Raw genomic sequence first — 57,671 nt, 5'->3', positions numbered from 1 at the left:
ATCAGATAGTACTTGTTGATGGACTGCCGAGTCGTCTCGAAGCTATTGTCAGGCAGTGAGCTAATGTTATTGAGTTGATAGTTAGAGCCAAATTCAATCCCCTAGAAAACCTTGTAGGTAGTTTCATTTTTAATAGCTAGAAATATATTTTATCTCGATTGTAGGTGTTTTTTGTCTAACTCAACTTTATGGTCAGAAACCCTTTTTCCTTCAACAAACTCTGTATTATAGCTAATACCGATACCCATCATGTGTACCGTTCATGTAACCATGCTATCTACCTTGATGAAAGAAAGATAATGATGCAAGCTTAGCCAACTAAAGCTTGCTGGGTGATCTGGATAGATAAGCAAGGAAACGGATTGTACGAATGCTTTTTGAATATGCTCTTCACAATGACTCAAATACGATAGTTCACGTAGATTCAGTGCCAAACGGAAAGCGCTGTAATTGTGTTTGTAAGAATTGTGGTGATGCTCTGATTGCCAAGAACAATGGAAAGATCGTCCAACACCACTTCTCTCATACTACAAAGGAAGAAAGCCGTGACTGTCAGATGACGCAGTTACATATAGCAATGCAACTACATTTCTCTTCTCTATCTGAGATTACTCTTCCAAAAAATGAGATAACCATCGATGAAACAGACATTACCGTTCCTGACTTAACAACTGAAGTTAAAGAGTCAACTCTCGAATACAGGATCGGGCCTTATCTGGCAGACATATATCTTGCGACAGATACTGGCAATGTAGCTATTGAAGTCTGCGTTACTCACAAATGTGACGAGGAAAAAGAACGGTATTATATTGACCAACAGATTGATTCAATTGAATACTACTTTCCTCTTGCTGAAGGCAACAGCATAGCTAAATGGATTTCTCTGATAAAAGATAATCTCGTCAAGTACAAATGGATCTATCATTCAGACCTTGAAATTAAGAAACTTGAGTATTTTGAGATAGTTGAAAAAAAGAAAAAGAAAAAAAAGGCAAAAAGGAAAAACAGTGCTTTATCATCACTTAGGAAGGCCATATCTAGCAAAAGAATTCACTTACCCAGTATACATAAAGAGATGGAGTATGATTATACAGGGCAATCTTACAAAGAAACTCGGTTGGTCTATCCTAAAAGAAATGTAATCTGTGACAAGGTTTTACTCTGTTATGAATCAAGTGATTATGCAGTAATCGAAGGATATAGTGGCAATCGCGTAATATCGATTATCTATTCTTTTACCGAAGATATACCTGCCCTGAGCTATAAGGATGACAGAAGTATAGTTTGTCGCCATTATTCAAATGAATCAAATGAATCAAATGCACCGACTTGGACTTGGGTTAAGCATCCATCAATAACTGTAAAATTTAATCAAATAAAGCTACAATTCATATCTGATTGCAAACATATTTATCATAAAAAAGAAAAGTTAATATATCTAAAAAATGAGATAGCCAAACTATCATCTGAATACTTAAATAATCGTCAGTTTTACTTTGACCGGGACTATCAAAAATGGAAAAAATGGATGATTAAAAAAGAGCTATTTATACCTAGCCAAAATAAAATGAGTCCTTCACTCCCAGATATCCTAAAAATGAAAAGAGAGTATCCCATGCTCTGGCCATTCCGAGCATGGGATATAATGGTGCTAAGCGATCTAGCCGAAATAGTGGATGCTTATCCTGTTAGCAAAAAGATATATTACTGTGATTTATTTATTGAACTCGTAGGAAAATATGATTTATCAGAACAATATCGATATCTATTGAAAGAGTTTAAAGATCTAAATACCTCTACTACTTTTGATCCACTCATTAATGAAGGTAGTATAATTCAAGATGCATTATATCCATTTTACATCATAAATATTATTTCCGTTCGAAAAGACCACTTAATAAGAAAAGGTTCTCTTATATTAGAATTGGGAATTTAATCTCATATTTTTTATATGCCATCCACTATTAAAATTACAACTACTAGTTATATTACTGCCCTACAAAAAAACACTCTCGGTACATTTGCTAGGTGATGGAATTTATTCCTTTATCTCAATCATCTGACATACCACTGCTTTTACGGCTATATAAGTACACTATCCAGACAATATCCCTTGCTGATGTCTCGCAATGTTAAGGGAAGCACTGTGTGAAAAAAATAGAAACTGCGATAGTATTGCGTCACCATGGGCATAGTTTTTATCGAATCATATATATTAAAGATGAGTATGTCTTTCTGAACAGGTTTTTTAACACTTATGGCATACAAAGGAGATGTTTGTGATTATTACTAAATTAATTATTCAAGGCTTTAAAGGTTTTAAGGAACGGTTCTGCATTGAATTTAATGAGTCAGTAAACATTATCGTTGGCGATAACGAAGCGGGTAAAAGCACTATACTTGAGGCAATTAATCTGGGTTTGACCGGGATGTATGCCGGTAAGTCAGTTAAAAACAACATCAGCCAGTATCTGTTCAATGATCAACTCGTGAAAGAGTACCTGACAAGTCTCACCACCCCAATTAAACTGCCACCGCCGGAACTTTTTGTTGAGCTCCATTTTAAAAGTACGCCGCTCACTGCCTTTCTTGAAGGCGATGGAAACTGCCTGAAATCATCCTCAGTCGGGGTGGTGTTCAAAATTAAGTTTAACGAGGACTACAAGTCCGCCTATGAAGCCCTGATAAAATCGGGCGACATCAGAACACTACCTATCGAGTATTACGACATTGTGTGGAAGGGCTTCAACAGGGATGCCCTATTATCACGCAATATACCGTTGAAATCGGCGTATATCGATTCGTCTTCAGGTCGTGGTAATAACGGTTCGGATGTCTACATCAGCAGGATCATTAAAGACCTGCTTACTGATGATGAGGTCATCAGCGTTTCCCAGTCACACCGGAAGATGAAAGAAACGTTCATCTCGGATCCTTCTATCGAAACTATTAACAAGAAAATTATTGGTGCAAGTAAGATAACCAGTAAAAACGTAACGATTTCAGTTGAGCTTTCCTCACAAAAAGCGTGGGAATCAAGTCTGATCACCTGCTTGGATGATGTACCATTTAACTTCATTGGCAAGGGCGAACAAAGCATTGTTAAAACGAACCTCGCACTCTCCCACAACAAAGCAAAAGAATCGAATGTCATTCTGATTGAAGAGCCCGAGAATAATCTGTCCCATACCAAGTTGAACATGCTCATCAAGACTATAAAAGATAACTGTGCGGGTAAACAGATTATCATCACCACTCATAGTAGCTTTGTTGCAAACAAGCTGGGATTAACCGACCTGATTTTCCTGTCAAACCGGATCACAACCAAACTCACATCACTCAATTCAGGTACTAAAGAGTTTTTTGAAAAAATTGCTGGTTACGACACATTACGTTTAGTTTTATGCAAAAAAGCGATACTGGTGGAAGGAGATTCAGACGAACTGGTAGTTCAGAGGGCGTACATGGATGCTAACGGCGGGCGACTCCCCGTAGAGGACGGTATTGAAGTTATTTCCGTTGGAACTTCGTTCCTGAGATTTATGGAGATAGCCTCTATCATTGGTAAGCCTGTTTGTGTTGTCACGGATAATGACGGTGATATTGCAGTTGTAAATAAGAAATACGATGCATATCTGGGGGCGAACAAGAAAGCAAATATTGATATCAGTTTTGACCCGATAGTCGACAAGGGCACATTAATGGTTGGAGTGAAAAAGTATAATTACAATACACTTGAGCCTAAGTTACTCAAGGTGAACGGTCTCGCGAAACTCAACGCTATATTTGAGACTGCTTATACCAGTGACGATGATTTGCACATTCACATGAGGACTAACAAAACAGATTGTGCGCTAAAGTTATTTAATTATAAAAATACTGCTGCAGTGAGTATTAGTTATCCCCAGTACATTCTGGATTCGATAAAATGAACAAAGTAATCATCGCTTCTGCGGGGGCAGGTAAAAGTACTTTTATTGTCAGCGAAGCATTACAGGCTGCTGCTTCAGGCAAACGTATTCTAATTACTACGTTTACTGAAGCCTGCCGGGATGAAATAAATGCGAAAATAATTAAAAAGAACGGCTGTGTCCCGTCAAACCTGTATGTAATTACTTGGTTTTCATTTCTGATAAAGCACTGGATAAGACCCTATCAGGGCTGTCTTTTTGATCATGACATTAAAGGCATGATCCTATGCAACAGTAAGTCTGGTGAAAAGCCCTTTAAAGTGAGAGAGATAATAACAGTGTACTGGGGGGAGAAAGACTTCAGGCAGTACTATTTCAGCCCTGACTTTAAAGTTTATTCGGACAAAATGGCAAAGTTGTCACTTCGATGCGAAGAAGCATCCGATGGGAACATTATTAAACGACTTAGATCTTGCTTTGATGAAATCTATGTGGATGAGGTACAAGATCTTGCTGGATACGACCTCGAAATTCTACAGAAATTGTTTGAGTCACCAATAAAGATCACGCTGGTCGGAGATCCGCGTCAGGCAACATACAGTACCGTTAATACGGAAAAAAATGCAAAGTATAAAAAAGCAGCGATAGTAAATTTCTTTGCAGATAAGACACCCGATGTGAGCCTCGATGACAAAATGTTGAATGAAAACTTCCGGTGTTTCCACGAAATAAATGATTTTGCCAATAAATTATATCCCAAATTTGCGCCTTCAATCTCTAACGTGCGTGATGTTTCGGGGCATGATGGCGTTTACCTTCTGCCAGAAAAATTACTCAGCCATTACCTTGAAATATACACTCCTGTTCAGTTGCGTTGGGATAAAAAACGTGCAGTTGACGAGCGCTATCCCATTTTTACCTTTGGCACCGCTAAAGGATTGACATTTGAGCGAGTGCTTATATATCCGACAGCACCTATGTTGAAATGGTTTCAGGATGAAAATGCAGAACTCACAAACGATACTCGTGCCAAATTATATGTCGGTTTGACCAGGCCTATTCAGAGCATCGCAATTGTTTATAATGGCAGTAAAAAATTTAACACGAATGGACTAAAAATATACGCTACCGGGGAATGAGCCGGCCAGAATGAGTTTAACTCGTCATTCGTAACCTTATAAAAATTCACTGATTAACGCCCCCTACACAGTGAGGTTGAACTGCGCCCAATTGATTAATACACTCAGCTGTTAGCTGATATACGTTTCTGGCACAAGGCTGTCAAATTCACACTTCAATGAACTCAGATGTATACAGTGTATCATCGACTTCAATGTCCAAGTAGCGAACTGTACTTTCCAGTTTCTTATGGCCTAGCAGAAGCTGAATCACTCGGAAATTTTTCCTTTTCTTGTGGCTTAGTTCTTCTCAAAGTGTACTCAAAGACATTCTTCTCTGATTATTCGTCATTGGCATGTTAGACACGCAACCTTATAACGAATCGATCAGACTTATCAGACCAAAAACAACTTTTCACAATGCTGAAGCAATATACATTACCGTATAAATAAATTTAACAATTAATAAGTAAATATGTACTTTCAACCAGTAATACAATAAATATATGGGAATTATTAAAAATGGATTTTTGAATCTTCTGAGATATGTAATGACAACACCGAACACAGTAAACTACCCAATCCCAGCAGACTGGCAGCATTTTGAACGTTTAAGCATTGCAATCATGAGTGCAATTTTCCAAAAACGTTTCCGTCAGTACGGTAGAAATGGGCAACGTCAGGATGGCGTAGATCTATACTGTAAGCATGATGGAACATTTATTGCTGTCCAGTGCAAAGGGCGAAATCAGGGGTATGCCAGCCGCCTGTCCCCCGATGACATTAACAAAGCTGTAAAAAGTACAGAAAGATTTCAGTATAAAATTGATGAGTTTTATATTCTCACAACGGGGCCGGACGATAAAAACCTTGAACAAAGAGCTTTTGAACTCAGTTATTCTCACAGTGAGTCAGGCCGTTTCACTATACATGTACTTGGCTGGCAAACACTTGAGAATATTATCCGCGAACATGAGTCTATCCAACGTTCATTTTATAAGGGATTTTTTAAAAAATTATCCATAAAGCAATACAGCATACTGATTGCCACAGGATGCTTGCTAGTGACTCTAAGTATTTTGGGTGCCCATAGATATGTGAATTATTACAATGAAACGTCAGCACAACAAAAAGCTACATCTGAAGACACTGAAAAATTTGTGGCACTGAATGACAAGCTCATCAAAATATATAATCATTGTAATGAGATGATGGCTTCCAACATACTTTCATCCTCATTTGAACTTAAACAGTTCTGCACTATCCCCATTGCAAAGCAACTTGAATCTATTGATAAATTTGTTCAGAAAACAAGCCTGAGCATTGATGCTAGGGCATATGACAATATGAGAAGCATGATTGATGTTTTGCGTGAGGATCATCGACAGGGATTAATTGCAGTGGAAATGACTAGATTTTTTGAGGACATTATTATTCAAAGTCAGAAGGAAATGTGCTTACCTGAAAAACAGCGAAACAAAGATGTTGCCAAAGGATTAAGAACAGTAGCAGAAGATGCTGTAAACCAGCAATTGCAGTTTTATTACGTTCTGAATGATTTTATCTTTCCCGGGATGGAATCAATGAAAGCTATTGCGTTAACATCTGCTCGGCAGATAAATGGTCAGCCAGTTCCCCAAAGTATGCTTGATCAGGCAAACCGTCTTAGTGGAATCTTGAAAGAGCGCTCTGGATACAAACTTAATAAATCACAGACCCCATTCTCGTTGTCATTGATGAAAGTCTATAGTAGCCGAAATATTGAAATGTCAGTTTCACTTCCGGATCCTGTCGAGGAACTTCGCTGGAATGATGTTCTGATGCGTAGCATTAGTATGTCATTTCTTGGAAGAAACAGCGATGTTCAAGCGTTGGTAACATGTGACGTTTTCCGGACAGAGGCTCTGCAGCACTTTAGAAAGGAAGAAAATGAAATTAGGAAGAAGGCTGAATCCTTATAAAGTGCTATTACAAGACCCACGTGTATATATTGCGAAATTGAATAGAACGATAAGATAGCCTGACAGTTCTTTTCCTGTTTTAGTTGGTAGCCGCAGTCTGGCTGTCGGCTCCACGCTGACAAGTCAGGCAGTATTTCTCACCATAACAGTCATGGCGACACAAATACACTAAGCCTAGACATAGATTGCCTCAATATTAAATTATACAAGTCGAAGTGTCGGTTTCGTCTTAGTACTAGATTGAAAACCACCAGTACCACCTTGTAGTAAAGCGAATCTAAATAGTAGATTTGAAAGCTCTTCAACAGGTAAAGATAATTTTTTTGAAATATCATAAAGTGATACGTTATCTTTTTTTAAAGCATTAAGTATTTTCTCTATGATCATCGAACGTTCACGCTCAACACCATTTATTTCACTTACACGTAGCCCCTTTCTCGTGGCCTCAACCATTAACGTTCGATATTGCCATTCACTCAAAATACCCACATTCTTCATACGAACGATTAATGCGACAGCTGAAACTTTCCAATTTCCCTTAAGTGCAATAATTCCATCAAGGGTAGGAAAACCCATTTTAGTCGCAATAATTGCCCTTCTAGGCATCAGTAATGCTGATGCAAATTCATCGGCTTCTTCTTCGAGATCTTTTCCTTGAGGTGTTCCGTGTCTATGAAGTAATAAGTGTCCTAATTCATGTGCGGCATCAAATCGACTCCGTTCTCCAGTTTTTTGAGTATTTAAAAAAATATAAGCCGTATTATTCTTCCAGAAAGAAAATGCATCTACATCTAGAGTGTTCTCCGCTAGAGAGAACACTCTTATTCCATTAACTTCCAGTAGATGGATCATATTTGAAATACTTTTGACACCAAGTCCCCATTCTTCACGAATGGCTTCTGCCGCAGCTTCTGGTTCAAAATCTCTATAATTTGGTAAGTTGGATGCTGGTAAATTAAAGTGATTTTCAAAATATTCATTAATCAATAAGCCAAGCGTTGCAGCGGCTTCTGCTGCATGTTGATCTGCCGCTTTTAAACTTTTCGTAGAACGAAATGATACTGATGAAGGACTTACGCAATCAATATCATCGCCATAAAAAAATGATTCAGGATAATTAAGCTTTTCAGCTAAAAGAGCGACGGTCTGAGGTGTTGGTGAAAACAAACTTTCGTATTTCTCATACTCGGCGACTGACTTGGATGATAACCCAGTAGCTTTTGCCAAAGCTATGTATGTCATTTTTCTCCTCAAGCGAGCAAGCTTAAGACGCTCAGGATTAAGTTGTGCATTTATCATGATTTACCATTACTTACGAGAAATTTCGATTTCGATCTCTTCATTAAACTCTTTCTCAGGTACTGTGATAGCAGCACTAAAAGGAACTGAAGGTAAAATAATACGCTCCATCCAATGACTAATTTTATTATGGCCATCCATCCCACTCATCCCCCCGGGAAGAGAAAGTTCACAGCGGACCTCATTTTCTCCTAAATCAAAATGATACAATAAAACATAAGTTTTAGTTGAGTCGATACTATTGTCATGTCCATCGGACATTTCAACTGAATTAGACGGGAATAACTCTAATGTACAATTTGCACTAACAAGGTTTTCTGTTGCAGAACCCTTGCTATTTTTAGTTTTAGGAAAACCATCAACACGTCCAGTATCTTTATCACCACTAGTAATAATGACACTCAGTCCCAAAGATGAATTAATAGTGAACTCCAATCCGTCACTACGAGTATAATTCCAACCTCGTTGGTCAGATAAAACGCTTTCTCGAAACGCAGCCACAACCTCTGACCATCCCCGCGTCATGGCATCAGTTCGTGGGTGAAGTGGAGAACTACGGCGGCTTTCGTAGATTGCACGAGAAATAGCATAGATGAAATCATCGACATTCAACCCTAAATGAGCAAGCTTATCGGTTGATTTATCATCAGTAAATATTTGTAGAGGTAACATCGTGATATCCTTTAAATGGTAACTTCCGATTTTTATACCTCATTTGAGGACTTAAAACAAGAAGTAGATAGCTATTGATAAACTATTTGCAAAAGCAGATATCACTCAATGCATGCCTCTGGACAGACGCACTATCAAGTGGTCCTGGCTGATGGGTTACCGCTAAGGCAGTTAACGATGCGATGTCAGATCCATTCCTTTTTTTCCTGTGGGCCACCCCAGGCATAGGATATAAAAATTGCCACATCACTCTTGTCATCCATAACTGTATTCCTCTTCTAAGTACAAAAAACCAACCATATATTATCACTTATGGTAACTATCTCGACGCTATTTAACTCGTACGTCATAGCATCCTTGCTGGACTATTTTCATCAGAACCGTCCTCACACAGGGCGTCCCCTAGCCAAATTCTCCTTAAGGTAAGTATTAATATTTTGCATAACTATTCTCTTATTCTTTGCTATTGTTGTAATCAGTATGCTCTACGCCAAGTTATATCCATTTTTCGAGGGAAAGATCACACTATTCATTACGCAATTTCAATAGCTGAATACAAAGTTCAGATATCTTAACCAATGCATTCTTCGGTTTGCCACTGAGGCATACATAATTATCGTCACTACATAGCCAATCTTGCTGATTATAATTATCCAAATCAGCAAGAACGATAAATCCGCAAGACTCCAGAGCAATCTGTAGTTCATCTGGAAATGGTACTGACTCATCATTGCGGTAGCACAGAAGGTAATATAGGTTGCCGCTATAGATCACCTGCAACTCAACATATTGATCATTAAAAGAAAAACCGCTAAAAACAAATGAGGCTATTTCATTGCTACTACGAACGCTTTTGTACTCATGCCTCTTGAAAGGGGCATAACTCAACCCAGTATCCTTCAACTCCAGCTCTAAATACTTAGAGTAGAGTTCACTGTGATAGTGATTTCGCTGAGACTCGTGTAATAGCACAACCTCGTGAGTACTTCTTACAATAAAGCCCTGATTACAAAGTCTAAATAGCTCCGGTTTGGCAATCAACATAGTTCGCCAGTTAAATTGCAGCTCATTCAACGCATTAGTACATATCGCTTCTAGCCCAGCTCTTAAATCACACAGATCAAAAGCCGGATCATCCAGCACCGCTTTAACATGTTGTTGCCGTGTATTCAACACATTTGATTCTTGCCGCAACAGACGCCGCCAGGAATGGTCACGGTCAACGTTATGCTTATTTGTACGTGAACTGAGAAGGTTAAACCTATCCGCAGTTGTCGAGGTTAGATAGTCACCTTTTGAAAGCACAGCACGCTCCCATGCAAAACCCAATGCCTCAGAGCTTTGTCCTATTGCACTGAATACTGCTGAGCCACTATCCGCATAGTGTTTGAATTGTGCAAAATAGTTTTCCTTCGCATCAATCCAATCGACGTTCCCATGCCCGTTAAAGTAATCAACAATGCCGCTGAACTTTAATGCAAAACCTATTTGTCCCCTGAAGAATGCATGGCTTTCAAGTTCAAGAATGGCCGTCTTCCACTCCGAAGATTTTATCAAAAGATGAGCTTTCAGCTTTTCTTCAAACACCTGAACCGGAAGAAAACCTTTTATCGTTACATCCTGGATGAGCAAATTTAGAATAGTGTCATCCATTTGGGACAATTCATTGATAGACAACAATGCCTTATGATAATCATCCACAGTATTAAAAATGGTGTTCTCAGTGAGGTTGAATACAACCCGCATCCAGGACGTTAATTCAGCCCCCATCTTTCCGCTCGCCAAACCAGCATAAAAGGCATGAAACCTCATCTTTTCCGAAAAACTTGAATTATTGATAATAATCTTTTTAAATACAGCTTCTTCGTCATAATACCTTTTGTTCTCCAGATACTTAGACACACCAGAACATGAAGTAGCATGACCACGCAACAGATCCAGCAGTGCTATCAATTTAATTATCAGTGGTTGTGACAAATATCCATACTGTTCATACTCCACAAAAGATAACGTGTTAATTTTACCGCCAGAACCAAACAGTTTATTTTGCAAGCGAGAGCTACCCTTTGCATCTTGCAGTAACAGGAAGTTGGCTGCACATATGGCTATACAGTTCATTAGCTCATCATCGAACGTATCATCTTTGGTTACAACGTTTCGGTAACACCAGAACAAATCAGCCCAATCCGTATCAATCTTATGAATGAAATACTCATAGCCAGACACAGGAGCATCTTTGAAACTCAGTCGATATTCCGGCCACTCTCCGGTGAATGACTTAATAGTTTTTTCCAGCCTTGCCTTAAAGTTTTCAAAGCCTGTCAGAGGCTTTCCTCGGGCATTCATTTTGATATACAAATCATCCGTAAGTTTAAATTCGGCAAGGTTCAGGAATCGAAATGTAATTACTGGTTTGTCTTTGTCGATAAGCTTATCAAAGTAATCTGCATTTCCAGAAAATTGAAGGTGAATCGCATCCAGCATCGTCAGCATTGAACGAATGGTAGGATCGCTTTCCCATGACAAATAGAACCACGCCCTGTCTTTAATCGTCTTACTCAGGCACTCAATACCGTATTCCATCAACAAGGCATTAAATTTTATGTCATTGGAAACCAATGCATTGCAAAATTCTCTCGAACTGCTGCGGGTTTCATAAGTAAAATGGGAAATTCCCCCTGTGCTTAACACCTGCCGAAAGGATTCTCCCTGACCTGAAATTTGTGCAAGATACCAGTGCAGTAAAAACAAGGTTGTCAATCGTTGCTGGCCGTCCAGAGGAGTGAAATTGTCCCGTCCCCTGGTATTGATGGTTACGCTACCATATACAAAATCCAAATCCCGAAAAGGCTCCCCTTTTTCCAAATAGTCGTGCAAGGCTTGCAAAAAGGTATTCCGAACCTCTTCGACTTCAACCCGCCCCTGAGCATAATCACGTTGGATAATAGGAATCTCTACCTGCATGTTCTTTTGATCAAATAACTGGTAAAAACTGAGTCTTTCACCCGAATCTGCATTGATTTTATTGTCAATCATCACCCTCTCCTTCAGGCAAATACGCCTTCAGCATTTGACCAATTGCTCGCAAATAATCCTTAGCATCCGATTCATTCCAATGCATAAGATCAGTTACAGACTGACTGTAATATTTTAAAAAGACATTCTTGGTACAAATGGGGACAAAAACTCCGCGCTTGTCATTCTCTATGATGCGGGCACGTTTGATTGGGAACAGAGCATTTTTGTAACTGCGGTTGGTTGAAGAATCCAGTAGTGCGAGGTTGCCCAACTGGTCTACCCAGGATACCTCACCGTGTTCGAAGTAACTTACTACCTCAGTATAGAAAGCGTCGAACTTATCATCACCGATACGGTCCAGAGCCAGCAGTTCAGTTGCTGACACAGAAAATTTTTGCTGCTTTTTCAAAGAAGCGTCTTTAAACTGACTCCTACTGAAATAATCTTCTATATCCTTCAGCCATACCAGACGAGCAGCACCAGCAGGAATGTAATCCGCCTGTGACCGAATATGCTCGATATCCCATTTTTCTTGCTTATAGCGGTCAAAGGGAAAACGTATGTCAGCTTCTCGAGTAGACAGTAACGTTTGAATATTAAATAACAGTAGCAATCGCTTGATGCGCGAATCTCCGTATTCAAGCTCATCCAGCGCACAACTAACCCGTTGACGGATGCAACCTTTCAAATAGTTTTTGAAGTCTATCTTCGTTGATCCCACCCGTTCCGATTCAGTCTTTAACGTAGCGACATCATCACCGCAATCCACCAGGAAACCTATCAAGTGGTACAATTCTCGGTCCTGGAACCATTCGTCAAAGCTCAGGAAATAACGCTTAATCTCCTGCCACAGCAGCTCAATATCAGCCATGCCGGTCTTGAAATCTGCATGAAACTTATGGAAAGTGAAAAACACCTCGTCAGTAAACTTTTTCCCCTTCATTAAGTCGAAGATGTATTCGATCCGTGTTGGGTAGTGTTTGTTTGAATTGCTGATGAAATGCCAGAATGCTGGCTCCTGCAAGCGCTTTTCTATGACATCCCATTCGGTAGCAATCTGTAACTGTTTCAATCTCGCCTGGTCATTGTGAAAGTGGCTTCGTTGTAAAAACAAAGCTTTAACCAATTCAGCATTGGTCAGAGGTATTTTGCCAATATTGATACGGGAAAAAACATCAATGGCATAATCATTGTTGAGACATTCATCGCTTAAATCGTACCAAATAACCTTTACAGAACGTTCTTCAGGATCCTTTGCCAGTAAAGTCGCCAACAGCTTGTTATTATCATTATAATCTTTGTCGGAGAACCAATTTCTAATAGCCTGATATGCCTGCACCATATGAAAGAAGTCAATATTGTCAGAGTTGGATTCGTTATGAATCCCCTGCAAAAAACCTTCACATCCGGGGCGAGTCTCATACTTCAGCATATACACGTTTTTTTTGTAGGCATCCGCTAAGGAACGCTTCAGATGCTCCTGCTCCAAAAAATGCAGAATAAGACGTAGCGTGGTTAGTCTTTGCTGTCCATCCACGACCTGCCAACAATCCTCCTCTCTAACTACAACCACAGGCTGAAGACAGTAAAATGCAGAATCATTACCACCACCCGGTTGACTAAACTCCCAGATATCATCCAGCAGCTCCTTCACCTGGATAGCCCCCCATCGATACCCTCGCTGGTAAGCAGGGATGTAAAAATTTTCCCCCAAAAGTTCATATATGTTTCTGAGATAAAGCTTCTCAGTTGATTGAGTTATATTCATCGTTGTTCAACTTCCCGTGTTGTCGCTTCCGAAGTATTTGATGCTATCAAAGCACCAAGCGTGCGTCTGTGTTCAACAACACGATTGTTCATCTTTTTTCATCAACAACCACTTAAGCTACAAAGTAAGCTCATGACCTAGGCCGTATTGTAATCATCACGTAAATTAGGCCCATTCACATTTAGAGACCTTCCGGCATACTCACTCTACCTCGGGTGCTTGGTGTAGAAACGTTGCAAAGGATAAAGATAGACAACTATAGGCTTCGGCAGCCATCTTTCACACAAGTGATTGAAACGTTCCCAAGTCATGTTGTGACGTTGACTTCTCCGTCTCAATGAATTCAGCCACAGTCGCTTCACTTCCTCCACAAATTGACCTATCGTTCTGTGATTAAAGGGCACTCCGTAATAGTTTATATGACCCTGACGAAGAGCACCGGCACAGTGACATACGGGTGAAGACCGGGAGTTACTGGTCAGGGGGACAGGGTGTATCAGGCGGCAAGAGCTGCAAATCCCGAACGCTGGTCACGGCAGACGCGAAACTGGCAATGGTAGGATAGTGTGACGCTGAATCCAGAGCGGGAAAAACAGGCTGCATAAATTAATCCGGGGCGACAACTTTATTAACACTTACCGAGTTTAGCGCCACGGTTATCGACAGCCCGATGCTTGATGGCTTTCTTGCCACCTTTGGCAGCACCATTAGCAACATTAAACGCAAAACAAACAATGTCAGTACAGAACAGGAAAACAATGATGAGTAATGGAGATCGTCAACTGCTGCCAGTATTAAGCAACGCATCGGATAGCGAATTGGCCCCGCTGGTGGAATACATCACGAAGGCGTTCAGCAGCGGCATTGAGAGTAAAGCGCGTTACAAAACCCATTTCCCGGCACACAGTCAGTATGCCGATCTGATTGCCCACGAGCTGTGCGAATTTGGCGGAAATACCGCCGTAAATCTGTTTCGCGGCGGTGGCCCGGAGTGGAAAATCGTGGTGATCGATGTGGCGGACAAGCTTGACGCGACGTACGAGAAGGACTGGGGCGTTGATCGTCTCGAACTGGCTGTGCTGGCGGCTATTACTCGCAAGGCTTGGTCGGATATGGACCAAGCTCAACGCAAAAATCTGCTTGAAAAAATGGATCTTACTCAGGGTAGTACGATGCTTTTCCCAGAAGCGAAATTAATGACGCAGTTGCAGTCTAGCCGCTTCTCAAGCTTGCTCTTGGCATCGCTAATTGCCAACGTCTTTGCCAGCCAACTGCTCGGACGGACGGTGGTGATGTCCGCAGCCTCGTTTGTGGCTGCGCGAGGGGCTGCTTCTTTCCTGGGGCCGATTGGCTGGGTGATTACTGGGCTATGGACCGCCCTAGACCTAACGGGACCAGCGTTTCGCGTTACGATCCCTGCTGTGGTTCAGGTAGCACTACTTCGCCAACGGATTCATGCTACGGCGGAAACCGATAAAGTTTGGTTGGAGTATCATCGCTGGCAGGATGAGAAAGATGCTGACAGCTGGGTGGCGAACATGTTTCGTATGGTAGGACTCTCTACTGCAGCCAGTGTAAGGCGTGAGCGCAATATGGCGTTTGAGCAGGGAGTGATGGCCGGGCAACAGCAGGCAACGGAAGAGTATGCAGATCAGGTCCTCAAAAAAATGGATGAAGTTCAACGTTTTGAAAAACGTTGTGAGGCAATGCTGGCTGTTGCCTTTGCTTGTGCTAAAGAACAGGGCATCGCGCCGTCTGACGTGCGCAGCGATATCGAAACCTGCTGCTTGGGGATGATGAGCGGGCATCTTTCCTCGATATTACAAGCCACAATTAATCGTCTTATTGCTAATCCGCCTGATATCCACACTGCGCTTGAACAAGCGTTAGAGTTAGGTATTCAGGAAACTGAGGCTGCTGAGCTAATGGCGGTGCTTCGTGAGGCATTTAGCCAGCGTGCAGGTGCGTATTAAGGGGATATTATGGACAGAAAAACACTTTTATTGCGTCTGAACCAGCAGCGTCAGCGACAGACAAGCGAGCTCATACCATCACCAACAAAAGAGGTCGTTACCGCATCCGATGTCAATGCTTGCCAGGCACATCAGCAAGTTCGGCAGTATCAACAGAAGTGGCGCACGGAACAAACCACATTGATGCTGGCTGAGTGCCGACAGCGTCTTCTGCATAGCATTATTGGTCCGTTTGGGCTGGGGAGCATTGTCTCTGCGTGGGACAAGGTGGGGGGGAATGTCGATACCATTCATAATGTTCGCTCCGGGGTGTATGCCACGGAAGAGGAGCAAGTGCGTGATGAAAGCCGCGGTAAGTACAACAGTGATCCATACCATAAGCACGGCAACTACAAGAAGACCAACGCCGAAAACAGTAAAAAACAGGATGCAGGCGAAGCAGTGGATGCCTATACCGGACAGGCACTGAGCAGGAATACCGATGCGGAGCAGGATCACCTTATTTCTGCCTCCTCTATCCATAACGACCCTGCGGTTTGGCTGGCGGAAGCCAATGGTGCGGATCTGGCGAACAACAAAACCAATCTGCATCAGACGCACCACTCGATCAATGAATCGAAGTTGCAAAAGAGTGCAGAGGAGTACATCGCTTGGTTGAACAAAAACCGCGCCGATCGCGATTCCAAAATTGCCCGGTTGGAAGAGAAAGCCAAAAATGAGCCTCTGAGCAAAAAAGATCAGAATGCACTGGAGAAGTACAAACAGCAGAACGCCGTCGATCAGGAAAAATTGCGCGAGCTGGATGAAGTGGCGCGCAAGCAGTATGAAAGCAGTCTTCGTTGGGGCTACTACGGTAGTGCGAAATTCGGTGCATATTTACTGAAAACCAGCGCTGTCGAAGCGGGGAAAATGGGCCTACAGCAGGCGATTGGCTTGGTGTTGACGGATTTTGTCGACGGCCTGTTGTTGGAAGTTCACGACAGCTGGCATAACGGGTTTTGTGATGGGGTGGACCAGGAGCATGTCTGGGAGACATTAAAAATCCGTGCTGGGCGGGTGGCAAAGAGCTGTCTCGATAACTGGCGCAACGTGCTAACGGCGTTTCGTGACGGGGCCATCAGCGGGATCATTAGTAACTTGATGACAACGCTGATAAATACTTTCTTCACCACCGCCCGCAACCTGGTGCGAATGATCCGTGAAGGTTTTTTTTCGCTGTTCCGCGCAGCCAAAACCGTACTGATGCGACCAGAGGGTACAAGCCGTGCCGAAGCACTAGATGCAGGGCTGAAGATTGCCGTCAGCGGCGCATTCGTCATTGGTGGCGTACTGCTTGAAGAGTACCTCAGCAAAACTCTCGGTGCGCTGTTTACCGTTCTGCCCGGTGGGCTGATCACTACCCTAGTGGCTGTGCTGACGGGGTGCGTCACCGGCCTTGGTACCGTATTAACGGTCTATATGCTCGATCGATTAGATCTGTTTGGTGCGCAGCACCAGCAGGAAGACAATGCAGTACTAACGATGTTACAGGACGGCAGGGCGCAGGCCGATGCGCGTTTGCAGGCTCTGTTGGGATCGGACCCGGAACCTGTCTAAATACATCAAAGGCCCCGAGGAGATATACGCAGAGAATTGGTCTTTAAAACATGCACTGCAAAAGAGTTCCATTTGTATCAAATTGAATTTTTTTTCGAAAATATGGTGGAATATTATATATGGATTTACATGGTCATTTGCTTTATGTGGATATCACCCAGATCTGCGGCATCGGCTGTGCGTTCTGCATGTATGCGGATAAGCACGTAACGGGTAAGAGTATGGTGCTGTCAACGCAGGCACGTGACAACCTGTCGGCGCTCATTAATGATCCATCCGTAAAGCGTATTTCCGTGAGTGGCGAAGGTGAACCGCTCAATAACATTCATACCTTTTATGAATTACTGGCGTTGTCCCGAGGGGGCAACAGCTTTGAGTTTATTACCAGCGGTTTTTTTCGCCATGAGAAGATGGAAAAGATTTTTGATGAGATCAATCGTCTTGTCTCCGCCAATGGTGATACCTGTAATATTCGCCTCAGTTCCGATAGTCATCATATTGAAAAAGTAAAATGGCGTGCACATGGATTCAGCCTGGATTATGCTCAGCGCAAAAAACCGTCATCGCTCAGTTTTTCATTTCGCTCAATTGATATCGATCGGGCCTTCACTCGCGAATATCTGGTGAGTGAACTGGCCTCATGGGGAATTAACGCCAGCATAAAGCCAGTCAGCGTACTGGAAGACAAATTATTGATAGGTGCGGACACTTTTAACATCGACTACAAAAATCTGGTTCATCCGGCAAGAGATACGCCGGAAGGTTATCTGGACTTGCAGGGATATATTGCCGCGATTGAGTCCAAAGTGAATAAACCATTTACCTTTGGCAGCCTGAACCGTGCGCCCCTGCTCAATGGCATAGACGTGACGATCAAACCCAACGGCGATGTGTTTCTGTACGGTATTGAGACCGAGCGTGTGGCGAATATCCATTTTGATGCGATCGACTGGCATCATCTGGCGAGCCATGTGCGGGAAAATCCCTTGCTGCGCGCGTTATATACCCAGCCGTTAACCGAACTGCTGGCGCGGCTGGAAAACACCCCGCAGCTTCGAGCGGTCATCGCGACCGCCAATAATCCTTACTGGCTGGTCAAAGAGATGGCGAAGCATTCCGGATTGCTTGAACAATGGAAGGCCGCATGATTGATTCACACTGCCACTCGTTCTACTCGAAACATGCTGTAGGCACCATCGACGAGCTTGTTTGTGCCTCGATTGCGGCGGGGGTGACGGTACTCACCATCACCGATCATGCTCCGTTCCCGGTGGATGCGCAGAACCGTTTACTGGAATCGGAACTGGAGCGCTATTTCGCCGATATTGATAAGGCGCAGCAGACCTATAAAGGCGAGATCATGCTGCTAAGCGGTCTGGAACTGGATTATATGCCGGGTACTGAGCGTTATAACCGGCAATTACTTGCCCGCTATCCGATGGATTTTGTCATCGGTTCAATTCACTACGTCACTGTTGCCGATGAGCCGATGGTGAAGGTCTGGGAACTGCCCCTGTTAGCGGCAGCCTCCTTTCTGGACAAGTATTTTGCTCAGCTTGAAGCACTGCTGGAAAGCCAGTTATTTGATGCAGTTGGGCACGCTGACACGCTGCTGCGCGCGATCCCAGAGGATGTGTTTTTGCGTCGCTTTGAACCGCTGATTGCGCCGCTCGTACGTAGTGGTATCGCATATGAGCTGAATGCTTCGGGTCTGCGTAAATCCAGCCTAGATCCGACGACGAATAAAGAGATAACTGGAAGATGGTCTTATCCCTCCCGCGCTTTGCTGGCGAAATTACTGGAAAACGATGTGCCAATAACCATCGGGTCCGATGCTCACGATCCGCGAGATGCCGGAGCGGGGATCGCCGAGTTGGTGGATGCACTTAGGCCATTAGGGCTTCAATCCATCAGCTATTATCAGCAGCGTCAACGCATTGATGTTCTGCTGGATGATCTTCAATTTCACACTGTGCCAGCGTCTCGCTAAGGATCTTCACCATGAATGGACTAAAAACCCCGCATTCACTTGCGTGGAACACGTTGCATAACGAACCACTCGCAATCCAGTTGGCAATGTTTCGCCAGGCCAGTGCACAGATCAATGCCCAGGATGTTAAATCCGGTTTTCGCGCGTTCGCGACCGATTTGCTGGCGCGCGGTATGATCGATATGTCCGAATACGTCGCGATTTTTGGCGGTACGGCGCTGCATTATCTGACGCCGCATGCGACTGGATCATTTTGTGATATGCACACTGGCGCTGACGCGACAACATTGGCGGGTATTTATAGCCGGGCGAAATATGGCGGAGTGAGCGAGATACGCTATCTGGCGCGGTGCGTTATCGACTACCTTGCCGCAGAACTGGATGACACCACCTCCTCATGGTCAGGGTTGTTTTGCCAGGCCAAAGCGGAGGGGGAGAGTGTTGTGATGATGACTACGGGCTGGCGTAATGTGCCTTCCACGGCCAATGTGCTCTACGATATCGTCGTTGAGGAAATTAATCTCACGTTGGCACATAAGGGATTGCCCACCATTATTAACGTTAAACTGCCCAGGATTGCGCCGCCGTGTGAAAATTACGCCAGCCTTAGCCAAGCCGAGCGAGATCGGGTCAATCTTGCGCAGGATCATGTGATCCCAGCGGAGAATTTTTACCGCTGGAGCGGCGTGCATGTCATTTTTGGCGATGACGTGCTGGTGACTGGGGCAACGGCGGACAAAGTGTTGTATGAATCGCTATATAACGGCGCCAGGTCGTTTCGTGCCATTTACCCTGTGGCGCTCGATCCCCGGGTGGCTTTAACCGATGCGTCGGTGGAGGATCGGCTGAACAGCGTGAGCGTGAAGCAGCATCTGGATGAAAATGTCGCGCAACTGCTCTCTGCTCCGGGCTATCAGCCTATTCTGCGTGCGTTGCGTCTGTTATTTGGCGAAGACAACCGGGATAGTTTACCGGCTTTCCTGCCAAATGTACCGGTGCTGACCTGGCTTAATCTGTATAAATCAGCGTTAAATAATGAGTTTTTGACTCAGCCTACATGCGCGCCATCACTGGTGATGCTCAGAACATATCTGATGCAAAATGGACTGTTGTGTGCGAAAGGTAAGGTGCTGGTGAAATGACATCCGATACTATCCATTACGTCAGTTACTGGGAAAACGCACCGGGTCAGACCATGCCGGCTTATGTTGCCCTGGCACTGGTTTCTATGCGCAGAGCTCTGGGCGATCGTTTTCTTCTGCTTACGCCGCGAACGGTAAGTGAGCATATCGATGCTGATATCATGAATAAAGCCTGGGCCTTTGAACCGCTGAATTTTACGCTGACGAACGGCATTGAAGCTATTGTGGCGAAAAGCGATTTCATTCGCATGGCGTTTGTACATCGCTGGGGCGGGGCATGGTTGGATGCGGATACGTTGCTGTTTAGGGATCCGACTGTTGAGTTATTTCCGACAGGGCTGAGCCATAAATTGCACTGGAATAGCGAGTGTCTTTTCGCGTCCCTGCCGGGAAACCCCATACTTGCGCAAGCCTTAGCTATAGGTCTTGCGAGCGAGAATCACGCTTGGGGTAATCCTGGGAGCATCAAAAATATCATTGCCCAGGCTGCCGATGCTGCCATCCCGATTAGCGGGAAGGTCATCGATCCCGGACACCGTCCACTTTACAATTTTGCTGGTTGCGAGGTCATGCGTCGCACCGATATTGCCGTCGGGGCGTTTTTGATTAACGACGTGGCCATTCTCAAACTTTACAACACCTATTTCCGGCGTACCGAAGCCCGGAGAGAAACCGTGGCTGAATTCCTGGCCGGGGGCTCGCTGCTGGCAAAACTGTTTTTGCATATTGAGGCGAATGCGGATTACTGGGTTGATGAAAGTGACAAATTGATAGCCTCCGTAGCCTGAGTACCGCGTTCGCCCAGTACGATAGCCTCAGCGGGTAAGTGGAGTCGACAGTGCGAGGCGCCATTGAGGTTAATGCGCGGTGCTATCGCTTCGTGAATGGTCGGCGTCCGGCGGTGTGGCGAGCCGTGGGCAACATACAGCCACGCGGGGATGCGTTCAGGTAAATGGCTGAATTCAAGTTCAATGCGCAGTAGATCGAATATCTCGGTGGTACGTCCGCTTGGGGTCCAGGCCAGCGGTGCGGTACGGTGATCGGGCCGCACGACTACAACAGGAACGCTGAATTCAAGGTTAATCGTCCCAGCATAACAGCTTGCAACTTCAGGAAATTTTTCACAGATTAAGGGCAGTTGTCGCACCAGCGTACCCGTCGCTACCCCTAACCCGGGGATGATTCTGGCGTTAAGCGACATGCTGTTTTTCGCTTCTGCTGGCAGCGTTAAGAGAGCCTGCAATGCGTTCATCAATGACGTTAGCGAAAAAGCATCCATATTTTTTTTGCCCGTACGGCGGAGTGTGTCTGGCTGTTGCTCGCTGTAGATCACCTGTGTAAAAGGTGCTCGAGGCGGCAGCCATGGGTTGTGTTGGCCTGCAATCAACGGGTAGATCGCCACCAGCTTCGCCTTCAGGCCGACAGCCATATGCACAATAGCTGTATCCACACTCACAACCACTAGGGCACGACAAATATATCCTGCAACCTTTTCGGGCGTTAGCCCATCGCGCAAGACTGCCACATTATCGCGTGCAACTGCGTTTTCCAGATGCTGTGCGCTGGGCAGCGTTGTAGGGCTGCAAAGAATTCCCACGGAATAGCCGGGAAACTCGTCGGCGATAGCCTGTAGAGCTGCAGTTGCACGGGAAGGTGACAGCCCCTTGTCTTTTCGGCTAGCATAAGGATTAAAAAGGATTTGAGGGGAAAGTGCTGCAGGCGGGAGTTCGGCAGGCAAAGGCACAATGTACTGAGTGTCGATCAATTTCGCGCCCAGATCCTGCAGAATATACTGGTACTGCTCCACGATATTGAGCGTTTTCGCAGCGAAACCCATCTTACGATTCACACAGCGCAGCGAATCATCAAGGGAATAGAGACTCGCCGGGCGGAGTAACCGCATAAAAACGATTTCAGCAGGTTGCAGTCGTCCGACCAGATGAACAACGACATCGACATTACTTAGCCGGTTCACCAATCTGCGTAGCTCACAAAGCCTTGGATGCGGATTCGTAACGATGACTTCATCCACACCGAAGGTGTTGGTATGCATTTTCGCTAACTCGTTAACCGTAAGTACAGTCAATCGGGCATTGAGCTTACGTGATTCACGAAAAAAGAAAGAAGATACGATGGTGTCGCCCAATTTTGCATCCCAGCGAAGCAGAAGAATATGCAGTTTTTCGCTGGGGGGGGTCGTGGGCAGAGGTTTGTCCGCCAGCAGGCGAAATATCAGCCTGGAAACCGCTTTGCGTAAAATCTGTAAACTCAACAATGTGCTCACCAGTTATTTTCTCATAGGGCTGATCCCCACCATACGGTTTTTTCGGCGTGATGCGGTGTATTCTAATTAGCTTCAAACTCTGTCTTGCCGTCAATTGGGAAGCGCAATAGCAAGCGAGGTGAGCTGAGATTCGGTCAAAGCCATTATTAACAGGACGGAACAGACCGGTTTATACCGACCAAGGAACACAAACGCACCTAAATCAATGTTGTTCAATGCTGAGTGCGCGCCTGATGAACGACTGATCCACGTACCCAATCGATCGACTCCAAACGTACTGGGTATGGCGACTATCTGACTGTCGGTAAAACGTGATTTTTTCATAGTGAATCTCCTTCGTTTAGATTACGAGAAAATTCCACTTATGAATACTCCGGTTTTTCGGGGGGATTACCCCATGATACCTCAAAGAGTAAAATTAAATTTTTCGTTAAGAGAATCCGAATGAGAATAAATATACTTACTTATTAATTAGTTAACACCAACAGCAGATCTTTTTAACCATAAAAGTCACTTTAGCTAAAGACATCTTAGGTGTGGGTGGATAACGTTATAATATAAGCTTTAAGTAAGCATGCGCGTTAAGAAATGACTCTTGTTCTTTATCACCTATAATCGAATTAGACTCAGCCGGTATTTTTGTTCTTGATATTTTCACTCCACAGTTACAAGAGTTACACCAAATTATTTTCCATCCAACGTCATCGCCTTTAAACCCAAAATACTGATAAGACAATCCTTTCGAACCACATGCAGGGCAGTGTGATGATGAGTATAAACTATCATGTTTGGGTAAATACTTTATCCACTCCAGATATGTTAACTTTTTCATTTAGTTATACCTTTCCAATTTTCCCGTCTTATTACTCTGATAATATTTCCAGAAGCTATCCTCGATACCGTGAGCAGCATTTTCATTTAATCTAAGCTCTGTATTCATCCTTAGAGCATCGTCAGCATAAGCATTTGGGTGCTTATATAATTGTATTTGCATCGTATGAGTTCTTTCATGACCTAAAGTTTTTATTAATTGTTCAACATTAGTAAAAGCATCAGGGTATAAATCAATTGAACCATCAGGGTGAGTATAACCGTATAGATCTTTTCCTTTTAATTCTGGATCCCTGATTATTCTCACCTTAACACCATCAAGCCCTATACCGCCCTCGTGTGCGGCTTGTTCAACATAGCGTATTTGCATCGGAACCTTAAGATCTGAAAACTCTCCGGTATTACTTGTTCTACGATATAAACCCGGAAGACCGTCATCTGCTACATTAAACAATCCTAGGGGATCTGCACAATTAACTGGATTTCCATCAACATATTGATAATGATTCAACCCACCCGCCAACCCAATCGGATCCTGCGTCAAATACCGCCCCAGCGCCGGATCATAATACCGATTTAAATTGTAATGAAGTCCGGTTTCTTCATCGGCATACTGCCCCTGAAACCTTAAGTTAGTCTCCACTCTCAGCGCGCGCTCTTCCTGCTGATGCTGAGTTTCGGTTTGAAGTTGGCCGTAGGCATTATAGGTACAGCTATAAACTAATGCCCCTAAGCTGTCGGTCAGGCTATGCGGCGTACCTAGGTGGTCATTTTGATACCAAAAGGTTTTGGTTTTCTGATTCTTTTTGGCATTTCCTTCCACTAATACCAGTGGGCGGAAGGTGCCGGGTTCATACAGGTAGCTGCGCCAGATAGTGTCGTTGTCTGAGCATTCAGCAATCAACTTACTGCCCTGCCAGATAAACTCGGTAGTCTTACCCTCCACCGTTTTGCTAGTCCGACGGTTAAACGCATCGTAGGTATAGGTCGATACCCGACCGTTCGGTGAAACATGCTTAATCAGCCGGTGGCGGCAGTCATATTCATAAGTGGTCAACAGCTTATGCGCCGTACCTCTACGCTCAGCAATTAGATTACCAAACCGGTCATATTCAAAGTGACGGTCACCAAAGAACGCTAAACGGTTACCGGTGGCACTGTTATAGTCAGAGACGCGGTTACCCGCCTCATCGTATTTAAAGGTCTCGATATGGTGGGCGTGGTGATGGTCTTGGTTGGCCTCAGGGTAACCCGCCGAGGTCAGTTGACCAACCTCATCGTAGCGATAGTCTCGGGCGTTATGACCAACAATTTTCGCCAGCTCTCCGTCAGACTGATACTGGTAATCCTGTTGCCACAGGGTCTGAGGGTTATCCTCAAAGCCCATGCCTTCACGCAGGAAATGCTGCGATAAACGGCCCATGTCATCATACTGATAACGGTTAATCAGCCCATTACCCTGCCGACGCTCTCGCTCCCGGCCGCTGTTATTGTAATCAAACGCGGCTAACGGCTGGTTATCCAGCGTCATGCCCCGAAGCTGCCCCTCAATATACCGATACTCCAACCGTTGACCACCCGGCAGACCGTGCATTATCAGCTCGCCGGTCAGGGCATCATAACGATAGCGTTGGGTGGCGATATTGGTGTGCTCTGCCGTCAGCTGACCTAACTGGTTATATTCCCATGCCAGCACGTTGTCTTGGCTGTCGGTGACTTTGGTCAGTTGGCCGTAGCGGTCGTAATGATAATGCTCTTCACTTCCATCTGGCAGCACTCGCTTGATTAATCGCCCAACGGTATCTCGTTGGTAAACCGTGACAAACGGCGCTTCATCGTGCTGGTCGCCATATTCTTCTTTTTCCGTCAGCTTGCCGTCGGCGTTATAGCGATAGGCGGTTTTGACATTATCAAAGCCGATTTCCTCGCTGAGTAAGCCGGTTGGCGTATAGTTCAGTCGGTAAACTTCGCCTTTCTGATTTTCAATTTCACTGACCTGAAGGTGGTCATTATCGTAGCGGTACTTTAGCGCGTTACCATCGGGCTGAATTTTCTTAGTCAGCAGGTGTAAGGGAGAAGCATATTCATAAGTGGTAACGTTGCCAGCTTCGTCCTTCAGCCAGGTCACTTTACCGTAAGCATTATAGCGGTAGGCCCGCACGGTGCCGTTCGAAAAGTGCACCTCGTTGACCCGGCCCATCTCATCGTAGCGATAACCGGTGGCATGACCCGCACCATTCTCAACACGTATCACGCGCATCAGGTCATCGTAGGCATACCTATGGTCACCCCTACCGTTTTATGGTCATGGCGGTGTTACTGCTGGCCCATTACACCTGCCCGAATGTCTGGAAAATCACGTCTGATGTCAGTTGCACTGAATGGCAAGGTGTTGCCGATTGGCTGCAGTCAGAACTGACAATTGTGATAGCGCTTCCCACCGAAATATTTACAGGAGTACAACCATGAATCTGATAGCCCGCTTACTATCGCTGAAGTCACTGGAGAATGTTGATTTGATACACACCGTTCGAGTGGATGAGTCGGCGTTTAACGATTTAACTATGTTGGGTAGCGAAGGTATTTTTTACCCAGAGACGCAAAGCTCTGCTGATGCGGAGTATGTAATACTGGATCTTGAATTTATCCGTGACCACCAACTCGATTTTGATAAACCTGCTTTTACTGAATGGTGCCAGACGCACTTATCTCTGAGCATGGCCAAGTTGCAACCTCTATCATATCTGTTTGTAGTAGGAACTAGCGAAGTCTAAAACAGCGTCTTACAAACTAATTAATCATTAGTTGTAGCCAACGCATACCGTTTGCTGAAAGAGGATGGCTATAGTAAATTGAACACCATTCCGGTATTCAAAATTATCTAATCAAATCTCATAAAAACAATTGCGGGTACAAATACGGGTACATTTATTAACGCATGGATTAATTAAATTTAATATCAATAAGTTAAATTAATGTACGAGTCCGGCCTCAGCACCATTAGAATGACAGTTAAAGACGCTTAAGGGCGTCTTTTTTTGTGGGTTCTCATCGTTTTTTGTAAACACATCTCGGTTTTTATGAAGAAATGGGTTCGCCTCAGATTTATTCATACCTAACTTTTTGCAATTTGCTTTCCCTTCTAACTCAACGTTTCTAGCAATATATTCGATATAGCCTCCAACACATCTTCACCTCCCTGTTATCTTTCCACCATTCTTTGCATACTCTGCGTCCAGGATGCTTTAAATGCAGTATCGCCTGCGAACAACTTATACAGTTCTAGCTCATCCTTACGCCGTTGTAGCATGATTTCTTTGAGCATTTTCTCAAAAGCTAAATCTCTATTATGAGGGTCAGGGTTATTTTTGTACTTAGACTCAAAATCCGGGTGATTACGAATACTCTCAGCAATGTTTACAAACTTAACTTTTTGCTCTTCAGGTGTGGCACTCCATCCCTGAAACCACCGCTCATTGAAGGTACGGATTATTTCGTCTAATGGGTTCATTTCATTTCCACTGCTATGTGCGCCACGTGGGTTTGGGTTTTGCGGATCAAGCTCAGCATCTTGATCGCTCAACTTAATTGTGTGGTTGAGTTTCACACGCTGCAACCCATAGGAACTCAAATCAACAGAGTCTAAAAGCTCATCAATGGCATCCGCATCAGGGTCTTCAACTTTCAGCTTAGGTATGAGGAATTTCAAGAACCAGAACAGTTTCTCCCAGGTCACCATTTCATAGGGCATGATAGAGGCCATTTGCCCGTAGATTTTCACAAATTGTTTAGCTTTGATTTTGAAGTCTACTTTGTCTTCAGGTTCAAGCTCTAGCCCATCGTTAAAGCGATCCGCTGCAATATCGATTATCGGACTGAGCGTTTGTGCATCTTCGTTCTGAAAGTAACGAGCTACAAAGTCTTCAATCTCATGCCACTCATAAACACCCACATCGTCCATTTCGTCTTTTAACTCATGCAGCACGTTAATATCAGTGGCTTAACGACTTCTCAATGGCGACTTCTAATGCGTGTTCATTGGTTTGACTCACCATAGTTGTAAAATCCCTTATTCAAAATTCTTTTTTTTCAGCGCCTCTGCAGCTTTGTGTAACGGCCCCTTTAAGGCTTTTTCTAATTTAGTCATATATTCTAAATGCCAGGCGATGGCCTGTGGCCAGGTCTCTTTATTGAAGCCATCAGCTTTGGTCGAAAACTGGATACGGCAAGACTTCTTATCGTCAAGTCTCATCCACTCAAGCTCAGAACCAAAGGCCTGTTCAATGTTTTGTTTAGACTGTATGAGCTTATCAAAAAGAAACTTATTTTCTTCGGTAATGCTACGGCTGATCCAAAGCTCGACGCGTAATTCAGACTTATTAAAAATTAAGTTATACGGACAACCACTCAAACCAGAACCGGCTGACAGCCAATGGTCTTTACTGGGGCTAATATTGTTATAAAGCTGACAGGAGCTTTTCTGAAAAGCTTCTAAGGCACGTTCCCAGTATTCCCGACGTACGGTATGACGGTTTTTTAATACCACTTCGGTGCTTTTTTCTTCCGCTTCTTTTGCGTTAATACCAATCATTAACTCTTTAGCTTCGGGTGTCGGGATAATCTGATCAATATTAATCAATAGCTGTTCACCCAATGAATAGGGGGTAATTTTAAAGCAGGCAATACTAATTCCCTGCCCCAGTAACCAAAGCGCCGTACTGGTCACTTCTTTACGAAAATTTGCCGCCACCAGCATAATACGTTGGCTGTTACCTATTCTTTTTGTCTGTTCACTCAGATAAGCAATAATTTCATTTTGTTCTGCATAGCAGGGATAGCCCATTTTCATAGCAAAGAACATATGACCGTAAAAACGAAGTCTTGAAGAATGCAGGCCTGTGGACACTTTGTTGTAGTATTCTACATAATTAACGCTTTTTAGCAGGTACTCTAAGTAAATTGAATTGAAGGTATTTTCGATTTTTTGTCGAAAGACTCCATATGAAGGACTCACAATACCAACATGGTTTGAGACACCCAATGCTCCCATCCATGCCCACATGATGTTATTCGGCGTACAGGTGCGCCATCACCTCGCTAACGCCAGTGTTTTTAAAAGTGTCTTCAAGGTTATCTCCTCTGTGTCGGTTTTGCTGTAATACTACCTGAATTATTCAGATTGATTATTTAGCCACCACGAATAGCCTTATTTATCTGATTCATTAATCACTGACACGTCGATAGCGTTCAATTAAATATCAATACGTTAAATAAAATATAGAAAACAAACTCTGGCACCGTCAGGTAAACATATCCCCACTTTTACATTCCACTTGCAAACTTTTGCGATCCTCCCCGACAAATCCAAATATCCCCTCCCTCCTCCATTGACCCTTTCTCTGTACAAATATACCGTGTGGTGATTACCCGTAATTTTGCGGGTAATTAAAAAAGCGAAACCCCGCAGTGCGCTAACACTAACGGGGTCTCTGACCACAACGTTATAGAAGGTAACATCATGGCTGTCGTGAAGCATACCCAAACTCGCCCCAATTTTATATATCACCCGGGATCCATTTTCAGATCCGGATCGAAAAAATGATCCCCTGTTTCAGCAAGTTGCCTGACAATTTGGGGGGGATTATCATGCTTAATCTTATCGACTCAACCCCCGGCGATCCGCTGGAGCTGGCGGAGCAGTGCCTGACTCTGGCTACTGCGGTACTCAAAATCAATGAGGCAGCGGTAAAGGAGTCATTGCAGTTTATTCTGCATGAGAAGATGGAGGCGCTGTTTCAGGCGCTTGATAACGCAGAGGGAGCTGTCTGATTATCAGCCAGGTAGTCTATCGGGTAATTCAATATTGGCACCCGAAACGCGTTAATCAAAGAACGACCTTTGCAGGCAATACTCTGTAAAGGTCAGTTCGGCGGAGTAACCATTGAAATTGAAAACAAACCGAAAAGAAACAGTCTGAACAGAGCGCCAGGCTATTTACCACAGATAATAACAATCACTCCAGCTTAAATAGCTTAGTCTGCTGATCCATCAGCGTCAGTAGCGTTGGCATTCGATGCTTGCCGTGCATAGTGCCAACCGCTTCCGCCACGCTCTCTAATGGCAAACCCACCGCGGTAACATACAGAGGCTTGTTGCTTTTGCCACGAAAAACCTCTGCGACATATTTGGTATTTTCATTGAATGCTTTCTTTGCCACTCCGATTACCGGAACCTGCCGATCGATATATTGATACAGATAGTCTCCCAGACCCGATTTTCCCTGATTGTCCAGACAGACATAGCCATCCACAATAATGGCGGACAATGTCGATAAATCGACCTGTTTAAGCAGATCAGTAATGCAGGGAAGTTCGCGCTTATAGAACTCTCCGGACTGATAAGGCGCAACATCATGTTTATAAGCCACTAAAATTTTCGCAGGAGAATCAGCCTGCCAGTTATCAAACAGAACCCCAACCGTTTTTGCTGAATTATCAATATAATAAACGTCAATAGCCAAAAGCATTACTGTCTAATATTCCTTTATTGATGGCGCCAGATATATTCTTCCGCTGAGTAAGCGCTAACCCTACTCAATACCCTATTTCACAATCTTAACCAGACTATCATTTTTTAGTCCGTAAGCATTCGCCTCTTCCACATCAACGTGTATCTCTAATGCGGAAGTCTCCGTCGCCCGCACCACTACCCGCTGCATAATACCGGCTCGCTCGCCGTCAATTTGCACGCTGACTTCCTGACCATCAGTAAGGCCATACTGTACGGCCATATCACAAGGGATATGAATATGCCGCCACGCCACAATCACGCCCCCTGATTTACTCACCCTGCCTTCAGGGCCAATAATTTCAATCGGACAGGAGTCAGCAAGGTCGCCGGACATTTTAATTGGTGCGTCCACCCCCAGCACAAAGCTATCCGCCACCGAAATCTCAATTTGCGTTTCGTTACGCAGCGGGCCAAGAATGCGCACATGGTGAAGCTCTTTTTTCGGCCCTTTAAGGGTCACCGTCTCTTCGGCGGCAAACTGCCCGGGCTGTTTTACCGCTTTCATACGGGTTAGCGATGAGCCGGTGCCAAACAGCGTATCCATATCTTCACGGGACAAATGGACATGCCGGTTCGAGATACCTACCGGCACCATCAGCGCTGCCGGGCTATCACTGTCGGCCGCAGGTACAGCAGGCGTATTCTGGTTTTTCTGCTCAGCCACTATTGGCTGAGGGATCGGCTGGGTTGGTGAATTTATCTCATTCATATTTAAAAGCTCGGCTTAATAACATGATGGGTGTCGGGTAGGTTTATTGAAATACCACTATTTTATTTCCCGGTTTGAGCTAACGATCGCAATTACCGCGCTCCACGATGAATTTCACTATAAAGGCCGCGTTGACGACATGTCCTGTCAGGTGATGTGAGTTTTTGAGCTGTCTCTCATTTCAGCGTAAAAAAATGCCCCGGCATATCGCCAGGGCATCGGTATTACATCGGAAATACAACCGGACTATCTCTTCGACGCTTGCCCGAAGTTATATTTAAATCCTAGCGTAAAGGCAGCATCACTGTATCCACTGTCGCCCACCTGAACGCCAACATTACCCCACAGGTTAAAGTTAGGGTTTATCTGGCCTTCCACACCCAGTTTAAGTTCGCCGATATTATCGGTACCGGCCTGTTTGATACGTTTATTGCCCATTTCGGTACTGAATTTTTTGGTGTTGTGTATCCAGTTAGCCTCGATAAATGGTTCAAACTCACGCCCTTTTCCTTTATCAGACTGATGATGTCCTTTAACAAAAGTACGAACCCCTAAGCGCGTCTGGATATTACCGTCGCCGTTGCTGTGAATCCGGGTGCCGTTTGCTTCTTTGAATGAATCGGCTTTAACCCCCATCCAGACGATTTGTGCCTGAGGTTGCACAAACCATTCATTGGTTTCGTCTTTGCTGTCTTTATATTCACCGGTTTTAAAGGTATAGCCGGTTTCGATAGAGGCAGTCACCCCTTTAGACTTATAGGATTCCGTCGCCAGTTGATGCCCTTTCACTTCATTATCAAACCAGCTGTATAAGGCCCAGGTATCAACATAGGCGCCGGTGTTCTCACCTTTATTCTGCTGCCAGGTGGCGTAACCACCCAGGCTGTAGCCATCCACTGAGCTATCCGCACCGTAATGAGTAACGGCTGAACGGGTATTACTGTGACTGTTAGCGTAAGCGCCCATTACCCCCAGATGCCAGCGATCCTGACCATCGCTGCTCCACTGAGCCACATCGCCACCGATATGTAATATATAGCGATTGGTTTGCGTTCTTAACTGGCCGCTGCTGTCTCTTGAGCGGGTATGACCGCCCACATTACGCATCCACATACTGGTGACTTTTTCTTCACCCGTTAGTGCATCGGTATAGTAGGTTTCCCCTAAACGATCGTGCAGACGGTGAACAAACAGCATATTAGAAGCAGCGATATTATGGATATAACCACCGGCTTCCGGTCTGATAGTTGGTTCAGGTTCAGGGGTCGGCTCTTCAGGCGTCGGCGTTGGGCTTGGCTGATAGTTGGTCAGATACCAGTTTTTCTCATCGGCACCTTTTTCGCTATTGCCACGGTTCAGGAAATAATCATAACCACCAGCGGTAATACGTCCGCCCTGCTGGAAGTCGCCATCGGATTGGCCCGTAACCTGAATCAGTTCAATCCCTTTTTCGGTATAAGCCCCCATACCACCAACATTGGTTACATAGACTTTGGTTTCCCCTGAGGTATCCCCCGTTACCGTCATATGGTCAGTAACAGAGTTATCATCACCAACAACCGTATTAAAATGCAGTGCGCCACCGCCCTGATAGTTACCCTTCACTACCAGTTTATTACCCACCAGTGACGGGTCGCTGTTATTGGCTCGGCTCACATAGACATTTCCCTGATTATTGAGGTTAGTATCAATATTCAGCGTTGATAAAGCAGGTTGATTGGCATGATACAGGCTTCCCACCATCATGTTAGCGCCCGATGTTACGGTGGTCTCGCCAAGATAACCGGTGGCAGAAAGCAACGCGCCTTGCTCAACCACGATCTGGCCGCCCAACGCGTTAGTTGAATCAAGATTACCGCTGGAAACGGTGGTCAAACCGCTATAGCCACTGCTGTCTCCGCTAAGGGCTAACTGAGCGGTTCCTGATTTGGTGATAGTACCTGAACCGGCAAACTGACCGGCAAAGTAGCTGTCATTATTTTGATTGATCGTCAGATTTGCAGGCGTGACATCAACCACACCACCGGCACCCGACAGTGATGACATAATCAGATCATGGTTATTCAGATTTAACAGACCACCGTTAACAATATAGGTGGTGTTATCAACGAATGCCCCGGCAGAATTTGCCCGAAGCTCACCGGCTTCTACACGAGTTCCCCCCGTGTAATGATTCTCACCGGAGAAAATAACGGTTCCTTCACCGGTCTTAACCAGTCCACCGTCACCCACCAGATTACCGTTTAACAGCATGCGTTTATCGGCGGTATCCGCTTCCAGAAACGACTCAGACAGCACATTCATATTAACTGAGGTCGTTAGCTTATCGTCGCAATACTCACATGAATTAACCCGCAGCGTTCCACCATTCAGGTTAAAGTTATAATCACCGGCACCGGCAACTATGCCATTTTTCTCTGGGGCTAAATTGCTGTCAGAGATAGAAATGGTACCACCCGCGTTAAGATTAACCGTTGCAGAAGAACCCGCATCACTGGCCAGGAATAACCCGGATGTTTTCTCAGGAAAACCATATCCATCAGCATAAGCTTTACCTTCGAAATAAACTTCCGCACCGTCTTCAACGGTTAAAATGGCTGTTCCCACCCCTTTAATATTAGCGTAGAAATCGATACCGTAAACCTCACCACCTTCGCTAGAAGCTAGTGCCAGTAGGCTTTGAATAGCTAATTTACTCTCTGCGCCGGTAACATTGATGTTTACCGTAGATGTTTTTTCACCACTATTGATGACATCATTGTATTTTGCAAATGAGGCGATCATGCGACCGGTAGTCAGTGAGCCACCGTCAGAAATATTAATATTGGCATCGCCGTAATAACCTAAATAGGCATCACCATTGACAATATAATCTTCAACATAAGGACTCGACTCAAAAACCTTATTGATCAGGGAAAGCTTGCTGTTTGCACCACTGACGTTAACGGTACCGGTGTTCACTGCGTTTCCGTTTCCCACCCACATCACGCCACCGGAAACACTTCCAGGCGTACCTGAAACCGGGCCCACATTGACACTGGCACCATCAAGAATATTGAGTGTCCCTGTGACCGCTTTATCCCGCACGGTATATCTGTCATATTCCGAGGTATCACCGATCCTCAATACTGAGGTATCAATATGCCCAATACCTGAACCGATCAGATTCAAAACACCGACCGTGTCTTCGGTTCGCGGTTGCGTATTGCTGACAAACCCTACATAAAAACGAGTAGTCTCACCGGTGTGTGTAGCATTATCTTTGATCGTCAGTGCACCGTTGCCGCCGTTATAGCCAACGGAAAACATATTGTTGTAGCTGGCGGAACCTTGCAGAATTAACTCACCGCGATTTCCATCGTCGCCGCCAATAACATTACCCTTATTTTCCCAGTCCCACAGACCGCTACTGGCGGTGCCAGATTCATTATAATAAGGAGGAGCGGCATTAACTGAATAGCTAATTGAAGCGGGGACGACAGCACTGATCAGAAGAAAACATTTGCTATAAACAGACATCGTGGCATCCATTTCAAATACATTAAAAATCCATTTAATTAAAGCGTTGCTAAAAACCCAAAAATGACCATCAACAACAGTTAATCAAACATTCAATTACAAGCAATCATGTTGTAAATAAAAAGACAGAAATAGTTATATAACCAAACAACATTCTATATAAAAATATAATGTTTTCAATAGCAACTCTTTTAAAATCAAAATTTATTTTGTTTTTTAAATAAAAACAATTAGTTATGATATATGCTATTATAAAGTTAATGCGCATTAAAAATTAATAACCTTTACCATACCAGATTAATAACAAGATAATATAGTTAATATGAAAACTATTTTAATACAACTCATTTTATGACATGAAGAATAACCACAAATAATTAATGCTTATTCAAAAATGAATATTAATCAAACAGTATATGCGTGTTAAAATTAACTTAAAATCAGTTAATGATTAGACTGAAAAGGCTTTATATAGGTAAACTCTGCTGCATTAATGAAAAACACACCCCCATTTGAGGTAGGGGGAATTATTCAACCTCCCCCTCTTATTTCCGTCAATATTGCGCAGATATTCTGTTAAATTCTCTTTCTTGCCGCTTCATAAGCCGCCAGAGTTTGGTTCCGCGCCAGTTTGTGATCCACTATCGGACGCGGATAATCAATGGTTCGCTGCGCCTTATCTGCCCATATCCATGGCGTATGTATCGCTGTTGTCGGAACATCCGTCAATTCAGGCAACCATTGACGGATAAACGCCCCCTGTTTATCAAACCGTTCCCCCTGAGTGGTGGGATTAAAGATACGAAAATAGGGTGCCGCATCGGTGCCGGTAGATGCTGCCCACTGCCAGCCGCCGTTATTTGCCGCCAGATCGCCATCAATAAGTTGAGACATGAAATAGCGTTCTCCTTGCCGCCAGTTGATCAACAGATCTTTTACCAAGAAACTGGCGACAATCATTCGTAATCGGTTATGCATCCAGCCGGTTTGATTCAATTGACGCATCGCCGCGTCAACAATGGGATAACCGGTCTTTCCCTGCTGCCAGGCAGTCAGGGCAGCGCTATCATTATTCCACTGCACGTTATCAGTCCAATCGATAAAGGGACGGTGTTTACATAAGTTTGGATGGTAAGTTATCAGATGACGGTAAAACTCACGCCAGATCAGTTCACTCAACCAGACTGCCCCGGTTTTTCCTTCCAGTGCATCGGGGTGAGCTTTCAATAAAGCGTGCAGACACTGGCGCGGCGACAGTGCTCCCAGCGCCAGACTGGCAGAAAGTCGACTGGTGCCATCAACCGCAGGAAAGTCGCGCTGCATGTCGTAATTCGCCACATCGTATTGGCAAAAATGCCGCAACCGAGCCTGTGCACTTTTCTCATCGGCAGCAAACCAAGTGGTATCGAACGATTGCTGCGGATAATTCAGTTCAATGGGTGTCAGCTTGCCGGTCAATGCACCGGCCGGACGTACCTTGGGTGGATTTACGCATTCCGGTAGCTCTTCACCCAAGCGACGTAAAACGGCGTAAATACCTTATACATGTCATGATTGCCGGTCATAACGCTACCCGGAGCCAGCATCACGCTATCGTCAAAACCCTGACAGATAACATCGCTCAGCGCTTGCTCAACGGTAACATCACGTTGACGCTCGTTAAACTCATACTGATAGTTATAGAACAGTGATGTCACATTATGGATGTCACACACCTCGCGTAATACCTCTATGCTGGCGGTGAAGTCATCCACCTGCTTAACCAGAAGAGGAATTCCCCTCTCCGCCAGCGCCTGTTGCAGGGCATTAAGCTGACTTTGTAAAAATGCCGCCTGACGGGGTGCCATTTCATGTTGCTGCCACTGTTTTAGCGGCGCAATAAACAACGCCAATACGTCCGCGTTGTCAGAACGACAAGCCGCAGCCAAAGCCAAATTATCGTGAACGCGTAAATCTGCGCGAAACCACATCAGATGAGAAGCCATATTTCTCCAGAATTAATGCCCGTAGCGTAAGCGTAGCGCCTCCGGCCAGGGATCGAAATAACGTTGTCCGGACAGATAATCATCCGGAAACTCTGCCATATAGTGTTTGAGTAATGTCACCGGTGCAAGCAGCGGCTGAGTTCCCTGACGATAACGTTCAATCAACATGGTCAGTTCATGGCGCTGTCGTGGGTTAAGATGAGGACGAAAATAGCCCTGAACATGCATCAAAACATTCGTATGATTGCGACGGGTGGCCTGATGTGAAAGAAGATCCATCAGCCGCTGACGGTACTCCACAAAAAAATCATCCAGCGTCGACCATTGATGCATTGCCGCCACAAAACGCCCCAGCTCGCGGTAATCTGGTTGAGAATGTGCCAGTAACAGCAATTTGTAACGGCTGTGATAGGCCATGAGCGCACCGCGAGTCAGCCCTTGCTGACGCAGCTGGTTCAGTTCATGCAGGGCATAAATACGCTCCACAAAATTTTCCCGAATGTGCGGATCCTGTAACCGCCCATCCTCCTCCACCGGCAGCCACGGCATGGCTTTCATCAATATATCGGTATAGATACCACGCCCCGCCTTGCGGTTATTGTTCTCATCCGGTTCATAAACCCGCACACGCTCCATGCCGCAGCTTGGCGATTTAGCGCAAACGATGTAGCCACACAGATGGGAGAGTTGAGCCACGCGCTGCTGTGAAAATTCACACATAGCAATGGTTAAGTCTCCTTGCCGCTTATCGCTGTAGCGCAGAGTTATCTCGCCATTATCTTGTTTAACCAGCCGCAGCGCGGGGCGCGGCACCGGTAAACCAATGGCCATTTCCGGACAGATCGGTTCAAACTGCACCCAGGGGGTCAGTTGGTCTGCCGCAAAGGTGAGTCGCTTATGTCCGCCATCGAAACGAACATTAGCCCCTAACAGGCAGGCGCTAATGCCAACAGGAATTTTCTCACTCATAGCAGCTCCTTAATGGTTATTACACTAAGGGTAGCTAAAAAAGTGAAACCCCGCAGGGAGTTAACACCTGCGGGGTTTCTGATTACCCGGCGATGAGTAATTAGAGGAAATCAAAAACTATACTTCACCCCAATCATTGCCTGAGTATCGCTATAGCCTTCACCACCAATCTGCTGAGCAACGTTGCCCCACAGATTCAGGTTTTTGTTTAAGTGCCCTTCAACCCCCACCTTCAGCTCCCCAATATTGCGGGTGCCCGCCTGATAGTCAGAGGTATCGTTCATGGTGACGCCAACGTTTTTGCTGTTGTACAGCCAGTTGGCTTCCACAAACGGCTGGAATACTCGGCCAGTATTATCGTCTACCGCGCTGTGTCCCTGAGCGTAAGCCCGTAAGCCTAAGCGGGTGGATAGGTTATCGCCGTTGCCGGTGACTTTGGTGCCGTTGGTTTCATAATGCTTGTCCGCATGCACCCCCATCCAGGTTAGCTGTGCTTTAGGCTGTAACCAGTAGCTGGCACGGTCGGCTTCGCCCAGTTTGAAACTGTAGCCGGTTTCCACCGAGGCTAACCAACCTTTTGAGTCATACTTCTCTTCCGCTAAGCCATCGCCCTTCACGCTGTTATCAAACCAGGCATACTGAACCCAGCTGTCAACATACAGTCCGGACTTATCGGCCTGATTAGCGTACCAGGTTCCGTATAGACCCAACGCATAACCATCCACGGTGTTTTTGGAACGATAAGCGCTGTATTTAGCATTGGTATTACCATGAGAGTAGCCATAACCCGCCATGACACCTAAATTCAGGCGATCAAGTCCGTTACTGCTCCACTGGGCGATATCACCCCCCAGTTGCACCACATAACGGTTAGTCTGAGTTTTGGTTTGGCCCGACTGGGTTCTGCTACGGTTATGCCCCCCTTCCTGACGCAGCCACAAACTGGTCACTTTGTTTTCACCGGTTAAGAAATCGGTGTACTGGGTTTCACCTAAACGATCGTGCAAACGGGTAGTAAACATGGTGTTTGCTGCCGCCAGGTTAGCAATATAAGCACCGGTTTCAGGGCGAATAACGTTGATATTCTCACCACCTTCCTCTGGCTCAGGTTCCGGTGTTGGTTCAGGCGTCGGTTCTGGTTCTGGAGTTGGCTCCGGTTCTGGTGGAATAACTACCGGTGGGATAGTATTAACCAGATACCAGTTGTTACCAGATTTGGCGACATGATATTCATAAGCTCCCGCCACTACCCGATGTCCGGCAGCCAACTGAAAGATACCATTCGATTCACCGGCAACATTAATCACTTCGATGCCGTTGGTGGTTTGTCCACCAGTGCCGTTGTAGTTATTAACATACAAATCGGTAATGCCGGAGGTATTTCCCTCCACCATCATTTTATCGGTTTCAGAATCATCACCACCTAATGCGGTATTGATCGTCAGGGAACCGCCGCCGGTATAATCACCGTGAACCGTTAAAGTTTTAAACGAGCCATTATTGTCCGGAGACAGAATATTAACCCGACCTTGCGAAGCTAAAGAGAGACTGGTTACGCTGGAGTTTCCGGTCATATTCCAGACTGCCTGATTGGAAATATCCAGATTAACCATACCTCTGTTGGTTAAACCAGAAGTCGAGGTGTAGCTGGCCGCAGTCAAATATGAATTTAGATTATTCAGTGTCATATCAATTGCGCCGCCATTCATCGCGCCAATATCCCCTTCCACCTGTACCGTTCCTGTCGCGCTGGTATTTACGCCAATCTGACTATCGGCACCCCGGGAATAAAGTGACCAATAAATATCGCTGTTATCATTTAACCGCAGGCCCTTTTTCACATCGACCTTACCACCTGCCGCGGCTTCAATTCCGGCAATATAAGACGCCTGGGTATTCACCAGAGAAATGCTTAAATCATCGTTAAATTCTGCCTTACTGGTTCCTGTACCACCGTCATAGACATACACCCCCCGTGCGGTATCGACACCATTTTTAAGCGTAATCTCGGTTTTACCGTTAAATTGCGCCTGGCTTTTCCATACATACAGGCCGGTATTGTAATAACCGCCGTTACTGCTTAATGACAGGTCAGCATTCGATGTTAGCGTTGAACCATCGGTAAGAGAAATGGTTCTGAGCCAGTAACCGTCTATCCATCCTAAATAGTCATGTTCATAGCCAGGGCGAATACCCAATGGCGTTAAGTTTTCACCAATAATCCTGACGGTATCATTACTGTTGAAGGTGATATCGGTAGCCATCACATCAATTGCCCGGCCACCGCCGATTTCACCAAAAATGTTGGTTTCATCGCCTCGCACAATGGCTTCAATTAACGTATTACCGGTAAACTCAACCACATTTCGCGTTCTGAAGGTATTACTCGACAGTCCGGCCATAATGCCCTGACTACCCCTAAAGATAATGGTATCAGCATCAAACTTTGCCGTATTTACCACATCGTAAGCCGTTGGATGATTAGGATAATCTCCGATAGTAGCCGGGAAGAATAACGCCACCTCATTTGCCTCAATCAAAACGTTATCCGCTTTGACATCCACATGACTCCCCGCCGATACCGCGATGCCAACCCGCCGGTCAATAGAATTCGCACCAGGATCGCCATCCACCTTGACGATAAAATTTCCACCATCAAAATCGAGCCCGGAATGATAGAGTGCAATACCATGACGATGGGTATCCACCAGCCCGGCCTGTGGCATTAGTACCGTCAGATTGACCTTGTTGTCCCCGTCGCTTTCAAAACTAAACTGCCCTTCATTATCAGCAAACAGACCATAAACATTGGCATAACTATTAGTGACTTCGTTACTGACAACAATGTTGCCGCCGGTAAAGGTCATGGTTCCACTGAGCGTTGGTGCTCTTTTGTATGCGTAAAGCGTAGAGTTTTGCTGAGAGGAATTATTATTAAACCCTTTTATGGTTAATATGTTGCTTTGAGCAATACCGATATTAACCGCACCATTCATGGTATTGATAATGGCCCTTTGGTTAGCAAAAGCTCCGGTATAGCCACTGGCATCCAACGTGACATCTCCAAGGCTAACAGTATGACTGCCACTGGTAATCGAACTAATGCTATTGGTATAAAGCTGATCCGTCAGTTCTGCCGTCAGAGCCAGAGGGCTGTAAAGAAAAGAGCCCCCTAACACTACCGGCATCATTTTTTTCCATTGTTTTCTCATGATGTTATTGTTCTCCATGTTGATATTTTACTATCCTGTTTTCTGTATATTCAGCCTCACCAGACGCATTGCACTTATAGAGTCGTTCTTTTTTTCCTGTTTGCTGAATTTATACAGACCACGCCAAACGCGTTATAATTAATGAGTTGCTAAATGTATTTAATTCCTTTACTTGAAAATAATAATCAATAAAAAACTGAAACAATAAATAGCAAAAACATAGTGATCCAAGTCTCACTATTATTTTTTAATCATAATTATATTGAGTTACACCAGATAAAAATTAATGTTATTAATTTAACTATCCAAATCTTTTTTCATTTTCTTTACAACTGATTCATCTGAATCCTTGTAGGCCTGATAAATATATTTTTTCTGGAATGTTCGTTGGCAATGAGCGCATAGGTAGCGTGGAGCCCCTGATGGCGCGGTACCATGCTTTTTGATGGCGTTTGTTCGACAGCAATAACGACACGAAATCCTTTCATTGAACATCGCGTATCCCCCTATTTTTTATCTATAAATCACCTGCAAGCTCAGTACCCGGCCAATGCATTCTCCCACATACAAAAACAACTCTTTACACATTGAAACACGATCAATAACTCCATGCAAATGTGTTTTACCGGATTTTTATCCCTAAAATTCATTATTAAACCATAAAAGATCTTATTTTAAGTTATCAGATAATGTTTTTGTCATAACATTTATTAAATATGCAGTTAATAAAACTATTTTCAACTTAATAAACTCAAAAAATGAAATACTAAAAATAAAATGTAAGTGTTGCAAAAAATTATAAAAATATAAATTTATACAAAATAAAATAAAAGATAAATTTACGATCATTTATATAGATATGAGCATGAAAATGCAGGTGCATTCACTGAAAACAAACCAGTTAACACTATTATTCTTTATTTAAACTCATTATTAGCCAATGATAAATAACATGAAAAATGGTATTTAATTGATTAATAAGTTGAATCAGCCGGATTAGTACAACTTTTTATTTGCATGACCAATATGAATATGTCGCCGACAATAAAAAAGGGCAAAACCTGAGTTCTGCCCTTATAGCAAACATATCATTTAGCGATGCCGCAGGCGATCTACCTGACGTAAGCCCCATAAGCGCAAATCATCGATATAGGTAAAAATCACCGGGATAACGATCAGGCTGAGAAAGGTAGAGGTGATTAAGCCACCAATCACCGCAATCGCCATCGGAGAACGAAAGCTGGGGTCTACACCCAGTCCAAGGGCAATCGGCAACATACCGCCGCCCATAGCAAAGGTGGTCATCACAATAGGACGAGCACGCTTTTTACCCGCGTCAACCAGTGCCTCAAAGCGCGCCATGCCCATTTCTGCCCGCGCTTTAATCGCATACTCCACCAGCAGAATTGAGTTTTTCGTCGCCACTCCCATCAACATAATCAGCCCCAGCATGGCGGGCATAGAAAATGATTTTTGAGCAAGGAACAGCGACAGTATCGCACCGGGTACTGATAATATCAGTGCCGCCAGAATGGTGACCGGTTGCATAAAATCCTTAAACAACAACACCAGCACAATAAAAATGCACAGGACACCGGTTCCCATGGCAATTGCAAATCCTGACATTAACTCCACCATCAGTTCGGCATCGCCCATCTGGCTGGTGTAAATCCCCGGAGGAAGCTGCTGCATACTCGGTAAGTTATAAACACGTTCATTAACGTCGCCGAGAGGGACACCGTTAAGCTCTATTTCAATATCTATGGTACGGCGGCGGTCGTAGCGTTTTATCTGGTCGATGCCGTCAACCATGGTAACCGTTGCCACATTCGCTAACATCACAGGCCCCTGAGCGCCAGGTACCGTAAGTCGGGATAACAATGCCAGATTCTGCCGCGCTTTCTCCTCTAATTTGACCACAATTGGGATCTGCCGCTGGTCTAAATTGAGTTTAGCCAGTGCCTGATCGTAGTCCCCGATAGTCGCAACCCGCAGCGTATCGGCAATGGCTTCAGTCGTTACGCCCAGATCGGCTGCCCGGGCAAAATCCGGGCGAATGATCACTTCTGAACGTACCAGACTGGCATTGGATGTAACATGCCCGATACCGGGAATACGACGCATCTCACTGACCACTTTTCGCGCATGAGTAATAAGCGCATCGCTGTCATCTCCGGTTAACGCAATTTGATACTTCTCCGTTGAACCATCAAAAGCCACCTTCAGCCGCGCGCCCGGCAATACATCCAGTTGTTCACGTAGTTGCGCTTCAATTTGCTGTTTGCTGATGCCGCTACGTTCCCCACGGGGAGAAAGGTTAATGGTTAGCGTAGCCTGACGAGGATCGGCTTCCCCCTGATCGTCACCCAGATTGCCCCCGGCAGAACCACCGCCTATCGTGGTATAAATTGTTCGCACCTGAGGATGTGCCCTGACAATCGCTTCCGCCTGCTTGGTTAAAGCCAGCGTCTGCTCAAAGCGACTACCCGGCGGCAGTGTGATGCTCACCTGAGTTTGTGACAAATCATCCGGCGTGGTGAATCCCGTAGGCAACAGAGGCCCCAGCCCCAGCAACACCCCAAAGAAGAACAGCATCGTCACCATTACGGTTTTGAGGCGGTTTTTCATCGCCCAGCTTGCCGCACGAGAAAAGCCCCGTTCCCAGCCGGCCTGACGGTGGGCATGCGCTAACGGTTTGAGCATATAAGCTGCCATCATTGGTGTTAGTAAACGAGCAACCACCAGCGAGAAAAACACGGCAATAGCGGCCGTCCAGCCAAACTGAATAAAGAAGCGTCCAACAATACCCGGCATAAACGCCGTAGGCAGGAAAACGGCAATCAACGTGAAAGTCGTGGCGATAACCGCCAGACCAATCTCATCGGCCGCCTCTCTGGCAGCCTGCATCGGGGTTTTCCCCATGGACAGGTGACGCATGATGTTTTCAATTTCAACGATGGCATCATCTACCAGAATTCCTACCACTAACGACAGTGAGAGCAACGTAACGGTATTGAGCGAAAATCCCATCAGGTACATCGCGGCAAAGGTAGGAATAATCGACAATGGCAATGCCACCGTAGCCACAAACGTTGCCCGCCAGTTACGCAGAAAAATCCATACCACGATAATTGCCAGAAAAGCACCTTCATACAGTAAGCTCATCGAGCCTTCATAGTTTTCAACCGTAGGATCAACAGAGTTGAACGCTTCGCTTATCACTATATCCGGATGCTTTTGATGCAATTCTGCCAGCTGTTCCCGTACCGCGTGCATGATCTCTACATCGCTGCCGTCTTTGGTTCTCACCACTTCAAACGCCACTACCGGTTTTCCATCCAGAAAGGCTGCACTGCGCTGCTCAGCCGTAGCATCACTAACGGTAGCGATCTGATTTAAACGCACCTGACGTCCATCAGAGAGCAGCATATTCATGTTTGCCAACTCATCGACATTACGTACCGTCGCCAGCGTGCGGGCTCGCTGTTCCAACTGGCCGATATCCGCACGACCTGCCGATGCTTCCTGTTGCGTCATTTTTAACTGTCGGGAGATATCAGCAGCGGAGATTTGCAGCGCCAGTAACCGCTCGGGTAAAAGCTCAACATTGATTTGCCGCGTTACACCACCCACCCGGCTCACTGAACCAACACCCTTAATATTCAACAGTGTCTTGGCGATATCGTTATCCACAAACCATGAGAGCGCTTGCTCATCCATTTTGGAAGCGTGCACCGCATAGGCTAAAACCGGCATACCGGCCAGATCGAGTTTGGCGATAATCGGTTCGTTCATGGCAGCAGGTAAATCAGAGCGAATACGAGCTACTGCATCACGTACATCATCCATTGCATCCTGAATGGATTTCTCTATCCGAAACTCAATCACCAGCGTGGCCACACCATCCTGTATGGTGGTGGAAATATGTTTTACGTCCTGAACAGAGGCAATGGTGTTTTCCAGCTTACGGGCAATATCGGTTTCTATCTGGGAAGGCGCAGCCCCTTGTAGAGTTGCTGTCACGGTAACGATAGGAAGTTCTACATCCGGCATACTCTGAATTTTCATACTGTTAAACGCCCCTAACCCAATAATGGTTAGTAACATAAACAGCAAGATGGCCGGAATAGGATTATTAATAGACCAGGATGAAACGTTCATGCATTTCTCCTTAGTCTGCCTGATGGGAGGCAATACGTACTGAATCACCCTCGGACAGGAAACTGACGCCGCTGACAACAAGAGTATCATCAGGTTGTAATCCATTAAGGATGGGTACCCAACCATTAACCTGTTGACCAGCGGTCACTTTAGTCTGCTCAATTTTATTATCGGGGCCTACACGAGACACATACGCAGCACCATCCTGCAATAACAATGCAGAGAGGGGAACCGCCAGCCCTTTGCGTTGGCTGACAGTAATGTTGCCCGAGGCAAACATGCCAGCACGAATCGATGACGAATCAGGAAGGTCAACATATACCAGACCATTACGCGTTTTTTGATCTACCGTAGGGGCAACCTGGCGTACCAGACCGGTAACGGCATCTTGCCCGTTAATGGTTATTTTTACGCGCTGTCCTGGCTGAATCTGAGCCAATTCATTTGACGGCAGCTCACCGCGCCATTCCATACGATCCTGACGGTTCAGCTTAAACAGAATATCGCCAGGGGAGACAACATGGCCCAATGTAGCCTGTCTGATCGTGATGGTACCGTCATCCGGCGCGACGATGCGGGTTTGAGAAACGCGAAACTCCGCAGAGCTCACTTTAGCCTCATGCGCCTTCACTCGCGCCTCTGCAATTTTTGCCGTAATTAAATATTGAGTAATCTGCTGGGCGCTCAGTGCCGCAGACTTTTGTAATTTACGCGCACGCTCGGCATCGGCTCTGGCCTCCTCTCGCTGTGCGATGGCCTGAACCAGCTCGGCTCTGGCCTGAGCTAATTCTGATTCCAACGTATGATTTTGCAGTTCAGCCAGCAGTTGGCCTTTCACAACCTTATCACCCACATCAACCAACACTCGGGTGATACTTAAACCACTGGCCTCAGTACTCACACTGGCTTCCTGCCAGGCAACAATATTACCGGTAGCCAGTAGTGTGTTGTCCCACTCCATCATTTTAGGGGACATGGTCGTTACCGTTAACGCCGTTTTTTCCGGGCGTAGGGTATCCGCCTGCTCCGCGAGCGCCATTTCTATTGGTGATAAAGCACATATGATGATGGCAACCATCCATGTCAAAAACCGAGAATTATCCATTTACCGTTCCATTGAGTTGTACCATTCGTACACTTTGCACTTACGGTTTAAACCTGATGATTGCTACACGAAAAATAAAACAGCCGATTTAACAAAGTAATAAATTCAGCGGTAAGTTTAAGCGCGGTTTCTTTCGCCAGAAAATTGGACTGACTTCTGGCGAAGTAACGGGAACATCATAAGCGATGATAAAAATAGTGCGCTTCTCTATTCCGGGCATAGGTTAAACCTTGACGGGTGAAATTAAGTCACAATCAATAACACCTTGCAAATACAGCTATTTTATATAATAAACCACAGAGCTAATTACCCACGGTTAATGATGCCAGCCATAGTTTTCAACTTAAAATCATCACCATGAATTACCGCCAACATAGAGTTGATCATGCTTTTTGAATCAGGTTGTTTTTTTACTCACAGAGAAAAACATTTTTTAAAACAGGGAAATGAGCGGCTTCAGGCATAAAAATGGATAAGCATCATAAATATGCAAAACGGGAGAGCTTCATGCTCTCCCGTTTATTATTACTACCGGAAATACCGTTCAGCCGCTATTTTTTCGAGAATCGACGACGAACCACCACAAAGAACACCGGTATCAGGAATATCGCTAACAGTGTTGCGGTAATCATTCCCCCCATTACGCCGGTACCTACGGCATTTTGAGCGCCGGAACCCGCACCATGACTCACAACCAGAGGTAATACCCCCAGAATAAAGGCCAGCGATGTCATCAGTATCGGTCTTAAGCGCATTCTTACCGCTTCAAGGGTAGCCTGAATAAGGTCTTTGCCCTCTTTTTCCATCAAATCCTTGGCGAATTCCACAATCAGAATGGCGTTTTTAGCCGATAAGCCAATCGTTGTCAGTAACCCTACCTGAAAATAAACATCATTATTTAATTCCCGCATAGTGGCCGCCAACAACGCACCAACAACGCCGAGTGGAACGACCAACATCACCGATATGGGTATTGACCAGCTTTCATACAGCGCCGCCAGACATAAAAAAACTATGACCAGCGATATAACATAAAGTGCGGGAGCCTGATTACCGGAAAGGCGCTCCTGATAGGACATGCCCGTCCAGTCATAACCAATACCTGAAGGGAGTTTCCCCACCAGATCTTCCATTAATGTCATGGCTTCACCGGTACTTTTACCCTCCGAGGCTTCACCCTGAATCTCCATAGAAGGCAGACCGTTATAACGCTCCAGACGCGGGGAACCATAAGTCCAGACTGATGAAGCAAAAGCAGAGAAAGGCACCATTTCGCCATTGTTGCTACGAACAAACCAATTGGTTATATCCTCTGGCAACATTCGATAAGGCGCATCGGCCTGAACGTAAACCTTCTTCACCCTTCCACGATCGACGAAATCGTTAACATAGCTGCCACCCAATGCAGTACTTATGGTCTGATTAATGTTGGAAATGGATACACCCAATGCACGAGCCTTACTTTGATTGATCTGTATTTTGTATTGTGGTGTATCTTCCAAACCGTTAGGACGAACGTTCTTCAATATATCCGGATGTTCTGCCACCATACCCAATAGCTGATTACGAGCCTGCATCAGCTTCTCATGACCAAGATTCCCCTTATCGGTTAATTCAAAGTCAAATCCTGTTGCGGTACCCAGTTCGATAATCGCCGGCAAGTTAAAAGGAATAACGATGGCATTTTTAATTTTTCGAAATTCAAGGAATGCCCGACCGATAATGGCCTGAGCACTGTTTTTCGAACCACTTCGTTCATCCCAGGACTTCAGGCTAATAAACGCCAGACCCGCGTTTTGCCCCTGCCCACTAAAGCTAAATCCATTCACGGTAAATACCGACTCAACGTTATCTTTTTCATGCGTCAGAAAGTAATCCGTTAACTGGTCAAGAACCACCTGAGTTTGGGGCTGAGTCTGACCTACCGGCAGTTGCACCATGGTCATAAAAACGCCCTGATCCTCGTCAGGAAGGAAGGAGGTTGGTAGCTTAATAAATAGCGTCACCATACCGATAAAGATAAACAGATAAATAACAATAAAGCGCCCCGACTTATTTAAAACCCGGCTAACACTGTCGGTGTAATGGTCGGCACTCTTTTCGAAGAGTTTATTGAACCAGGTGAAAAAGGCATACTCTTTATGCTTCTCATCATGGCTTTTTAATAATGTGGCGCACAACGCCGGAGTCAGTATTAAAGCAACAAATACCGATAGCACCATGGCGGAAATAATGGTGACTGAAAATTGACGGTAAATTGCCCCGGTTGAACCACTAAAGAAAGCCATCGGGAAGAATACCGCCGACAGTACCAGTGCGATACCTACCAGTGCCCCCTGAATTTGCCCCATGGATTTACGCGTTGCTTCTTTAGGCGGTAGTCCTTCTTCCTCCATCACCCGTTCGACGTTCTCTACCACGACGATGGCATCATCCACCAACAGTCCGATCGCCAGCACCATCGCGAACATGGTTAATGTATTAATCGAGTAATTAAACGCGGCCAAAACGGCAAAAGTGCCTAACAGAACGACCGGCACGGCGATAGTTGGGATCAGCGTTGCTCTGATATTCTGTAAGAAGATATACATCACCAGAAATACCAGAACAATGGCTTCAAATAGCGTTTTCACCACTTCAAAAATAGATATTTTAACGAATGGCGTCGTGTCGTAAGGGTAAACGGTTTTCATCCCTTCCGGGAAAAAAGGCTGTAGCTCGGCCAACCGTGATTTTACTGCGGCGGCGGTATCCAGCGCATTGGCACCGGTCGCCAGCTTAATCCCTAACCCGGTAGCTGACTTACCGTTAATCTTCGCCAGCGTGTTGTAGTTTTCACTGCCCAGCTCAATTCTGGCGACATCTTTTAATAAGACTTGTGAGCCATCGGAATTCACTTTTATCAGAATTTGTGAAAACTCATCCGGCGAGGTAAGACGGGTTTGCGCAATAATGGAAACGTTGAGCTTTTGATTGTCCACCAACGGTGTACCGCCGAGTTGACCAGCGGCAATCTGCGCATTTTGTTCTTTTAGTGCATTAACAATATCAACGGGTGTTAACTGATATTTGTTTAATTTGTTGGGATCCAACCAGATACGCATCGCGTATTGCGCGCCAAACAGCTGTACATTCCCCACGCCACTGGTACGGCTGAGTTCATCTTTGATATTTGATGAAACATAGTCAGACAGATCGGCATCCGTTAAGTCAGCATTTTCAGAAACAAAACCGGCAACCAACAAATAACTGCTGCTGGACTTCTCTACGCTAATACCCTGCTGCTGAACCTCCTGCGGCAGTAACGGCATGGCACCCTGTAGCTTATTCTGTACCTGAACCTGAGCAATATCCGGGTCAGTTTCAGAGCTAAACGTTAATGTAATGGTCACTCCACCCGCTGAATCACTGGTTGAGGACATATACATCAGGTTATCTACCCCGTTCATATTTTGTTCGATAACCTGAGTGACAGAATCCTGTACGGTTTGAGCATCCGCACCGGGATAGGTGGCTGATACAGCAATAGCAGGAGGCGCAACCGTTGGGTATTGCGCAATAGGAAGTTTAAGAACCGCCAGTGCCCCACCCAGAATTACGATAATTGCCAGAACCCAGGCAAATATTGGCCGTTCAATAAAGAAATTAGACATATTTATTTTGCCTTAATCATAATGATGAAATCCGTCTCACTTAGCCTGACTGTGGAGAGGGCGTTCTGTGGCCGATACCGTCATGCCTGGCCTGATTTTCTGAAGATTACTCACCACGACTTTGTCACCCTCTTTTAATCCGGCAGAAATCAACCACTGGCTCCCAATGGCCCTGCTTGCATTAACGGGTCTAATTTCAAGTTTGTTGGCTCCATCAACGATCATCACCGTGGCCATGCCTTTTGGATCGCGCATCACGCCCTCCTGTGGAACCAAAATGGCACTCTTAAGCGTGCCTTCATTGATGATGGCGCGGGTATACATACCGGGTAATAGCTCGTATTTAGGATTAGGGAATAGCGCCCTTATGGTGATAGAGCCGGTATCTTTATCTACGGTGATATCGGAAAACTCGAGCCGGCCTTTTAAGCTATATTGGCTGCCATCGTCCATCAGCAAACTCACCTCTCCGTTCTGCTGCGGGCTTTGCATTTCACCATTTGATATGGCGCGCTTTAAACTCAGGTAGCTATCGCTGGACTGGGTAACATCAACATAGATTGGATCAAGCTGCTGTACGGTAACCATGGCATCTTGCTGATTGGTGGTCAGAAGTGCCCCTTCCGTTACCGATGATTTACCAGCCCGCCCGCTAATAGGAGAGATAACTTTGGTATAGTTCAGTTTAATGTTGGCAGTGTCGACGGCTGCACGTGAGACCTGCACTTGTGCATCAGCCTGGCTCGCCGTCGCCACGGCGCTGTCGTAATCTTGCTGGCTGACATAATGATTTTTTTTCAGAGGGGTATAGCGTTTCACGGTTAAGCGCGCCAGCTCCGCTGCCGCTAATGATTTAGCCAAATCTGCTTTTGACTGTTCAAGCTCTGCCTGATAAGTCGCCGGATCGATCTGATAGAGTGAATCCCCGGCTTTAACATCATTGCCTTCGGAAAAATAGCGATGAAGTAAAATTCCACCAACCTGAGGACGAACTTCCGCGGTACGATAAGCGGAAATACGACCAGGCAGTTCAGTCGTAACCGGAAGGATGATTCCTTTTACCGTAACAACATCAACGGATAATATTGTCGGTGCCGTACTGGTATTTTTTTCATCATTACAACCGGTAATGGCAAAGACAATAGTTAATCCAATAATACACTGGAATAAAGCAGATTTATTTTGACTTTTCATTATATCCTCAAAGAAAACATCTTAACTAAAATATATTCAGCAAGTCTTATGGCCAGAAAAACAAAAACAGAAGCATTAGTTACTCGACAAAATATCCTTAATGCCGCACTGGAAATATTTTCCAGCAAAGGGTTCACATCAACTTCTCTTTCAGATATTTCCACATTAGCAAATGTAACCAGGGGGGCGATTTATTGGCATTTCGAAAATAAAGACGACATATTGCATGAAATTTTCTGCGACTTTGAGATGATGAAATCTGAACATATAAAACCTTTTCATATAATGCTAAACACAAATCCGTTTATTGCACTAAAAGATGCCCTGATTAAAACGTTAGATATTATTTATCATGATAAAAAACAGGCTATGATTATGTCGTTAATATTTTCCGACCGGGAACTGGCATACAGAAATGACTCCATAAAGAACATTCGCAAAAACATTCTGTTTAATGATGGTGACATTGAGTCCGCACTCATTAAGTGTAAGGAATCAGGGGTTTACCAAGAAAATTTTGACATACAAAAAAATGCGACCATGATCAGAATATTTGTAATTGGTATCATTGAGTATTGGTTGGCAGAACCGGATAAATTCAATCTATCTAAAGACGGCGAGAAAGCTGTCCTACGGTTTCTGGAAACGGCGCCAATAATATAATAAATAATCTTTACAGCATGCATTTATGCTTCCCTGATTATACAAAAATCCCAAGCCATTCCATCATCCACAATCTTGATAATATACAGTAACAAATAAAAAAGTAACGGTGTAAAATTACACTAATACATCAGACCATTGTCTAATAAACAATAATAGAAACTATTATTTAACAGTAAATTCTAATTTCATGATTAAATTAAAAGGGGTTAACAATTAGCTATCATTAAAAAGTCTGAAATTAGACAAAATAGAATTTGAAATAACAAAAATAAAATATAATAATCCACAATTCACTGAGAGAGCTAAAACAACACTTTCTCGCCGATTAAATCCGTTTATTTTAAATACCATCATTTAATATATTACTCACCTCATTATTTTCTTGGAAATTAATATCCTGCAAAGATATTAAGCATGGTTAAAGAATCTATAACAGGATGTTTATAGGTACTTAATGCCTGCAGGGAAATACCTAATAAGAAAAAATGATTAATACAAAAAATTAAACATACTCGAATGGAGAACGAGAATGGATTTGCCATTAAGCAGTATAAAAAAACCAATAGATGCCATTCAAATACTAATCGATAAATTATCCCCTTATGCTCATCAAGAAATCAGCCCATCGCATAAAAAATTTTACTGTACCGATCAATGCTATCTGGTTCAGGATGGTTATGTGCAGCTACACAGAATACAGGATGAGATGATCATGTATTCATCAAGTGCACCTACTATTTTAGGGTTAAGCAGCAATCTTATTCCGGGAGCAGAGGATTTTTTCTTCACGACCAAAACCACGACAACTATTGCCATTCTTACTACGAGCAAAGCAACTCAAATCATTGAAAGCGAAAATCTGTGGGAATATTTATCTATTTTTCAGGCCTATATCATACGCCGTATGCATGAATACCATGGAAGGACAACCGCACTCAGTGCGTATGAAATCACCCGTAACCAGTTAATTAATCTTATGCATGAGCCAGACGAAGTCAGGAATAATATTACGGCCGTCCAATATATTCAGGACCATACCAGGCTGTCTCGTAGTGGCGTGATGAAAATGTTATCTCAATTGAAAAAGGGTAATTATATTGAGCTAAATAAAGGTCTTCTGATTAAAATCAACAAAATGCCATTAGGTTATTGATTTTATAGAACATGACTTCTGTTAAGCCACAATAAAAAAGGAAGGAAAATTATTTAGGACAAATAATTTTCCTTCCTGAATATATCCGTAACAACTGGTTTAGCTGGTGGTTGTGGGGTATCTGAAATTAGTTTTTATTTATTGATTTCAGACAGTTTGCCATTTTCGCTTATCTCATAAACTCGCTGTTCGCTCCAGACTACAGGCTTCTCATGTTCGATATCTGATATGCCACGTTTAATCGTCAGGCGATACCCTTTATCAATGCTGAAATTAATTACCCCTGTGTCATCCGGGCCGGAAAAACCAATCAGCTGTTGGTCGATCAGCTTATGGTCTTTTATGGTCATTAATCTGAAGCTGTTAACCACAATAGAGCGCGCGGCTATCAGAATTTGTACCTCGCCTCGGGCGGGTAGAAAGAGGTAACCGTCGTCTTCGCCACCGTCCAGATTATAGATGTTTTTCTGGTTTTGTTGATTGATTAACTGCTGTAGCGGCTCGGGGAGCTGGGATAACTGATGCATCGGGTAGCGAGAATCGCAATCAGTGTCACAGGTGTAGATGTCCATAAACTGGAGGGGAAGCTGGGTGGTTTTTAGGTTATTTGAGGCGGAGATGGCCGGAGCTGAGAGTAAAAGCCAGGTGGTGGACAGTATTATGGCGAAGAGGCGGTGTGTGTTTTTCATTTGGTCATTTAAGATCCCGTAATGCAAGACTATCTTATTTAACCATTTTGCGAAGCTTCTTCAAAATTTCAATTAAACACCTCAGCTCCCCTTCACCCTATTGGCCAAAAACTACACGATTATACCGTTCCTTCACTAGCCACCATTTCGCCGGTAGTCAAAAAATTCGCTTTAAACAAAATGTCATGCCCTCACACCACCGCCTTTAACCAGCCAATAAACGCATCAATTTTCGGATCCCGCCGTTCCGGCAACGTTGCAATGTAATAGCGCTGTTCACACATCACTTCCATCTCAGGAAACGGGGTTACTAACTCGTTATTGGCCAGTCGTTTATTCACCAGCTTCTTCCTGCCCATTGCCACACCCGCATGGTTAATCGCCGCAATAATCGCTAAATCGGAACGATCGAACCCCATACTGTGGCGATCGGCTTCTAATGTGAGGTTAAAGTGCCGGGCCCAGGAACTCCATTCATCGGTATCTGAATCATAACTCCATGCCTGCCGGTCGTGCAGCAGCGTGCAGTGCTTCAGATTATGGATATTTCCCTGCAACTGATGCTGTCGGGCATATTCCGGGCTGCATACCGGCACCATTGACTCATCCATCAGATGCTGACAGGCCAGTTTTTCCGGCGTTATATCATCAAAATAGATCGCCAGATCGATACCATAACCGCGAAAATTCACATTCTCATTACCGGTAAGAATATTCAGACTGATGGAAGGATACTGGCGGCCAAAATCCGCCAGCTTAGGCACCAGCCAGCACTGAGCGATGGAGGGACGAGAATAAACCGTCAGATTACCCGACAGCTCCTGATTTTTAATCTCCAGAATCTCCTGATTCAGATACTCCAGCGATGACTTCAGCGCCCAGTAAACCCGCTGCCCTTCTGGCGTCAGCTCAATCTTACGGTGAAAACGCTGAAACAGCTTAATGCCCAGCTCCTCCTCCAACCCATTAATCCGATGACTAACGGCGCTGGGGCTGAGGCTGAGTTCATCCGCCGCCATGGCAAAAGAGCTGTGACGTGCTGCCGCCTCAAACGTGTGAAGTTTTGATAACTGATAACTGTTCAGCAGTCGATTTCTGGCAAGGTAGCTGTCTTCGGTATACATAAGTCTCAAACCTGATGGTAAAGCGTTTAATAAGTATACCGAAGAGCATCGTCTGACAGGCTTTTAGCATGAATTTATGTGATTCAAAGCGCAAACAGCGATGGTTTTTTGATAAATGTCACTCATTTGATTCAATCTGGTTCATCTAAGACGCCGTTTTTATCGTTTGTCAGGAAACGCCGGTTCTTATCCAATACAAACGGGATTTATTATTATAAAACGAGGTCGGATATGGACTCACATCTCTGGGTTATCGGTACTTTACTGACAAGTATCATTTTGATTGTTTTTACCATTGTTAAATTGAAGATTCATCCGTTCCTGGCGCTGTTATTGGCAAGTTTCTATGTCGGTGCGCTAATGGGAATGAACCCGCTGGAAATGGTTAACGCCATTGAAGGCGGTATCGGCGGCACGCTGGGCTTTCTGGCGGCAGTCATTGGTCTGGGAACCATTCTGGGTAAGATGATGGAGATATCCGGTGCGGCAGAACGCATTGGTATCACCCTGCAACGGTGCCGCTGGCTCTCACCTGATGTCATCATGGTGCTGGTGGGTCTGGTTTGTGGTATCACGCTGTTTGTGGAAGTCGGTGTGGTATTACTTATTCCTCTGGCGTTCTCGATTGCTAAAAAAACCAATACCTCTTTATTAAAACTGGCTATTCCTCTGTGTACCGCACTGATGGCGGTTCACTGTATTGTTCCGCCCCATCCGGCAGCGCTGTACGTTACCAATAAACTGGGTGCCGATATTGGCTCGGTGATTGTGTACGGTCTGATTGTTGGTCTGTTCGCTTCGTTAATCGGCGGCCCGCTGTTCCTGAAGTTTCTGGGTAACCGCCTACCGTTTAAACCGGTTCCGGCTGAGTTTTCTGATATCGAAGTGCGTAAAGAGGAAGATTTACCATCGCTGGGGGCCACGTTATTTACCGTTCTGCTGCCTATCGCACTGATGCTGATCAAAACCGCCGCAGAACTGAACATGACCAAAGGCACTACGTTGTATACCGTGCTGGAGTTTGTCGGTAACCCCATTACCGCCATGTTTATTGCGGCGTTCGTGGCCTATTACATTCTGGGCATTAAACGCAACATGGGCATGAGCACCCTGCTGGTGAAAACCGAAGAGTGCTTTGGCTCCATTGCTAACATCCTGCTGATCATCGGTGCCGGCGGTGCATTTAACGGTATTTTGAAAGGAAGCGGCCTGAGCGATACGCTGGCCATTATTCTGTCGAATCTGGATATGCATCCAATTCTGCTGGCCTGGCTGGTTGCCATCATCCTGCACGCGGCGGTAGGCTCCGCCACCGTCGCCATGATGGGCGCAACGGCGATTGTTTCTCCATTGCTGCCAATGTATCCGGATATCAGCCCTGAAATCATTACGTTGGCTATCGGTTCGGGTGCTATCGGCTGTACCATTGTTACCGATTCTCTGTTCTGGTTGGTGAAACAGTACTGCGGAGCAACCCTGAACGAAACCTTCAAGTATTACACCACAGCAACCTTTATCGCCTCGCTGATTGCTCTGGCTGGCACCTTCCTCCTTTCTTACGTGGTTTAATTGAAAAAGAGATACATTATGAAAAGCACAGAGATTCAACAATTAATCAACGACTTCCCTCTGGTTAAACGCCTGATTGATCTGGAGGAAGTGAGCTGGTTTAACCCGCGTGCCACCACGCTGAAACAAGGCCTGCCATACGTAGGGCTGAATACCAGCGACGTACAGCAAGCCGAAGCCCGACTGAAGCGTTTTGCCCCTTATTTATGCAAAGCCTTCCCGGAAACTCAGGTGACTAACGGTATTATTGAATCAGACGTCGTGGCGATCCCTGACATGCAGAAAACCCTGAATCAGCGCTATGGCGTTGAGGTCACAGGAAGAATGCTGCTGAAAAAAGACAGTCATTTACCGATTTCCGGCTCGATTAAAGCACGCGGTGGTATTTATGAAGTGCTGACCCACGCCGAGAAGCTGGCAATGCAGGCAGGATTACTGCAAGAGAGCGACGACTACAGCAAACTGTTCTCCGAAGAGTTTAAGCAATTCTTCAGCCAGTACAGCATTGCGGTTGGTTCAACGGGTAATCTCGGTATGTCTATCGGCATCATGAGTGCCAAACTGGGCTTTAGCGTCAGCGTCCATATGTCTGCCGATGCCCGCGAGTGGAAGAAACAGAAGCTGCGTTCCCACGGCGTAAACGTGGTGGAATACGAACAGGATTACGGTGTTGCGGTAGAGCAAGGTCGTAAAGAGGCAGAATCCGATCCTAACTGCTTCTTTATTGATGATGAAAACTCTCAAACTCTGTTCCTTGGTTATTCCGTGGCAGGAGGCCGATTAAAAGCCCAGTTTGAGCAGATGAATGTGGTCGTCGATGAAAATCATCCACTATTTGTCTATCTGCCTTGCGGCGTGGGCGGCGGCCCCGGCGGCGTAGCCTTCGGTCTGAAACTGGCGTTTGGCGATAACGTCCACTGTATTTTTGCTGAACCCACCCACTCCCCTTGTATGCTGTTAGGGGTGCATACCGGTTTGCACGATGGCATTTCAGTTCAGGATCTCGGTATTGATAATGTCACCGCCGCCGACGGTCTGGCAGTAGGTAGAGCCTCCGGTTTTGTTGGCCGGGCAATGGAACGCCTGCTGGATGGTTATTACACCTTAAGCGATCAGGAAATGTATGACCTGTTAGGCTTAATGAATCGCGACGAAGGCATCCAACTGGAACCTTCTGCACTGGCAGGTATGCCGGGCCCGTCCCGCGTCACCGCTGATAAAGCCTATCTGGAAAGTAAACAACTGACCGCTGAAAAAATGCGTAACGCCACCCATCTGGTATGGGCAACCGGCGGCGGCATGGTACCGGAAGTCGAAATGGCAAAATATCTGGCGACGGCCAGGATATAAGCGGTAAGTTAACGTTGTAAGCTAAAAAAGACGCCAAATGGCGTCTTTTTTAGCTGCGGATAAACCCGATAAATCAGCAACTATGCCTGTTCCGGCCGTAAAAATAATATTGCTTATATCACCTTCGTGTTCGGCCGGAAGACCATCTGTATCTGGCGTCAATGCGTATCGGATCGAACCAGCCCTTGACCTTAAAGCCCTTGACCTTAATCCCTTAACCTTCAGGAGCACTGGAATTCAGCTGACGACTGAGAGAGGCCAGCACGACCAACATGGATGTTGGTCGAGGCACTGCTTCGCCGGGAGCGAATCAGTGCCGGTGCGTAAAGGCCGAACGAAGGAGGAAGGAAGTCGCACAGCGACCTGAATTCGTGTGCGAAGGCGCGGGGGTGCAGGGGGCGTTCGCCCCAACGCCCCCTGCTCGGCCGCCGCACGACAGCCAAGTAAAACACTGTACTATTTGCGGACGAAATTTACTCA

Annotated in this window: 36 protein-coding genes and 4 pseudogenes (1 of these 40 only partly in view); 17 read left to right on the top strand and 23 right to left on the bottom strand. The window is 45.1% G+C overall.

Annotated features, from left to right (window positions below; translation table 11 throughout):
• The 5 genes from I2494_RS05370 to I2494_RS05350 form a co-directional block, all read left to right on the top strand.
• Window positions 1-59: the 3' portion of a hypothetical protein gene (locus I2494_RS05370; protein WP_218466081.1), read on the top strand. It extends 220 nt beyond the left edge of the window; only the last 59 of its 279 coding nucleotides appear in the window; its start codon lies off the left edge, out of view; its stop codon occupies window positions 57-59.
• A 311-nt stretch (window positions 60-370) separates the two neighbouring features.
• Window positions 371-1,936, top strand: coding sequence for a competence protein CoiA family protein (locus tag I2494_RS05365; protein ID WP_218466080.1), 1,566 nt, complete (start codon window positions 371-373; stop codon window positions 1,934-1,936).
• A gap of 343 nt (window positions 1,937-2,279) precedes the next feature.
• Entirely contained in the window at window positions 2,280-3,932 is a 1,653-nt protein-coding gene (locus tag I2494_RS05360) for an ATP-dependent nuclease (RefSeq protein WP_218466079.1), read from the top strand.
• Entirely contained in the window at window positions 3,929-5,050 is a 1,122-nt protein-coding gene (locus tag I2494_RS05355) for a UvrD-helicase domain-containing protein (RefSeq protein ID WP_218466078.1), read from the top strand. Before I2494_RS05360 ends, I2494_RS05355 begins: the two co-directional genes overlap by 4 nt.
• A 530-nt stretch (window positions 5,051-5,580) precedes the next feature.
• Window positions 5,581-6,990: a PDDEXK family nuclease gene (locus tag I2494_RS05350; RefSeq protein ID WP_218466077.1), complete on the top strand. Its 1,410-nt coding sequence runs from the start codon at window positions 5,581-5,583 to the stop codon at window positions 6,988-6,990.
• 201 nt (window positions 6,991-7,191) lie between these two features.
• On the opposite strand, the gene I2494_RS05345 is transcribed toward I2494_RS05350, so the two are convergent.
• The 4 genes from I2494_RS05345 to I2494_RS05330 form a co-directional block, all read right to left on the bottom strand.
• Window positions 7,192-8,289, bottom strand: coding sequence for an XRE family transcriptional regulator (locus I2494_RS05345; protein WP_218466076.1), 1,098 nt, complete (start codon window positions 8,287-8,289; stop codon window positions 7,192-7,194).
• A 9-nt stretch (window positions 8,290-8,298) separates the two neighbouring features.
• A complete protein-coding gene (locus I2494_RS05340) occupies window positions 8,299-8,961 on the bottom strand; it encodes a hypothetical protein (RefSeq protein WP_218466075.1) in 663 nt (220 codons plus the stop codon).
• A 525-nt stretch (window positions 8,962-9,486) separates the two neighbouring features.
• A complete protein-coding gene (locus tag I2494_RS05335) occupies window positions 9,487-11,997 on the bottom strand; it encodes a DUF262 domain-containing protein (protein ID WP_228350852.1) in 2,511 nt (836 codons plus the stop codon).
• The gene (locus I2494_RS05330; RefSeq protein ID WP_218466073.1) at window positions 11,990-13,747 is read right to left on the bottom strand and encodes a DUF262 domain-containing protein; all 1,758 of its coding nucleotides are present in this window, start codon (window positions 13,745-13,747) and stop codon (window positions 11,990-11,992) included. Before I2494_RS05330 ends, I2494_RS05335 begins: the two co-directional genes overlap by 8 nt.
• Before the next feature lie 677 nt (window positions 13,748-14,424).
• Here I2494_RS05330 and I2494_RS05325 point away from each other — a divergent pair.
• The 6 genes from I2494_RS05325 to I2494_RS05300 all read left to right on the top strand — a co-directional run bounded on the left by I2494_RS05325 (window position 14,425) and on the right by I2494_RS05300 (window position 21,236).
• A complete protein-coding gene (locus I2494_RS05325) occupies window positions 14,425-15,720 on the top strand; it encodes a YaaW family protein (protein ID WP_228350851.1) in 1,296 nt (431 codons plus the stop codon).
• A gap of 9 nt (window positions 15,721-15,729) precedes the next feature.
• Entirely contained in the window at window positions 15,730-17,316 is a 1,587-nt protein-coding gene (locus I2494_RS05320) for an aminoacyltransferase (RefSeq protein ID WP_218466072.1), read from the top strand.
• Between the two features lie 119 nt (window positions 17,317-17,435).
• Complete coding sequence (locus I2494_RS05315; protein WP_218466071.1) at window positions 17,436-18,464, top strand: radical SAM protein; 1,029 nt, start codon at window positions 17,436-17,438, stop codon at window positions 18,462-18,464.
• Window positions 18,461-19,306, top strand: coding sequence for a histidinol-phosphatase (locus I2494_RS05310; RefSeq protein WP_218466070.1), 846 nt, complete (start codon window positions 18,461-18,463; stop codon window positions 19,304-19,306). Before I2494_RS05315 ends, I2494_RS05310 begins: the two co-directional genes overlap by 4 nt.
• Window positions 19,307-19,317: 11 nt before the next feature.
• A complete protein-coding gene (locus I2494_RS05305) occupies window positions 19,318-20,448 on the top strand; it encodes a phosphoribosyltransferase family protein (RefSeq protein WP_218466069.1) in 1,131 nt (376 codons plus the stop codon).
• Window positions 20,445-21,236 carry a capsular polysaccharide synthesis protein gene (locus tag I2494_RS05300; protein WP_218466068.1) on the top strand — a complete coding sequence of 264 codons (792 nt, stop codon included), beginning with the start codon at window positions 20,445-20,447 and terminating at the stop codon, window positions 21,234-21,236. The genes I2494_RS05305 and I2494_RS05300 overlap by 4 nt, the downstream gene beginning before the upstream one ends.
• On the opposite strand, the gene I2494_RS05295 is transcribed toward I2494_RS05300, so the two are convergent.
• The 4 genes and pseudogenes from I2494_RS05295 to I2494_RS05280 all read right to left on the bottom strand — a co-directional run bounded on the left by I2494_RS05295 (window position 21,191) and on the right by I2494_RS05280 (window position 25,823).
• On the bottom strand, window positions 21,191-22,720 hold the full coding sequence (locus I2494_RS05295) for a glycosyltransferase family 9 protein (protein WP_228350850.1): 1,530 nt from the start codon (window positions 22,718-22,720) through the stop codon (window positions 21,191-21,193). The genes I2494_RS05300 and I2494_RS05295 overlap by 46 nt on opposite strands.
• A gap of 214 nt (window positions 22,721-22,934) precedes the next feature.
• A pseudogene (locus I2494_RS20670) lies at window positions 22,935-23,021 on the bottom strand (hypothetical protein); the annotation flags it as partial.
• 261 nt (window positions 23,022-23,282) lie between these two features.
• Entirely contained in the window at window positions 23,283-23,564 is a 282-nt protein-coding gene (locus I2494_RS05285) for a hypothetical protein (protein WP_218466066.1), read from the bottom strand.
• Window positions 23,565-25,823: an RHS repeat-associated core domain-containing protein gene (locus tag I2494_RS05280; protein ID WP_218466065.1), complete on the bottom strand. Its 2,259-nt coding sequence runs from the start codon at window positions 25,821-25,823 to the stop codon at window positions 23,565-23,567.
• 205 nt (window positions 25,824-26,028) lie between these two features.
• On the opposite strand from I2494_RS05280, the gene I2494_RS05275 reads away from it, so the two are divergent.
• Window positions 26,029-26,337 carry a hypothetical protein gene (locus I2494_RS05275; protein ID WP_218466064.1) on the top strand — a complete coding sequence of 103 codons (309 nt, stop codon included), beginning with the start codon at window positions 26,029-26,031 and terminating at the stop codon, window positions 26,335-26,337.
• Between the two features lie 428 nt (window positions 26,338-26,765).
• Here I2494_RS05275 and I2494_RS05270 read toward each other — a convergent pair.
• Together I2494_RS05270 and I2494_RS05265 are read right to left on the bottom strand one after the other, a co-directional pair.
• Window positions 26,766-27,563, bottom strand: a pseudogene (locus I2494_RS05270) (type I restriction endonuclease subunit R); the annotation flags it as partial.
• A 69-nt stretch (window positions 27,564-27,632) separates the two neighbouring features.
• Window positions 27,633-28,340: pseudogene (locus I2494_RS05265) on the bottom strand (DUF4268 domain-containing protein); the annotation flags it as partial.
• Between the two features lie 869 nt (window positions 28,341-29,209).
• On the opposite strand from I2494_RS05265, the gene I2494_RS05260 reads away from it, so the two are divergent.
• Window positions 29,210-29,392, top strand: a complete 183-nt coding sequence (locus I2494_RS05260; protein WP_218466063.1) for a hypothetical protein — start codon at window positions 29,210-29,212, stop codon at window positions 29,390-29,392.
• A 184-nt stretch (window positions 29,393-29,576) separates the two neighbouring features.
• Here the strand turns inward: I2494_RS05260 and I2494_RS05255 are convergent, their stop codons facing one another.
• The 11 genes and pseudogenes from I2494_RS05255 to I2494_RS05210 all read right to left on the bottom strand — a co-directional run bounded on the left by I2494_RS05255 (window position 29,577) and on the right by I2494_RS05210 (window position 50,640).
• Window positions 29,577-30,089 (bottom strand): endonuclease V, encoded by a 513-nt coding sequence (locus tag I2494_RS05255; RefSeq protein ID WP_218466062.1) that lies wholly within the window; start codon window positions 30,087-30,089, stop codon window positions 29,577-29,579.
• Window positions 30,090-30,164: 75 nt separating this feature from the next.
• Window positions 30,165-30,842, bottom strand: coding sequence for a phosphate propanoyltransferase (gene pduL / locus I2494_RS05250; RefSeq protein WP_218466061.1), 678 nt, complete (start codon window positions 30,840-30,842; stop codon window positions 30,165-30,167).
• A 246-nt stretch (window positions 30,843-31,088) separates the two neighbouring features.
• Window positions 31,089-34,361 carry an autotransporter outer membrane beta-barrel domain-containing protein gene (locus tag I2494_RS05245; RefSeq protein WP_218466060.1) on the bottom strand — a complete coding sequence of 1,091 codons (3,273 nt, stop codon included), beginning with the start codon at window positions 34,359-34,361 and terminating at the stop codon, window positions 31,089-31,091.
• Window positions 34,362-34,937: 576 nt separating this feature from the next.
• Window positions 34,938-36,346: pseudogene (gene phrB, locus I2494_RS05240) on the bottom strand (deoxyribodipyrimidine photo-lyase).
• A gap of 12 nt (window positions 36,347-36,358) precedes the next feature.
• Entirely contained in the window at window positions 36,359-37,315 is a 957-nt protein-coding gene (locus I2494_RS05235; RefSeq protein ID WP_218466059.1) for a YbgA family protein, read from the bottom strand.
• Window positions 37,316-37,425: 110 nt separating this feature from the next.
• Window positions 37,426-40,527: an autotransporter outer membrane beta-barrel domain-containing protein gene (locus I2494_RS05230; RefSeq protein ID WP_228350847.1), complete on the bottom strand. Its 3,102-nt coding sequence runs from the start codon at window positions 40,525-40,527 to the stop codon at window positions 37,426-37,428.
• A gap of 297 nt (window positions 40,528-40,824) precedes the next feature.
• A complete protein-coding gene (locus I2494_RS20775) occupies window positions 40,825-41,022 on the bottom strand; it encodes an IS1/IS1595 family N-terminal zinc-binding domain-containing protein (RefSeq protein ID WP_456085658.1) in 198 nt (65 codons plus the stop codon).
• 597 nt (window positions 41,023-41,619) lie between these two features.
• Window positions 41,620-44,688, bottom strand: a complete 3,069-nt coding sequence (locus I2494_RS05225) for an efflux RND transporter permease subunit (RefSeq protein WP_218466057.1) — start codon at window positions 44,686-44,688, stop codon at window positions 41,620-41,622.
• Window positions 44,689-44,698: 10 nt separating this feature from the next.
• Window positions 44,699-45,793 (bottom strand): efflux RND transporter periplasmic adaptor subunit, encoded by a 1,095-nt coding sequence (locus I2494_RS05220; RefSeq protein ID WP_218466056.1) that lies wholly within the window; start codon window positions 45,791-45,793, stop codon window positions 44,699-44,701.
• A 551-nt stretch (window positions 45,794-46,344) separates the two neighbouring features.
• The gene (locus I2494_RS05215) at window positions 46,345-49,446 is read right to left on the bottom strand and encodes an efflux RND transporter permease subunit (RefSeq protein WP_218466055.1); all 3,102 of its coding nucleotides are present in this window, start codon (window positions 49,444-49,446) and stop codon (window positions 46,345-46,347) included.
• Window positions 49,447-49,482: 36 nt separating this feature from the next.
• Window positions 49,483-50,640 carry an efflux RND transporter periplasmic adaptor subunit gene (locus tag I2494_RS05210; RefSeq protein WP_218466054.1) on the bottom strand — a complete coding sequence of 386 codons (1,158 nt, stop codon included), beginning with the start codon at window positions 50,638-50,640 and terminating at the stop codon, window positions 49,483-49,485.
• Between the two features lie 48 nt (window positions 50,641-50,688).
• Between I2494_RS05210 and I2494_RS05205 the strand changes: the two genes are divergently transcribed.
• Window positions 50,689-51,303: a TetR family transcriptional regulator gene (locus I2494_RS05205; protein ID WP_218466053.1), complete on the top strand. Its 615-nt coding sequence runs from the start codon at window positions 50,689-50,691 to the stop codon at window positions 51,301-51,303.
• Window positions 51,304-51,835: 532 nt separating this feature from the next.
• Entirely contained in the window at window positions 51,836-52,459 is a 624-nt protein-coding gene (locus I2494_RS05200) for a winged helix-turn-helix transcriptional regulator (protein WP_218466052.1), read from the top strand.
• A 134-nt stretch (window positions 52,460-52,593) separates the two neighbouring features.
• On the opposite strand, the gene I2494_RS05195 is transcribed toward I2494_RS05200, so the two are convergent.
• A complete protein-coding gene (locus I2494_RS05195; RefSeq protein ID WP_218466051.1) occupies window positions 52,594-53,148 on the bottom strand; it encodes a hypothetical protein in 555 nt (184 codons plus the stop codon).
• Window positions 53,149-53,339: 191 nt separating this feature from the next.
• Window positions 53,340-54,272: a DNA-binding transcriptional regulator DsdC gene (gene dsdC, locus I2494_RS05190; protein ID WP_218466050.1), complete on the bottom strand. Its 933-nt coding sequence runs from the start codon at window positions 54,270-54,272 to the stop codon at window positions 53,340-53,342.
• Between the two features lie 231 nt (window positions 54,273-54,503).
• Between dsdC and dsdX the strand changes: the two genes are divergently transcribed.
• Window positions 54,504-55,841: a D-serine transporter DsdX gene (dsdX, locus tag I2494_RS05185; RefSeq protein WP_218466049.1), complete on the top strand. Its 1,338-nt coding sequence runs from the start codon at window positions 54,504-54,506 to the stop codon at window positions 55,839-55,841.
• An 18-nt stretch (window positions 55,842-55,859) separates the two neighbouring features.
• The gene (locus I2494_RS05180; protein ID WP_218466048.1) at window positions 55,860-57,191 is read left to right on the top strand and encodes a D-serine ammonia-lyase; all 1,332 of its coding nucleotides are present in this window, start codon (window positions 55,860-55,862) and stop codon (window positions 57,189-57,191) included.
• Window positions 57,192-57,671: the final 480 nt, after the last annotated feature.

Source organism: Limnobaculum allomyrinae, from assembly GCF_016649425.1.
GTDB classification, from domain to species: domain Bacteria; phylum Pseudomonadota; class Gammaproteobacteria; order Enterobacterales; family Enterobacteriaceae; genus Limnobaculum; species Limnobaculum allomyrinae.
The sequence above is the reverse complement of the archived record's forward strand: the minus strand, read 5'-3'. Positions and strand labels throughout refer to the sequence as shown.

Coding starts and splice junctions, on each gene's coding strand:
- I2494_RS05365 (WP_218466080.1), top strand. CDS start 371: ATGCTTTTTGAATATGCTCTTCACAATGACTCAAATACGATAGTTCAC.
- I2494_RS05355 (WP_218466078.1), top strand. CDS start 3,929: ATGAACAAAGTAATCATCGCTTCTGCGGGGGCAGGTAAAAGTACTTTT.
- I2494_RS05350 (WP_218466077.1), top strand. CDS start 5,581: ATGACAACACCGAACACAGTAAACTACCCAATCCCAGCAGACTGGCAG.
- I2494_RS05345 (WP_218466076.1), bottom strand. CDS start 8,289: ATGATAAATGCACAACTTAATCCTGAGCGTCTTAAGCTTGCTCGCTTG.
- I2494_RS05340 (WP_218466075.1), bottom strand. CDS start 8,961: ATGTTACCTCTACAAATATTTACTGATGATAAATCAACCGATAAGCTT.
- I2494_RS05335 (WP_228350852.1), bottom strand. CDS start 11,997: ATGATTGACAATAAAATCAATGCAGATTCGGGTGAAAGACTCAGTTTT.
- I2494_RS05330 (WP_218466073.1), bottom strand. CDS start 13,747: ATGAATATAACTCAATCAACTGAGAAGCTTTATCTCAGAAACATATAT.
- I2494_RS05325 (WP_228350851.1), top strand. CDS start 14,425: ATGGCTTTCTTGCCACCTTTGGCAGCACCATTAGCAACATTAAACGCA.
- I2494_RS05320 (WP_218466072.1), top strand. CDS start 15,730: ATGGACAGAAAAACACTTTTATTGCGTCTGAACCAGCAGCGTCAGCGA.
- I2494_RS05315 (WP_218466071.1), top strand. CDS start 17,436: ATGGATTTACATGGTCATTTGCTTTATGTGGATATCACCCAGATCTGC.
- I2494_RS05310 (WP_218466070.1), top strand. CDS start 18,461: ATGATTGATTCACACTGCCACTCGTTCTACTCGAAACATGCTGTAGGC.
- I2494_RS05305 (WP_218466069.1), top strand. CDS start 19,318: ATGAATGGACTAAAAACCCCGCATTCACTTGCGTGGAACACGTTGCAT.
- I2494_RS05300 (WP_218466068.1), top strand. CDS start 20,445: ATGACATCCGATACTATCCATTACGTCAGTTACTGGGAAAACGCACCG.
- I2494_RS05285 (WP_218466066.1), bottom strand. CDS start 23,564: ATGAAAAAGTTAACATATCTGGAGTGGATAAAGTATTTACCCAAACAT.
- I2494_RS05280 (WP_218466065.1), bottom strand. CDS start 25,823: ATGCGCGTGATACGTGTTGAGAATGGTGCGGGTCATGCCACCGGTTAT.
- I2494_RS05275 (WP_218466064.1), top strand. CDS start 26,029: ATGAATCTGATAGCCCGCTTACTATCGCTGAAGTCACTGGAGAATGTT.
- I2494_RS05260 (WP_218466063.1), top strand. CDS start 29,210: ATGCTTAATCTTATCGACTCAACCCCCGGCGATCCGCTGGAGCTGGCG.
- I2494_RS05255 (WP_218466062.1), bottom strand. CDS start 30,089: ATGCTTTTGGCTATTGACGTTTATTATATTGATAATTCAGCAAAAACG.
- pduL (WP_218466061.1), bottom strand. CDS start 30,842: ATGAATGAGATAAATTCACCAACCCAGCCGATCCCTCAGCCAATAGTG.
- I2494_RS05245 (WP_218466060.1), bottom strand. CDS start 34,361: ATGTCTGTTTATAGCAAATGTTTTCTTCTGATCAGTGCTGTCGTCCCC.
- I2494_RS05235 (WP_218466059.1), bottom strand. CDS start 37,315: ATGAGTGAGAAAATTCCTGTTGGCATTAGCGCCTGCCTGTTAGGGGCT.
- I2494_RS05230 (WP_228350847.1), bottom strand. CDS start 40,527: ATGAGAAAACAATGGAAAAAAATGATGCCGGTAGTGTTAGGGGGCTCT.
- I2494_RS20775 (WP_456085658.1), bottom strand. CDS start 41,022: ATGTTCAATGAAAGGATTTCGTGTCGTTATTGCTGTCGAACAAACGCC.
- I2494_RS05225 (WP_218466057.1), bottom strand. CDS start 44,688: ATGAACGTTTCATCCTGGTCTATTAATAATCCTATTCCGGCCATCTTG.
- I2494_RS05220 (WP_218466056.1), bottom strand. CDS start 45,793: ATGGATAATTCTCGGTTTTTGACATGGATGGTTGCCATCATCATATGT.
- I2494_RS05215 (WP_218466055.1), bottom strand. CDS start 49,446: ATGTCTAATTTCTTTATTGAACGGCCAATATTTGCCTGGGTTCTGGCA.
- I2494_RS05210 (WP_218466054.1), bottom strand. CDS start 50,640: ATGAAAAGTCAAAATAAATCTGCTTTATTCCAGTGTATTATTGGATTA.
- I2494_RS05205 (WP_218466053.1), top strand. CDS start 50,689: ATGGCCAGAAAAACAAAAACAGAAGCATTAGTTACTCGACAAAATATC.
- I2494_RS05200 (WP_218466052.1), top strand. CDS start 51,836: ATGGATTTGCCATTAAGCAGTATAAAAAAACCAATAGATGCCATTCAA.
- I2494_RS05195 (WP_218466051.1), bottom strand. CDS start 53,148: ATGAAAAACACACACCGCCTCTTCGCCATAATACTGTCCACCACCTGG.
- dsdC (WP_218466050.1), bottom strand. CDS start 54,272: ATGTATACCGAAGACAGCTACCTTGCCAGAAATCGACTGCTGAACAGT.
- dsdX (WP_218466049.1), top strand. CDS start 54,504: ATGGACTCACATCTCTGGGTTATCGGTACTTTACTGACAAGTATCATT.
- I2494_RS05180 (WP_218466048.1), top strand. CDS start 55,860: ATGAAAAGCACAGAGATTCAACAATTAATCAACGACTTCCCTCTGGTT.